Source organism: Ruegeria sp. CDSB113 (assembly GCF_059611045.1).
This window is the reverse complement of record NZ_JBXWOU010000006.1, coordinates 1-57,671: the sequence shown is the minus strand read 5'-3', so window position 1 is coordinate 57,671 and position 57,671 is coordinate 1. Positions and strand designations below refer to the sequence as shown.

Sequence of the window (57,671 nt, the reverse complement as noted above, 5' to 3'; positions counted from 1 at the left end):
CCACCCATAATAAGCTTCTTCCGCCCGGTTGCTTCCACGGCAGCAACAAACTCGGGCTCTTCCCAAGCGTTCACATTGGTCCGGTCAATGAATACAGCTTTTGGAGCCAGCTCCTTAAGTTCCTCGATCATCGGATCATAGCCATTCAAGCCGACGGCAACATGGCTGAAGATGACCGGGATGTCATAAATTACCGCAGTCTTGATCAGGCCAGTGGCGTTGTTGATCAGTTCTTCGTGGTCGATATTCTTTACCCCAGCCAAAATCGGCGGCTGGTAGTCGATAAGGATCAGCGCCGAGTTGGTTGGTGACAGAAAAGGGTCTTCGTCAGCGGCCCGCACCGGCGTGCCCTGATAGTCCTCAGGGTAGTTGGCGACATCATCCACTGTTTTGATCACTGGAGTTTCTGCCATTGCGGGCAGCGCCGTTGCAGCAATGGTCAGGCTTAGGGCCGTTGCAAGGGATTTGAGGTGGAGGGTCATGAGAGATGCTCTTTTGGATGTCTGGGGTTTAACCGTGCACGTGCTCGGCAATCAGCAGCGCAACCGATGGTCCGGGGCCGACAAGCTCCAGCACGTTGCGATCCGGATCGCGGATGAAGATGGTTTTGGTGCCGCGGAATTCACGACGACCGGTGATGGCAATGTCGTTTTCAATGACAAAGGTTTCGGTCGCCTGGGCATCTTTTACCTTGAGGGCCAAGTGGGTGATGCCGGGGTATTTCTCGGCTTCATCCATAAGAATGTTTTCACCGGCCTTCGCGGTAGCTGGCCCAAGCAAATTGATGTTGATCCCGGACGGGTGCATCATCACCAGCGGATGACCGTTGTCGTAACCGCCATCAGCGATCATTTCGAACCCCAGAAGTTCATAAAACGACACGGACGCGTTCCGATTGCTGATCCGGATTCCGATGTGATCGAAGTTTCTGATGTCCAACATGGCTGAGCCTTTAATTTGGTTGCGCCAAAGGTAACTCTGCCTGTAACAGACCTTAATAGCTTAGATGGAACAGGATATTTTCCAAATGGATCATAATAAAGATCTCTTTGACGGCATGGTTCTGTTCTGCGCAGTGGTGGCGCAAGAAAGCATGAGCGCGGCTGCCAAGAAGTTGGGACATACACCAAGCCATGTCAGCAAGGAAATCGCGCGGCTTGAAACGCGGCTTGGTACGCGGCTTTTAAATCGGACAACGCGGCGGCTCAGCTTGACGGAATCCGGGTGTATTTACTATGAAAACGCCCGCCGGATTGTGGAAGATGCTCATGCCATGCAAAACCGGCTAAATTCGATAAGCGACCGGCCCTTCGGTGAATTGCGGATGAGCGTGCCGGTGGTCTTTGCCCATGGTTGGCTGAATCACTGGCTGCCTGAGTTTCTTGAGCGCTATCCCGACGTCGATCTGCATCTGGACATATCTGAACGCCGCGCCGATATGATCGGTGAAGGGATCGATTTGCTGGTGCGGATCGGGACCCTGCCGTCGTCTGATCTGGTGGCCCGAGAGCTTTTGAGCACACGGGGTCTTACTGTGGCATCCCCAACCTACCTGAAACGCAATGGCACACCGCATCACCCCAATGACCTGAAAGACCACGACCTGATTGACTTCTCCTTTCACGGAATAACGCAAAGCTGGACATACGCAGGGCCGGACAGAAAGGTGATCACCGTGCCGATTTCACCCAGAGTACGATGCGACGACGCACACACTGAAAAAGTGCTTGCCCTTGCGGGCCGCGGGATTTCGCGTCTTCCAGAAATCTCATCTCAGGCCGAACTGGACGCGGGAACTCTGGTTCCCATCCTGACGGCATTTGAAAACCCGCCCCTGGGCGTGCATGTTATCTATGCAAGCCGTGACAACCTGCCGGCAAAAACGCGTGCCATGATCGATTTTCTGGTCGAAAAGATACGTTGAAATCGCGCCCCATGCTGACTTCCCGAAACGAATTGACGGTTTTGCATCTGACATCTTGAACCCAGTCCAAAATATTGGCGCGGCCGCCGCATTGTGGTGGGTTGCCAGATGTCTCCTTAGGGCCGCCCGCATCTCAGCGAGCATAGTTCTCCCGCCTGATGCCGCATCTGCGGTCAGCGCTTGGCTAAATGAACTGCTGACTGAGTTAAGAGCCGCCCTTGGGCACGGTTGCGTCTGGTGGGCGGGTAACCAGCAAGCAGCGAAGAATACCTGGAAAACAAGCATCTTCGCTGCATGCCAAGACCTCCCTAATTATGTGTGCGAGCTTTTTCGGGGTCGTAAACTGGGCTGGACACAATTGTTGCGTTTGTGGCGAAATCATTTCCTGAGACCTTTAAAGTGGTCCCGATCTCAAGCCCTGGCTGAACATGCGCAAGCGCAAGCGATTTGCTCAGGCGGCGAGAGTAACAGGGGCTGTTGATGACCCCAACATCTTCACCGTCCAGCGACAGCGTCTCCCCACCTTCGACCATGTCGGAGTGATCAATGTCCAGACAGACATTGTTGACTTTTTCGGCACCTTTTGAGGCCATGACCATCGATTTGCCTCGGAAGTCGCCCTTTGTCCTGCTGACGGTGAAGCTGAGGCCAACCTCCCACGGGGAGTTTTCATTGGTCATGTCGTAGCCATAAAACAACAGCCCGGCTTCGATGCGCACCTTGTCTAGAGCGGTGAAAGAACAGGGCATGACGCCTGCATCTGCCAGTTTGTCCCAGATGTCGGTGATCACCGAGCCACCCGCAAAAATCTCGTAGCCACGTTCGCCCGAATATCCGGTACGGGAAATACGGCAGGGATGACCAAAGAGCACACCAGGCGCATGTTCGAAGTAGCCCAGATTAGTCAAGTCAATGTCAACATGAGCGTTGAGGATATCCAGCGAGGCTGGCCCTTGCACGGACAGGTCATGCAAATCGTCGGTGAACTCGACCTGAACGTCACGCCCTGCCGCCGAAGCTTCCAAGAGCGCCATGGTGTCGCCCGAGCCGTGCACAATCATCCACTCGTTGTCTCCGTTGTTGGACACGATTGCATCGTCGGCGATCCCGCCGTTGTCAGTCAAAACGCAGAGATATGCTGCCTTCCCCGGTGCGAGTTTTGACAGATCCCGTGTGGTTAGGTGGTCAAGCACGGCAAGGGCGTCAGGACCACGCACGAACACTTTCTTTAAAGGTGACATATCAAACATGCCTGCGCGTTCACGGACTGCATCATGTTCATCATTGGGGTCAGTGTCATAGGTCCAGGCCGTGCCCATGCCATTCCAATCCTCCAGTCCCGAGCCAAGCGCAGTGTGGCGTGAGGCAAGGGCAGACGTGCGGCTGAGTTCCTTGGTCATGTTAATCCTTTCTAGTACCATTCGTCCGGCATTCGCGCTTTGCGATCTGACACGAAGTCTTCAAGCGCGGCTTGGATTTCGGGTTCCATTTCGGGGCATTGATAGTCGTTCAACATCTGACGCCACCGCCCGGTGGCGCGTTGATCTGCTGTAAGAGCACCATTTTCGGACCAGGTTTCGAAGGGTCCGGCGTCAGAAATCTGTGGCTCAAAATTCGCCGTCGCATAGTGCCGCAGCGTGTGACTGGTCGACAGGAAATTTTCGCCCGGGCCCGTTTCAAAATAGGCATCACGACCAAAGGCCTCGTCATCCGTTTCAAAGCCCTGCAACAGTTTCAGCATCGCGCCACAGTGATCGAGATCCATAATGAATTTCTCGTAGGACATCACAAGCCCACCTTCGAGCCAGCCCGCTGCATGCCAAACCTGATGAGCCCCGGACAAAAGTGTGGACCACATTGCACCGGTGCTGTCCTGCATCGCTTGCCCGTCGGGCGCATTTGAGGCGGTGATCTGTCCGCCACCGGACCGCACAGGCACGCCAAGCCTTCGTCCCAATTGTGTAAGTGCCATCGTGGTCATGTTCGCCTCGGGCGATCCAAAGGTCAGAGCGCCCGTGCGCAAGTTCATTGTGGAGTGGAACGAGCCGAAGACCACCGGACAACCGGGGCGTACCAGTTGCGCAAGCGCAATGCCAACCATCGCTTCTGCCAGAGTTTGCGCCGCTACCGCCGCTGGCGAAAGCGGCCCCATGGCACCCGCGAAAATCGCAGGGGAGACGCAGACACATTGGCCGGCCTCCGCATAGATACGCAGAGCCGACGACATGGTACCATCATAAACCAGCGGCGAATTGACGTTGATATTTGCCTGCATCACCGCGTGACACTTCATGAAGTCGCGCCCAAAAACCAAGCGTGCCATCTCGATACTATCCCGCGTACGCTCGGGTGCTGTGACAGATCCCATAAAGGGTTTGGTCGACAGCGTCAGATGCGCCAGCATCATGTCCAGATGTCGTTTGTTCACCGGTACATCTGTCGGCTCGACCACCGTGCCGCCGGAATGGTGCAAGGCAGGAGCAGTGTAGGCCAGTTTGACGAAGTTGCGGAAGTCCTCCAGCGTCGCATAGCGGCGGCCATTCGCCAGATCGCTGACAAAGGGAGAGCCGTATCCCGGCATCAGCACAACATTGTCGCCGCCAAGTGTCACTGTTTTGGCCGGGTCTCGGCCATGCAACTGAAATTCACTAGGGGCAGTAGTGCAAAGCGCGCGGACGTGGCCTGGTTCAAACCGCACACGTTCGCCATCGATGCGTGCACCGGTTTGGGCGAAGTGATCAAGCGCTGTACGATCTCCCCGAAACTCGACACCAATATTGTTCAATATCCAATCGGCTTGATCTTCGATCCGGGTCAGTGCCGTTTCGCTCAAAAGATTATATGCAGGTATCTTGCGCCCCGCGAACGGCGTGCTTTCAGAGGACTCATTGTCACGGGCCAAGCGGCGTCGGCGCACGCGTCTGCGACGCCCCGCCGGTGTTGATGTGTCTGCTACAGCGTTCAAAGGGTCCAACGTCATCTCTTCGTTTCACGCACCTGAATGCAAATCCTGGGCATAAAAAATTAGCTTGAAAATCGAAAATTTCTTTTCTTAGTGTTCAGAAATTTTATACGCTGTACTCATGACTACCCGCTTTCGTCACCACGACTTGCTCAGGCTATTTGCCGAGATCGCCCGCAATTCCAGCTTTTCGACGGCGGCGTCGGCGCTGAATATGACAAAGGGTGCAATCAGTTATCAGATCAAAACGCTTGAGGCCGATCTGGGGATGGTTTTGTTTCAGCGCACAACGCGGGGTGTCACACTCACCGGTGAAGGACTGAAACTGCTCACAATCTGCCAGACTCGATACGAAGAAATCGAAACCGAAATTCAGGCGTTGAAGGGGATCTCAACGCGCTCTTTGACTGTTGGGGTCTCGACCTATTTCGCTGCGCGCTGGCTGTCGCCACGCCTGATGTCATTCATGCAAAGCCACCCGGACGTGCAGCTTCGCATTCAACCGATGATCGAGTTTTCTCAAGCTGAGATGCAGGAAGTGGATCTGGCAATCAGGTGGGGCAACGGGAATTGGAGTGACGGCACTGTTACATCGTTCATGCACTTACCACCCTATCCTGTGGGCAATCGGGCGGCAGCCGATTTGGTGACTGAGTTTGGAATAGAAGAGGCAATATCACAGCTTACGCTGCTGAGAGATCGCGACGACAGCAGTGCCTGGTCTGATTGGCTGAATGTCGCAAAGCTTCCCCTACAAACAAGGAGAGATGTGCTGATCGTTCCTGACCCGAATGTCCGGGTGCAAGCGGTCATCGACGGACAAGGAATCGCTTTGATGGATGACTTGGTTGGGGACGATCTGCATAGGGAAAGGCTGTTTAGATTATCGGAAACCGTTCTGCCTGAATACGGGTATTTCCTAGTTCAACCGCACAGAACCGCACCAATTGGCGCAGTGCGGGCATTCTCGGATTGGGTTCAGAGCCAAGCCTGATGGTAATTCCCCTTGAGTGTCGTCAAGGATATTATTATACGGCATATAAAAAATGTGAAGGAGATCCAGGCGATGCCCACAGGACATATTATGATGGCAATGAGTCTAGACGGCTTTGTTGCAAGGCCGGATCACAGGCTGGATTGGCTGGATAAGCAACCCACCAAGGATGAAGATCACGGGTTCACAGCCTTTCAGGACAGTGTCGACGTGATCGTAATGGGGTCGGGATCATACCGGACGGTTAGGGGGTTTGGAGAGTGGCCATACACGAAACCGGTGGTGGTTCTCAGTCGTTCGATGTCAGCCGACGACATCCCTAATGACCTGCGCGAAAAGGTTGAGGTTTCAAACAAAACACCCACCGAATTGATGAAGAGCTTTGACGCGCGTGGTTTCAGTCGAGTTTATGTGGATGGCGGAGCAATCATTCGCTCTTTCCTCAAAGCCGGGCTAGTTGCGGACATGCGGATCACCTTGATTCCCATCCTAATCGGTGAAGGCATTCGGATTTTCGGCGAGACACAGGGTGACGTTGATCTGGAACTGGTTTCGGTTAGCAGCTTTCCCTCTGGTCTGGTGGATCTCGATTACAGATTGAAAATCGGATGACGAAAGCTTCTCTACCGGGGCGGCCGTCGAAGGCCGAGCAGCGCCTTTCGAAACAGTTGATCCTGAAGACCGCATTACCGATCGTCCAAAGCAAAGGCGTTGATGCGCTATCCTTTCGCATAGTTGCCGATCAGCTTGGCGTCACTCCGATGGCCGTGACTTATCACGCAGGTAGCAAGAAACAGCTTTTGTCTGATCTGGTAGAACTGGCATTTGCAGGCGTCTTGGATGGTGTGGGTGAAGATACTCCGGCCAAACGCGCCCGAGGAATTATGGTGACTTACTATGGTTACGCTTTGAAAAATGCCAATCTACTCCGTGCCATCCTGGACGATGTGACACTCATGAGCGCGGACCTCATAAACGTGGCCGTGGAATTAAAGGCCAACACGGACCAACTTGAAAACAGCGATGGCGGTGACGTTCTTGTTCATGTGCTGATCGACTATGCACATGGGTTTGTACTCTCTGCCTCGAGCGGTGAAAACAATCCACTGACAATGGATGACTTTCTGTGTGGGATTGACTGGATTCTTGGTCACGCTGCAGGTGATAGCGGGGCGATCTGAAGTGAAGAACATACCCGTCAGACGCGCCCGCCGGACAAACTTTTAAAGACGTGGATATCAACATGGGGCTGTGCCTTTGCGTCTGCAGCGAATGGCAGCTATGCGAGCTGTGATCGCAGCATGGCAAAACCCCAAGGAGTGACGGCTATGGGCCGGTTGAATTGGGCTTGGGAATGAATTCGGAGTCGGCAAAACGATCTAGGCTCAGGACCCATTGATTTCCGTTTGGCTGCGTGATTCATCGCGTTCAAAATGAGCGGCGCACATGTCCGATCTTTTCTGGTTAAGCGACGAGCAGATGACGCGTTTGGAGGCCTTCTTTCCAAAGTCCCCCGGCAAACCTGGTGTTGATGACAGGCGTGTCTTGAATGGGATTATCTTCACCAATCGCAACGGGTTACGGTGGCGCGATGCACCCAGGGAATATGGACCACACAGTTGAAGGGGGCCGTGGCCCCAGTGGGGCCGCGAAAGCCCCGGAAACGCTCTACAATCGTTGGAAGCGATGGGGTGACAAAGGCATCTTTACCCAGATATTGGTCGGGTTGGCCGCCAACCAGGGCGAAGAAAAGACGGTCATGATCCCCCCTCATTGATTGCTTTGCAATCAACTGCCGGGCAAGTCAGCAACTACATTGGCGCGAGGGCATTGGTCAGCAGTCTGCCAAATGTCGAATGGTTGCTGGGTGAGCGCGAATATGATGCCGATTGGTTCAGAGAAGCGTTGAAAGACAAAGGGATACGCGCATGCATTCCAGGCCGCAAACAGCGCACTACAACTGTCCGATACGACAAGCGCCGCAACCGGATTGAGATCATGTTTGGCAGATTGAAGGACTGGCGACGTGTGGCGTCGCGGTTCGACAGGTGTCCCAAAGTCTTCCTCTCAGCAATCGCTCTCGCCGCCTTGGTCATCTATTGGCTATGTGTCCTGAGCCCAGCATCCGCATTGCACACAGAACGCAGGGACCGAAATGCCGCACTGGGACCTTTCAAGCTAAAGAATCCTTAGCTAACGTCTTGATCAACCATTGACAGATTAACAGATGTATTGAGATTGGAACCGGCACTGAAGGACCACTCCGCCGATGCTGTGGTTGCCATTGCTATCTCTAGCGCGCCAATGAAAATCGGCTTGAAGCTCATTTTCACTCTCCACAGTTTTGTGGTTCGCACTTTCGCCCAACTGGATTTCCGCGCTGTCACACGCGCAATCAGGTCACGAAACAGGTGCGCCGTATTCGTTTGCGCCTTCTTCAGAAGGTCGCGTCAGCCACCAGATCATCAAGATGGACAGAACCAATTGAAGAATTGAGACAACAACGATGCCGGTTATACCCAAGACTGCTGCGGGTCCTCGCAACGCATCAGGTTTTTCCGTCCCTTGCTCCAATACCGAGAAAACGGCCACTCCGCCCATCAGAACAACCAGCGTAGCAACGCTGAGCGCCATTGGCAGCAGCAAATACCAGCCAGGTCGCCCTGTATCATGCAGTCTACGCCAACCGGCAGCTAGCATTGGTATAATAACGGCCAGTTGGAAAACTGCAGACAAGACTTGAGATCCGTGGCCCGTTTCGGGGTTGGTCCCGAATAGGATCGAATCCAACACAGCTAAAACGGCACTCAAGAGTACTACGAACAAGAAAAACCACCAGTATTCTGAACGTATAGCCCGCCCGGAAAACTGGAAATATTTCGAGAAACACGTTTTAACTGCTTCACTGAATCCCATCTTTCGTTCCTTTCTGATTTTCTTCGTGACCTTGAGGCGCTTAGCCACTCAGGAAAATACACCCGTCCACATTCGTATTCCCATCCGTCATTTTTGAATGCAATCGCCTTTCGCGCAGAGATAGTATAAAATTTTACGCGCGGAAAAAAATGTTGATTTTTGAGAAAATAGCTTCAAACATGCGAATTCGACGCAACTTTAGTTTTACCTCCGTTGTCGTCGCTGTGGCTCGACTTGCCGCACCCTTCCGGCTGCTGGAGTGAGTGCTGGCGGTCGGAAGGCATTTTATAATAATTGAGCGCTGGGAGACCGCGATGTTAGGAACTAACGTATTGGCCTTCTCAACAAAGTCCGCTCTAGCATTTGCTCGTGAAGTCACTCAGCAGGCGATAGGTGGCTGTGTTCACCAGCCGTGCGTTCTTTGCGGTCCCGCAGATCAACGCAATATCGTTTTGTCGGCCAAGCCCTATGCGGCAAGTTTTTATGCAAAGGCGATCAAGCTAACACGTTCGAGCTTTGTTGTAAGATGGGCGTCGAATTGCACCTTAACCTTAAGGTTTTCGAAAATGCGCATATTCAATTCACTTGTCTTTACGGTCTTTTGCTTTTTTTTGGCCACTATATCTATACCAAAAAACAGCATTGCCCAAACTTGGGACATCGCATCACAGCACTCAGTCAGCGGCGTTACGGTGTATGACACAGATGAGCTGTTAACCTTTGCCGGTCAATTGGCTTTTAACCGGTCAGGCCGCATCACAGCGTCGGAGATCGCATCAACGGTTACGCAGATCTATCGAGAAGACGGCTATTTCCTGGCTGAAGCCTGGTCTGGCCCTGACGGGCAAAGCATTATTGTTGATGAAGGACGCATTCAAACCATCGAAATTGAGGGCGTGGATACGCGTACGTTCCAAGCACTTGAGAAGATATTCAAACCCCTCACTACCGCATATCCCATAACGCTGAAACGATTTGAGCGGGCAGTGATGCTGGCCGAGGACATACCTGACTTGGAACTGTCAACCGAACTTGATTATCCGGATCAAGCTGGAGCTCGGCTCAGAGTGCTGGGAGAGCCTTTGCGCAAGCAAGCCGGGAGTGCGACGCTAGACAACCCTCCTCGGGAGCTTGGAGAAGCGCTGAGTTTTTACGTCGTGCAAGAGTTCTACTCGACTTTAGCCGTCGGCGATCTGCTTCGCATTGAGGGATCTGGCAATTACAATTGGGACAAAGACGATGAGCATGCATTGTGGGGCGCACTCACTTACCGTGTGCCACTTAACAGTGATGGTTTGTACGGTGAGATCTTCTACGGGAATGTAAACGCCAAGCGTGATATCTCTGGCGATTTCGCAAGAACTGATATCGACGGGGAAAACTTCACCGTCGCATTGGGTTACCCCGTTATCCGCGATGTGGCCCGATATGGATACCTGCTGCTGGACTACCGTCTTTCAGAAGCGGATTCAGTCAGCGGAGGCGTTCCACTATCGAGTGACGCCAGTGTCGTTGGCCTCACTTACCTTTACGGCCAAAATTACTCGAAAGGGCAAGCTCTCGAAGCCGGGTTAACTCTGTCCTTTGGTGACAATGACAACGACACGACGGACGCAAGCTTTGACGACGGGGACTCTTCGTTCTGGCATTTGAGGGGCGGCATCGGATATGAAAGCCCCCTACCGGGCTTATCGCCCAACACAGCTTGGCGGACAGAGATCTGGGGTCAGTACACGACAGACCGGCTACCCTCAGTCGAAGAGTACTTCCTTGGCGATCGTTATGCTTTGCGTGGATACCGCTTTGACGAAGTGGATGGTGATTCAGGGATCTCAGCAATCTTCGAAGTATCTCATTCCTATTTTCCAAGCTCGCAGAGCGTTCATCGTCTGACGCCCTTCGCTTTTTTCGACGTTGGTTACATCTCGAATAATGATCCCGCCAGTTTCGAAGTGGGAAGTGCTACACTGGCGTCAACCGGGTTGGGTCTGGACGTCGAGTTTAAGCGAAACTTATTCCTATCCGGATACGTTGGCGTCCCTTTGAGAGACGGCCCTTTGACCGACTCGGGTGACCCTGGCGCGTATCTTGCTCTGACAACAAGTTGGTGAGGACGCTATGAAACTGAACCGCATTATTTTACTTACCGCAACTTGTCTGATCGCAGAATTGGCCGCCACTCAGGTCGTTGCCCGCGGAAATCACTACGGGTGGTGCCGTGGCGTAGGGAATCCGCACCAGTCAAGCCAAGGATGCGGGCAGGCCGGTGGGCAAGGGGCAGGTAATCAAATTACCGGCCCAACGCAGCCTGTGGCAAATCAGTTACCGCCTAAGGGAACGCAGCAAACGCCCGCGTCCGTTACTGTTCCCGTCCTTGCGCCGGGCGCGGTCCCGAACGCAATTCCCGGTCAGGTTCCTATCGCGACGCCAATAGCGGTTCCCGGTCAGGTTCCCACACCTGTACTAGCGCCGACTCTTGCCCCGACTTTGACTCCAAATGCTACTCCAATCCAAGTTCCAACGGCTGTTCCTAATCAGGTTACGCCATTGGCCACAGGGCCTACAGCGGTGCCGCCGCAAGTTCCGATTGCAACCCCCAATCAAGTTCCGATAGCAATCCCTGGCCAGGTTCCGCCTCAACCTACCGGCCCAACAGCGGTGCCGCCACTTGTGCCCACCGCGACGCCAAATCAAATACCAGTCGCAGTTCCTGGCCAGGTCCCGCCTCAGCCCACCGGTCAAACTGCTGTGCCACCGCTCGTCCCGACTGCAACACCAAACCAGATTCCGGTCGCCGTGCCTGCCCGTGTTCCGCAACCCGGCGGCACAACAGCGACGCCACCGCTTATCCCGACCGCTACCCCCAATCAGGTTCCCGTCGCGGTTCCAGGCCAGGTTCCACAGTTGACACCAAAACCTACGGCAACTCATGTGGCCGTCCCAGGACATCCGAAGCCACACGGCGTCGTAACAATCATGCGCCCAAAGCCGAGGCCGCCAACCGGTACTGTCCAGCAACCTGGCACAACACACGTGACACACCATTCAACCCACCAAACCAATTCTAAGAAACACGATCACGTGGCGGTAACACCAGGACGGCATGACCCACATGACCTTCCGAGATTTCGTAATGCGGAGGCCAATGAAGAATGGGAGTGCGTTGCCAGCGGGTTTGGGCAACGTCGATATGATGCCGGGCGCGGCGTGTTGCTGAACAGCGGAGCACTACGACACCTTGGAAACGTGGATGCGATGGCTCGTGATGTACCAGCGCGGCACCCGAAGCATTCCGGATGCATAATTTCGATCAAACGAAAGCGGCAGTAACTCGCCAATCGTAAGATCACCGCTTGCCGCTTTTTTAGGCCTGAGCAAAAACGGATATCTAACTCTGCCACTGACAAAGCTAGCTTGGTCTGCTCCTTGCTTGTAGCCCCGCATGTAACGAAGGGTCGGTTCGGATATTGCCGCAATCTGAGTCACTGAATGACCGGAGACCAGAAATCCGTTGCGGCAGCGAGGATATGACTCTGCAACTGCGACGTATTTCTGTGTTAACAAACGCCGCAAGGGCAAAAGGCGGCTTTGTCTGAATTGCGGCTGCCGCAGAACCTGGTGGAAATTACGACTTTCAATGACTTTAAACGTTTGCAAACCAAGATTCGAGCGAGGAACCCGATTGCTCAACCGTTTGCGTCGAGGAGAACCTGTTTTGAACGAAACGCACGCTCGATCAACATTTGGGCCTTTTGATTTTGGGCAACCAAGATAGCTTGGTCAAAGGCGGCATTTGCTGAATCGATATCTCCTTGTGCTGCCCTGATTTTTCCTTTGATACGGAGCAACTCAGCCTCAGCCCAGTGTTCTCCTGTGATATCCTGTTCACGCAATGCGCGATCCACTGTACGTTGGGCAGCGCCGGGATCACCGGCCCTGAGTAGGGCTTTCGCGTGTTCAGCCAAATAGAGGGTTACCCAGAGCCAGCATCCTTTAGCGCGATACTCTTCTAAGGCCTTGTCCAGCTGATGGACAGCACCGGGCACATCGGTCATGCAGGCCAGGACAGCGTCATGAATGGCGACAAAATCCTTCCACAACGCCATGTCGTGTTCGTCCGAGACCCGGCGCATTTCTTCGTTGATCTCGGTTGCGCTTTCCACGTCGCCAATCCAGATCGTCAGGGTGACGGCGTGCAGACCTGCATAACAGATTGTATTGGCGTGTTTGAGTTCGCGGGCTCGGGCAAGAGCCTTGTCGCAGGTCTGCCGCGCCATGTCTTCGTCGCCGCACATCCATTGTGCAAGAAGCATGTAGCACCAGATCTGCACACCTGGATCCTGAGCGAATTTCGTAGAGAAATCTACGATCTCGGCCGAATGATAGAGTTCATAAGCGACTTCGAGATCTTGAAGTGCCTCAACAGACCGGCCCTTGGCGATCAGGGTTGCAGCCCGCATCCGGCGGGAGATTAGCTTCGGGATCGGATCAGGTTCGTTCGCCATGTCCTTTACCAGTCTCGAAACCAGATCGAACGCTTTGTGCAGATCGTTGCCGATATATGGCGCGATCCAGGTTCCATAGTAGATTGCGACCGTGAGTTCTGGGTCCGTGGTTGCCTCTATCCGTTCCAACGCTTTCGAGAATGCCTCGCTGGCTTCAGCTGATGCATAGCCATCCTTGGCGATATGTACCTGCGCGAGTTGCACCAGAAGCGACAGCTCCCGTTCGCGCCATTCCGGTTTGTCCAGTAAACTCGCGACCAGCGTCAGAGCATTTCGCAGGTGATTTCCCGCCTCAATATATGCCGGTCGGGCCTGAGCTTTTCTGGCAGCTTCGCCCCATAAAGTAATGGCCTTTTCCCTCAACCCAGCCTCAGTCGCATGATGTGCGATCAATTCCGGGGGTGCATTCGGATCCGCCTCGAACAGGTCCGTAAGTCGGTGATGGATTTCCAGACGTCGACGTTTCAGCAAGCTTTCATAGGCTACATCCCGAACCAGAGCGTGCTTGAAGACATATGTTGTATCTGGAGGTATCCCTCGACGAAACACAAGTTCGCTGCGTTTCAGCTGTTCCAGCGCATCTTCCAGCACCAGATCATCGACCCGGGCGATTTTTGCCAAGGACGCACGGTCGAAACTTCGGCCGATGCAGGCGGCCATTTGGGCGACTTCCTTCACGGGTTGAAGTCGGTCGATCCGGGCCATGAGGGAATCATGCAATGTCGCAGGTATGGTCACCCGGTCGATGGGACCGGTGAGTTGGAAGCTGTCCTCGGTCTCAAAAAGGTCGCCGGACTCCAATATGGTCTTTGTCAGCTCCTCGATAAACAGCGGCACACCGTCGGTTCGGTGGATGATTTCCTTGATCAGTTCGTCGGGAAGGGTTTTTCCACCGGATATCTTTGCGAGAACACCTTCGATCTGCTCCGACCCCAACCGGTTCAAAGTAAGCTTGGATACAATTGGATGTCCTCCAAAAGCGTGCTGGAAAGTCGGCCTTGCCGCAATCAAGATCATGACACGCTCGGTCGCAATCCGGTCCAGACACGCCTCGAGCATCGCAAGCGTCGAAGCATCGCACCAATGAGCGTCCTCCACCACCAGAAGGACCGGCTTTTCTCTTGAAAGCGCCTGCACTTCTGCCGAGGTTTCTTCCATGATCCGGACGCGAAATTGTTGTGGCGTCAGAGTGGGCTTTTCGGCAGATGGACCTGCCTCAATCTGAAGGAGTTCAGCAATGATCTTTGGGTCGGCGGTCCGGAGTTGCTGGCGAAGCTTTTCGATTTTTACGCTGGCCGAGTCGGTTTTCTGGTGGCCCATGGCATGTGTAAGCTGCTGGATAACAGGAAAGAAACTCGAGTCCGTGTGATAGGGAGAGCAGTGATAGTTCATCCGGAAATGATCCTGTGTCGAGACCGCGTCAATGACGGCACGTGTCAGCCTGGACTTGCCGATGCCTGCTTCACCGATCAAGACAGCAACTTGGCCTTCGCCGGAAGTTGCGCGCTGCCAGCGTTCCATGATCAGCCCCAGTTCATGGTTACGCCCGATCATGGGCAGAACGGGATTGAGATCTTCGACCTCAAACTGGCTTTCTAGGCTGCGTTCGGTTCCAACCCTCCAGGCCGGTACCTGCGAGTCCAATCCCTTAATGTCGAAATGACCTAACTCTTCTAACTCGAAGTTGTCTTGGATCAATTGCTTTGTCGATTCCGGAACCAGAACCTGTCCCGGCTCGGCCAATGTCTGAAGACGCGCTGCAAGATTTGGTGTGTCGCCAACAACGGTTTCTTCCCGCGATGCTCCTTCCCCGATGAGGTCACCTACGACAACCATGCCGGTCGCCACTCCGGCCCGAGCAGACAATTCCTGGCCGTCAGGCGCCCGCATTTCGGCGATCGATCCGACAATTTCCAGCGCAGAGCGCGCGGCGCGTTTGGCGTCGTCTTCATGCGCCACCGGCCAACCAAAATAGCACAGGACTCCGTCACCCATATATTTGGCTACATTCCCTTCATAGCGTGTGACGATACCGGCGACCGTGTTTTGATAGCGCTTGATCACCTCGCTCATGTCTTCGGGGTCCAACCGCGCCGACAGTGCCGTTGATCCAGCGAGATCCACGAACAGCGTCGTAAGGTGGCGACGTTCAGCATCACGCCTGACGTCTTTTGAACTTGAGGCGTCAGTTTGAGGTTGGTCGGGCGCACCGTCGTCGATGGCTGTCCGTAACCGCTTGCGTGCGCCCAGTGAAAGGCCGATCTCACGCATGTCCTCATCTGTTAGGTCGAACAAAACATCCAGGTCGATTTCGTTTTCGACCAGAGCCGCCTCCAGATTAAGAAGCTTCATTCGTGACAACCATTCAATGAGATCAGACATCAGCTTCGAGGTCCTTTACGACTGTCTTGCAATTGTAGTGTTCCCGATAAGGGAGGATTGGGCAACGAGTATTCCCCAGAGGTCGATGTGGCCCGCTTCATGGCGTTTTTCCCCGACCCAAAACTCACAAATGACTTTGCTCGTTGTGTCGGGGATCACACCGTCTTCGGCTGGACGTTTGAAGGGCATCATTTGGAACCGGGGAACCTCGTTAAGGCCAGTGGTTGGGTAGAATGGGAACTGGACGAGAACTGTCGCATCACCGGTTCACTTGGCTGGTTCGATGCCTTGGATTACGACCGACAAGTCGCAGAACAAGTGCCATGATACTTTTCGAAAAGTGACCTGTGTAGAAAACGCTGGGCCGTGCATCGTCGGACAGGGAACTAATTGAGAGCATATCGAAACTGCGAATTTGCTAAATAACCGCAGGGTGTGAGTAAAACAAACTCCTGGGTTTTGCGACTTTAGCGAACGGCAGGTCCGGCGAGCCGCTCTGCGGTATCCATGATCGCAGGTAAATGGCAGTTCCGGGCCGCTCTTGGCAAACGTAACCTTGTCAAGGTTAGGGAATACTGCTTTGCTTCTGTGGTCGGTAGAGAGCCCACAGTAGGCGATGCAACACCGCCAGCAAACGGTTGCATTGTTAAATCAATGCAACCGTTTTGAGGGAAGTGTATCCCAGATCAACTTCGAATTCGGGCCCGAACTTCTCATGGGACCAAAACAGGGGTCGATCTGGGATAGCTCGCCCAGATGGACGCGGAAGATTAGCCTCCGTTTGAATTGGCCAACGGAGGCTGGGCAAAATCATTTGTCTGGGGCGTAAGGTCCTTGGCCCCGGTGCCAGGCATCAGTTCAAAGCCTAGATCGAACTGGTCCAATGTGGATGCCAGTTGTGCCACAACATCCGTGTTGCCTTCGGACTGCGCCGTACCGTCCGCCAGAAATTCGGTGAGCTTGCTCTCACCCGTCATGACCTTTTCCAGATCGGCCCTGTTCAAACTGATTGACAGATTCGCATTCGGGGCTGTCTGGTCGATGATGTGGGTCAATGTGGCGTTGCTCATCTCGACCACGATGCTCTCATCCCGGTCGGGGATGGACAGGTTGATGACAAACTCCATATCCGCCGCTTTTGCGCTGTTGACGCGAATGGCGATGAAATCCAGCCACATCGACGTTTCCATTGCCCGAATGGTGTCGGGGCCCGTGGTTTCGATAGTGGCGCCTTGCGGGATGCCATTGCGCAGTTCATAGGCGGCACCCAGGAACGAGTTGCGTACAGAGGGGCTTTCTTTCTGGTATCCGATCTGTTCGAACGCATCGGCCAGCAAATCCTTGGCTTGCTGGTTGTCCGGTTCTGCATAGACCAGTTTGTTCAGAATTTCAGTGGCATGCAGGTATTGACCGGCATCAAACAATGCCTGCCCTTTGATCAGGATCGGTTCTGCACCACCCATCATCTCGACAAACAGCGGCGCACTGTCCTTTGGGGATAGGGGGGTCAAAGTGGTCGGGTTGGCATCCCAATACCCCAGATACCGGTTGATGACCGCACGGCTGTTATGCTCGACCGAGCCATGGTAGCTGCGCGCGGCCCATTGCTGCTGCAGGCTTTCCGGCACCTCATAGACATTGTGGACCTCGTTGATGGTCACACCCTTGTTGGCCAGGTTCAACACGCCGTTGTTGAGGTTGGCATAGGTGTCGCGTTGCGCGCGCATAACTTCTTGAATGCGGTCATTGCCAAAGCGGGGCCAGGAATGAGAGGCGAACATCAAATCGGCATCTTGCCCGAATTCATACAACGCGTCGTTGATATGCTTTGACCAGCTGAGCGCATCGCGCACCAGAGCACCACGCAGGGTATAGATGTTGTGAATCGTACCGGTGATGTTTTCCGCCGCCCAAAAAGCCTTGAGATCGGGGAAATAGGTGTTCATTTCTGCCGGGGCTTCAGTGCCGGGCGTGTTCTGGAAGATCATGCGCACCCCGTCGATGGTGATTTCTTCGTAGTCGTCCGAGACATAGCGGGTCGGCTCGATCAGGCCGGTGGTTCCGGCCGAGATATTCTTGCCGATAGACTGATCCACATGGCCATGCGGATCGCGCGGCAGCAGAACACCGTATTGGAAGAACAGGCGGCGATTCATCACGTTGCCGGCGTAGACGTTTTCTGAAACGGCATGTTCCATAAAGCCTTCGGGCGCGATCACCTCGACGCCATTGGCAACATCTTCATCGGAGATGACACCGCGGACACCGCCATAGTGATCGGCGTGGGAATGGGAATAAATGACCGCTTTGACCGGCAGTTCTCCGACCGTATCGTTCAGCAGCTTCAACGCGGCGGCTGCGGTTTCTTTTGAGGCCAGCGGGTCGAAGATGATCCAACCGGTGTCACCCCGGATGAACGAGATATTCGACAGATCAAAGCCACGTACCTGATAGATCTTGCCTTCCAGGATCTCGTAGAGGCCGTAGTTCATGTTCAGAATAGCCTGGCGTTGCAGCGATGGATGAATCGAGTCAAAGGTCTGACTTTCTTCGAGCAGGAAGTCATAGCTGCCGATATCCCACGCGACCGTTCCGTCTTCGGTTTTGATCTGACGGTAGTCTGGAACTGCAATCAGACCTTTGCGGCTTTCTTCAAAGTCACGCTGATCTTCGAACGGCAGAGAGTCACGCATCTGCTCCTGAAACTCGACAGTGAATTCCGATGGCATCTTGCCCTTGGGGTCAAAATGTTCCTGCGCGGCCCCAACACCCCCGGTCAGAATCAATAGTGTGGTGGTGAGAAGTAGTTTTTGTCGGCATGCCATGGTCAGACAGCTCCTGTCGAAGAGAATTCAATAATCGAAAGCGGCAAGGAAGCGGTTACAGAACCAACTCACGAGGGAAAGTCTAACCGTTCGCGAAGAACGGCATCTTTTCGAATACAAAGACCGTTTCCCCGTCGCTCCGGCGCTTGCCTGCATGGCAAAGTGCTCGCCCGTGTTAGCGAAAGAAATACAGCAGAGAAGTGCGAACATGTTGCTACCTGCCGTTGAACCCTTGTATGACACCCGGAGTTGCGTGTTGAATGATTGTTTTCTTTAGATTTTTACGGGATTGGGGCTCTTCGGATGGACATATCGGAAAATGACATTCGGGCGCAGTTGCATCGTATATTGACCCATCCTGATTTTGCGGCGACACCCCAACGCCGCGCCTTTTTGTCCTACATCGTCGAAGAGTATCTGTCCGGTCGCGCTGATCAGATCAAAGGTGTTTCCATCGCTATGTCCGTTTTTGACAGGGATGAAACATTTGATCAGCAAATCGACCCGATTGTCCGGCTTGAGGCACGACGCCTGAGACAGGATATAGATGGCTACTATGCCGGACCGGGTCGAGAAGATCCGCTTCGCCTGACCATTCCCAAGGGCGGGTACACCCCACGGTTCGAGCGCGTCGGGCTGTCTGAACCACCGATTACATCGCCCAAGATTTCTTCGCGGGAAAACCGCAGCTCCCGGCGTTTTTCCATTGTCGGACTGGGCGTTGTTGGGCTCGCGATACTATGCTCCTTAGTCTGGTTCCTTTTTGGTGGCTGGTGGACCGCAAGCAGATCAATCTCTGAGGAAACGTTACCGCAAGGCCCTGTTGTGGCTGTCCTTCCGTTTGACACACTAGGAGATGGGCCGGGTTATTTTGCAGATGGACTAACCCAGCAGTTAACCAGTGAGTTGGCGCGGTTTCGTGACATTTGGGTTCTTCCTTTGGGCAGTGGCCGGCGGTCGCCCCATGGGCGTACGAATCTGCAGGGTTTGAGAACAGAGTTCAATGCGGATTTCGCACTTGAAGGAAGTGTTCTCGACAAGGGTGATACCATAGTGCTGTCGGCCCGCCTCATCGACCTCAAAAGTCAGCGATACGTTTGGGTGAATGACTATTCCACGGGCCGCGCCCCTAGCGAAATCTACTCCGCTCAAGATAGTATAATCCGCGATGTAATCGGAAGGTTGGCAGGAAAATACGGTGTCCTGACTCAGGATGCGATGAAAACTGCGACCAGAACGCCACCAAGTAACCGCGATGCATATGATTGCGTGCTGAGCTATTACAGTTACCAGATCACAATCGACCATGGCCGTCATTCGGCAATCATGGACTGCATTCAACGAGCTCTGGAACAAAGCCCAGACTACGCCGAAGCATGGGCCGTGTTATCCAATCTTTATCTTCAACAAATCCGGTTTGGGCTTGGTGGCGACCGCCAAGAGGTGATCGCCGCCGCCTCCGATGCAGCGCGGCGTGCCGTTGAGATGGATCCGAACCTGGCGGCTGGACATTTGATGTTGGCCAATATGCGCTTTGTTCGCGGAGATTTTGATGGGTTTCGCAAGGCCGGTCAGATTGCTGTTGGCCTAAGCCCAAATGACAGTTCTGTTCTGGCACATTACGGTATGAGGCTCGCCTTCAGCGGTGATTGGGACGAAGGTCTGGCCATTGTGGATCGGGCCATCGCTTTGAACCCCGTGCATCCGCATTGGTACCATTTCCCGAAAATATTTTATGAATTCGATCAGGGAAATTACCAACGGGCACTCACGGTTTTGGACCAGATTGACATGCCAAACTTCCTATGGACACACCTTTGGAGCGCAGCTTTGAATGCGAGTTTGGAACGCCAGCAAGATGCCCAGTCCTCGCTGAATGAGTTATTGTTGCAACGACCCGCCTTTGCATCCGAGGCAGACAGCATTCTGTCAATCTGGCAATTGGGTGATCAGTTCGAACAGAAGCTGTTGGGTAGTCTTCACAAGGCCGGTCTTGAGATCAGCAAATGAATGCTTGCAGCCTGGGCTTTGAACGGTGCTGCACATGGTTGATCTAGCGTGAGTGATCTTTAGGTGGGCGTGCGACAAGTAAGCGGTCTTTGGAGGTTGACGCGGCGAACTTATACCTTGTGTCGCGAGCTGTGAGTGCGACCAGCACTGTATTTTGCATTTGCGGCGAATGGCGGCAATGCGGGTTTAGGCGCAGCATTCGAAGACTGTGGTCAAAGTCGGCAAGGGCAGTCTGTGAAGACGGTCCAGAACATCTAGATTTCAATGGTTTCTGCAATGGCCAGGGCGTCTTCAAGCTCAACACCAAGAGACCTGACTGCGCTGTCCATCTTCGTTTGACCTAACAGCAGTTGGACGGCGCGTAGGTCGCCGGTTTTCTTATAGATCTGAGTCACTGTTGTCCGCCGCATTGAATGCGTACCGTAAGCGCTCGCCTCAAGGCCAATCGAAGTTACCCAGTCGCGGACAATCCGCGCATACTGGCGAGTCGAGATGTGCAGGTGTTCGTGGAACCGACCTGGCAAGAGATACCCCGAGCCTGCCATAAGCTCGCCTTCCATCCACTTCTCGACAAACGCCCGCGTTCCTTCGGAGATCTCGAAGCGAACAGATATCTGAGTTTTGCTTTGCAGTACGGATGCGCGTTCCTTGATCTGTCCCGAAGCCATCACGTCGACGACTTTCATCTTCACGAGTTCGCAGCCACGGAGCTTGCTTTCGATCGCCATGTTGAACAGTGCGAGATCGCGATGGTTCTCAGCTAATTCGAGGCGGACGCGAATTGCCCCGACATGCTTTGACTTGAGTGGTTGCTTCTGACCAACGATCCGGCCTTTGTTTCATGCAGGTCGCAGCGCGTGAATGGCAGGCAGGTTTGGTGTTTCCATAGCTGATCCTCCGATCTGTCATACCCTCCCACAATGACAACCCGACATCGACTGAAACGCCATACCACAGGATGCCGGGCCGCATCCGACGTCGGCTACGCGCCCATTCTATCGGATGTTACGTCTCGAAGGAATGTCAGCTCAATGGCCATGAGCGATACTAAAGCTCATGGCCTAGTTTGTGTTTGTTAGGATAAGTACGACTAACCCGCAGATTTGACGAGCTCCGCCGCCGTGTCGGCAAAGACCCCAGAAAAGTCAATTGCTTCGCGTTCCGTCTGACCACCACTCTTAAGAAATGCCTTAATAACGGTTTGCGTTTTTTCTTCAGCCGCCCGCTCGATGAAGTAGCGCAATTCGATTGAAGCACCCGCGACTTCGTCACGGATCGACGCATTCACGATGTCCTTGTACATGGTCACATCGCGCAGGTCTCTGGCTCGAAGAGTATTCAGGATGCCTTCAAGATACTCATCGAGCTCGGCTTTGGGCACGTATTTCGTAATAATTTTCAGCGCTTCAGCTTCCGGCGCAGAAATGTCTTCACCAGTCAGCAGAACCTGCATCGCCTTCTTACGACCCAATCTACGGGCGAACTGAACACCGCCTTGCCCACCGGTTGGAATGTTGACGCCGATCTCGGGCTGGGCAAACGCCGCGTTTTCTGTGCCATAGGAGATATCGCAGGCCATGGTAAACTCGTTGCCGCCGCCCCGCGCAAAACCGTCCACGACGGCAATCGACAACTGTGGAAGTGCTTTGACGTTATTGATCATTTCGGCGAACGCGTGGATGCCTTCTTGCCCTTTTGGCGTGCCGTTAATCGTGTTCAGGTCCGGATGAGCCACAAAGCACTGTGTGTTCGGCGCTACGACGTCGCAACGACAAAGGCCGCAACACAAGAGGAGTTGCTTGATGGTTTCATCGAGCAGCCTTCCGAAACACTTTTGGCCGAAACTCACCTACATCGGATTTGGTATGATCTGCGCTCACAGGCGTTGTTTGAGTCTGCGCTGCTGGAAGATGTAAGAATAATTGACGGCGACCTGGAGCAAATGATTTGGCGCGTCGTCGCACGATATGCCGAATTGGGAGGCGGGACGCCAAAACTATCATCGAAAGCACTCTATGCCCTATTTGATGGCCTGTTCCAGGCCGCCTTGGCGCAGGTGATCGCTGGCGACGACACTGCCGTTTCGGAAATGGATAAGGAGTTAAACGCGCTGTTTCCAACTATCGCGTGAGCCGGTCCCTACTTTGTCTCGCGGCGCCAATGCAGATATTAATATTAACCGGCTTACTGGCAGCGTTGTCCCGCTGTCTTGACATTAAAACGGTGATAGAATTTGCGCCCACAGCAACGGACGACTAGGCCGAATGTCAACTTTGGGCCGGGGATGTCGATGGTGCGGGAGCGACAGGGTGGGGGAACCGAATTGCGGCGAATGGCTCATAAGAGCCCAAACTGCTGAATGCAGCATTGTTCACATGAGTCAGCATTCGGGTTTTGCCAGAACCGAGTTTACATATTTCTCAATGTCATCTGCGAGGTTGGCTTCCGAGAAACCTGCACGCGCCCTAAACACCATGCCTTGTCGTAGGTCGAACATCAGCTTGGCACGATCAGCGCTCGGGAAGTCTTGGGGTAGTGTTCTCAGTCCAACTTCCTTGTCGAAGCGCGCTTTTATGCGTTTGTCGGTTGACGTGATAGCATCACGCAGCATTTCGGCGGTGCCGTCCACGTGTCCGGCACTTGTCGCGACGCACGATACGAGGAAGCACCCTTTTGCCCCACTGGGATGATGTGTGGAATAGTCAATGACTGCCTCGAAAAATGCTCTGACGGCTTGGCGAATAGCGGGCGTGGTTTCCAGAGCAACCAAAGGTGTGCAGGCGTCGTTGGTCGCGTAACTGTTGATGGCTTCCAGGTAGAGGCCATGCTTGTCGCCGAACTCGGCATAAAGGCTGGGGCTGTTAATGCCCATCGAGTCCGTCAACAACTTCATGGACGCCCCTTCATAGCCCTGTTTCCAGAACACACCGATCGCCTTCATGAGAGCATCGTCGCGATCGAATTTTTTGGGTCGCCCAATTTTTTTTGTGACGGTCATTACAAAAGTCCTTGACGTTTCGCTTTTGATAATTTTATAACGATCATCACAAAACGCAAGGGCTAGCAAAATGTCGTCACAAAGAACATCTGCCGGATCACAGTTTCCAGAAGTCACCGTCCCCAAGCTAGGTGGGGGAGAGCTTTTGCTCGGCACTCCGCAAGAGGGCCATGATTGGAAAATTGCCGTCATTTATCGTGGCAAGCACTGCCCGATGTGCACCAGCTATCTGAAAGAGCTGGAAGCGCTGCTTCCCGAGTTTCATGCGCTTGGAGTGGATGTCGTTGCCGTTTCTGCTGATACAGAAGCCAAAGCAACAGACCAGATGGCGCTAGTGCAGCCGAGCTATCCGGTTGGCTATGATCTGAGCCTGAATCAGATGCACGAGCTTGGTCTTTACGTGTCCGATCCCCGTTCCGCAGAAGAAACGGATCGTCCCTTTGCGGAACCCGGTATTTTCGTCGTGAATGCCAAGGGACAAGTTCAGGTCACGGATATCTCAAATGCACCATTTGCACGGCCCGATCTGAAGACGCTGCTGGGAGGTCTTCGCTTCATCCGCAATCCTGAAAACAACTATCCCATTCGGGGGACACGCGCGGCCTAAGGCTCATTTTCCATCTAACACCTTAAAAATAATATACTAAATTGAAAGGACAAGCTCATGCGCTTGACTTCCGCACTCTCTGCTATTGCCGTCATTGCTTCTTTGACGCTGCCTGCTTTTGCCGAAACGACAGCCCAAGCCGAAGCGCGCGAAAGCCTTTTCGCCTTCAATGATCGTTTCAACAAACTTGCTGCCACATATGACGCAGCCGGTCTGATTTCTCTATATGACGAGGATGCGTTCTGGATCGCTCCAGCAACCCGCCCTGCGCAGGGTCGCGACGGTGTGCCCCGTCAGACGATCACCTTTATGAGCGAGAATAAAGGGGAGCTGTCGCACACAATTGAAGATCTTTTCATCTCTGATGATGGCACTCAAGCAGTCATGAAAGGCGTGACAAAAGCTTCCGTTGAAAGCCAGGAATTCGAGCTGGAAGGATCGTACATCTACGTTCTAGAGCGCGAGAACGACGACGCACCGTGGCTGATTGTTCTGGATATGTTCAGCAACTATGCAACCGAGTGATCCTAATAACCAACTCTCCCCGAAACACGAGACTCCAAGAAAAGATTTACAATGGCAATTTCTGAAAACCACCCGAACGCAATCGCCGTCAAAGAGACATTGGATAGTTTGATCCATGGCGTCTCAGGGCATTCCTTTGATGTTCTGGACAACCTCTATCACCGCGACATGCAGACCTATGTTCTGTTGAATGATGGCACCTTGATGCGCAACGACAAGAACGGGTTTGTGGCGTTTATCAAGGACAACATGGGCACGTTGAAGGACGATAATCCGTGGGTGAAGTATCACTTGGTCGAGGCTGATGACACGCATGGGCACATCTTGGTCAGCCGAAAGAACGACGCCACAGGACGCTATCAGCTCATCTCGCTCAGCATCGATTTCGTGCTTGAAGATGGACGTTGGCAGATCACCCGCGAGATCATCATGACACGTAGTGAGGCAACAGACGCCTGAGCAGAGCACCGTGGTGCGTCCTCACCTATGGCGGGTTGGCATTGCCACAAAAACTGCCCCCGATCGGAACGTTTAGGTGCTTACAGATGCAAGACACCAAAACCGGTGCACTGTCTAGCGAACAAATTGCGCGTTTGGCGATGCTGATACTACGGCTCAGAGGCCCGAATTTCTACGTGCTAGATAAGCCGACAACCCATCTGGACATCGACAGACAAGAAGCTCTTGAGGATGAGTTGATCACGCACAATGCATCGTGGCTGCTTGTCGGCTACGACCGCTGCTTTTTGCGTAAGGCAGGCCATCGGTTCTGGATGATCATTGGGAAACGACTGGAAGAGGTTGAGGGTCCTGAACCGTTACTGGCGGGAGAAATGGTGGAGTAGTAGGTCTTATTTTTCGACATACTCGAGATGGGGTTAACCGTCCTCGGAGAGTTCATTGCCCCAGGTCTCATGAAGGGCTGTTCCGAGCTCGTAATTGTGTTTGGTGTCGGAAACTCCCGCTTGCAGCATTTGATTGGGGTCGATCACCATTGCGATAACGGCAAACTCCAAAAATAGATTGCCATTCAATTTTTTGCGTCTGCCACGCAGACTACAGATTAGGTGGGGCGACGTTGCCCCACCTGCTAAGTTGTCAGCTTGTTTGGGCGTTATGCCCAAAATAGAGGAACTCGCGATCCATGCCGGCAACGTCATCAGCTTCCAGTGATAGGCTGGCGGTGTCTAACATCTTGTAGCTCTTTTGCGATTTTACCCATTCGTCTGCGTTTTGTAGGGTCGTCAACGTATAGCTGGTAGTCTCACTCAGGTAATGCGTTGGAATGATGATTTTTGGCTTGAGTTTGGTGACGATGTCATTGCCCTGCTGGTAATCCAGAATGTGCTGGGATCCGTCAACTGGCAGCGTCAACACATCGACCTGACCGATGGCGTCCCAGAATTCCTTTGGCGGATTATGGCGATTGTCGCCCCAAATCAAGGTGCGGATGCCGCCGGTTTCGACCAGATAGACCACCATATCCATGTGGCCGACATTGTCGGGCGGGCAAGCCTGTACACCGAACTCACCCAGCGCGTTTGTCCAGTCATACCAACCCGGTGCCCGACATACATGCTTGTCAGCAAAGCCCGTGATCTTCATGTCTGCAAATTCAAAATTGCCTACCATCCGATCCAGTACCATCGTCGAAACTGGTCGGTGAATGGCGTCATGATCGAAATGGGTGTGCGTTGACATGCAAATGTCCACCGGCGTTTCCGGGAATTCGTTTTTGAACCACAGCCCCCACGCGCCCGACGGATCGTCTCGCCAGGGATCGAAGAGAACTGTCGCTCCGCCCGGGGAAGTAATCTTGATTGCGCAATGACCGAAGTAGTCGATACCAACCGCGCCATCGACGGTATTGCCGGTTGTTTTCTGCAGCTCGATCACACCGTTGTTGTTGCCCGGCTGGGTCCAATCCGTGGATTGTGCTTCGGCCGGCGATGTACTCAGGGCAGTCGCCGCACCCCCGAACCCGGCGGCCCCCGCCGCCATGAAGAAGGATCGGCGCGACAGTCCCGGTGCCAAATGGTCCTTGTCACCGCGCAGCAGCGTCGGTCTCAGATTAAGTTCGTCTTTATCCATATCGCTTGTCCCTGTTGTCGAATGATCCGGGCTTGTCCTCGGATGACGCAAGGGTACCAATCAGGATTGCCTCAACAGGCATTGAATTTTCATGGGTAAAATATGGGGAAGACCCCCATAGTCTATTGCATTGAGAGCAGCAAACTCCTCAGGTTCTGCCCGCTGCGACGCAAGCCAAGCTTTGAGCGAATATTGTTCCGGTGAAACTCGATCGTACTGGGTTCGCGCGAAAGCGTATGGGCGATGTCCTTTGTTGTTTGACCGCGCATGATCATCTGCGCAATCTCCTGCTCGGTTGGTGTTAACATCTCGAATACCGTGGTGAGTTGTCCGCTCATTTCTGAGGTTATGGACTTCAGGCTTTCTTCGGCCAACTCCAGATAGGCGCGTCCGGCGGGATCTCCTTCCAGTCTGCTGCGCAATTTGACCAAATGCGGCACGACCAGTCCTTTAATCTGACGTAGTATTTTGGTGTCGTACTCTTCCCGTGATGTTTCGACGCTGCCGAGCAGAACACGAAGCGCGGTATTTGCTTCCTCAAGATCCGCTGTGCGGTTGGCAACTCGCTGTTCCAGCTGGTCCAGCGTCGCCTGCAATTCTGTTTCAAGGGTAATGCGCCGCTCAATCTCGACCAGCAACTCAAGATCGGCCTCAATAACCCTCGCAAACTCCCGCAAGCCTTCACGAAACAGCAAGGCGCGTCGGTTGCGGCGATGGTCGAGGACACAAATGGTGCCAAATATCGATCCGTCCGGCCATTTTAGGGGGTAACCAATGTAGAACCGCATTCCATGTTCCATATCGTCATTGTCAATCCATTCAGGATCACAGGTTGCATCCTCGACCGTCAGCTCGCCATCTCGCTGCAGAACACCGTAACAGTATAGTCTTTCGTTCAGTGTGAATCGGCGGTCAGCGGAATACGGATTTCCCTCGGAATTGCTGGTGACAAAAACAGAATGATACGGTTCATGTGTGCGCATGACCAAACTTGCAGGCACGTCGGCAACGCGCGCGATCAGATCAACAATCCGCTGCCATTTCTTGACTGTCTCTTGCGATATTGACGGTTTCAAGTGATTGGACCATCCCTTAAACACTCGATGTAGTTTATTGATCTGAATCGTGATCCGACAAGTATCTTGTCCGATCTACACCTGAGTGATCTTGAAATGCCTGAGCCGACTTAGCATGCAGAGTGCGCCAAGCCAGCCGTTCCAACGTCGAGCAACAAGCGTTCTCGTCTGGAATGAAGCAATCAAATTAAGTGAAGTGAGCTTGCTCTATCCGGAAGAGGTCGATGTCCGGAGCAAAATGGCTGCAGCGTGTGATTTAGTGCTTTTCGGCAATGATGGTTTTATGATGTTTGCGATGCTGTCCTGAAACGGCGAAAAGCCAATAATTATTGCCATTCATATTTGTGGCGTTTCGGCACCGTGCCCATGATTTGAGGAGATTAGCCGTGCAAGATGGTTTCAATAATCGGTGCGTCGCGAAAATTAAGAGAAGCCTGAAAAGTCCACCCGCTAGACACAGTTATTCCGCCACTTCAAAAATTTTGCAAAACCCAGAGCCCCAAGGCAAACCGAATTGCCGTTTTCGGATCATGTTCACGGCCTCGATGCCGTCCAGTATCGCCGATGCGAAAATGATTGATTTGGCTCGACACATGTGCTGGACACATCGTTTGATGAACCGGTGATCCTGCTCGATCTTGTTGTTCAAAAATCTGGATTTGATGGTTTGTAATTTGGTTGGATAAGCAAAGCTCTTTTAGGTTTCGTTACTTCTCGAATACCGGCTGCCTTTCCGCCACTCTTGTCGATTACGATCTTACTTGGAATCCCGTTTGACGAAAGTGCCTTTGCAATGAACCTTGTTTCTGCAGGACCGTTTCTTTACTCAGGCAACGTGAAATCAAGGGTGTTTCCCGCTTTGTTGACGGCTCGATAGAGATACATCCACCTACCGCCAACACGCAGGGGTTCTGCGGCCAATTATTAACCATTGGAGCTGGGCAGGTTAGGCGGTGGCTGGCCAGCCGTTTTCACCAGTTGAAAGCCAGTTCATGATCTACGTCAAAGGCGCGCAGTATCCGAAGGACGTGATCCTGTTCGTAGTTTTCTTTGATGCCCGTTACGGTATCTCCTGTCGAGACCTGGAAGAAACCATGGCCGAGAGCGGCGGATCGGTTGATCAAACAACGCTGAACCGCTGGGTGACACGATACTCTGGTACCATTGCCGAAGCCGCGCGATGACGGAAGGGATCGTGTGACCGAATTTGGCGAATGGTGGAATTTATATCAAGGTGAAGGGCTCGTGGGTTTATCTCTATCGAGCCGTCGACAAATACGGCAAAACGCGTGATTTCATGCTTCCTCGACGTTGCAATAAACCGGCCGCCACAAAGCTCTTTACCAAGATGCTGGAGGTCAACGGCATTCCGCGAAAGATCGTCATCGACAAAGGCGGCGCCAATACTGCCAGCATAAAGGTGATCGATACGATGCTCAAAGGCCTTGGTTGTCTGATCCCGATCGAGATGGTGAGGTGGAAATACCTCAATAACTTCGTCGAACAGGATCATCGTTTCATCAAGAGGCGTACTCGGCCCATGCTGGGATTCAAGCCCTTCGCCTCAGCATGGAAAACGCTAGCGGGCATCGAGGTTGCACACATGATCCGCAAGGGGAATTCAAACCCGGACTCTGTCCGTTTCGGCGGTTCGCCGAGCTCGTTGCTAACTCCCGAGCGATTGCTGAAACTGCTTGGCGGGCCCAAATCATTGCAACAGAACCCGACTGGACCTATTCGGCGCATTCGATCGGTGCCGCCGCAGGTATTGCCAATCTCAAGCTGATCGACGAGCTGAAATTGGCGCAGAACGCCTGTGAGACTGGGGCCTACTTGAACGGAGCCGTGGCGGCGATGCTTTCCTTAGGGCCGTCCTCGCCAAGTCAAGGGCGGCTGACCATCGTATTCTGAACTGCCTCCCACGTCTCCTTCGAACCCGGAGGGGTCATCGATGCCACCGCCTTGCCAAAGCACTCGGCGCCGGGGGCCAACGTTCGGTATCAGCCGATTTGAACGATCCACCACACCAAGTTAGCCGTAACATTGGCGCCTGCTGATAGACGAGGCAATCTCGATATTGGACTAACGAAAGCAGGGCCGTTCTAACCTTCAATCATTCACGTGTACGAATTCGGAATCGATAACACCGAAGTTTAGGACAGATGAAACGAACAGGGTCTCGTCAGTCGATCGGGCGCGATCAAGGTAAAGATAGTGGCAGAGTTCGCGACCCTGATGGACTGAAGGAAGTCTGCGACAAATCTGATCGCCAGCGATCCGCCATGTTCCGGTCAAAGGTATCCCATTCATCCAGGCGAAGTTCATTGAGATCGTCCCATCGGGCATCCGCACTTCGGAATAAGGAGCACCGAAGGGTCCAATCGTGTGCTTTTCCTCGAATTCGTCGGAATGCAGCTGAACGAGTTGTTCATGTTCGATACGATCGCCTTCCCGCCCTTTGGGAAAGTCGAACGGCCACTCCGGCAGGCCAGATCCAAGCATGGCCTCGGCATATGTCTGATAGACTGTCGGATCCTTGTAGATATCGAACCATGGCTTCATCCAATTCAGGTTCAGCCAGACATTGTTCACCAGAAACCGCTCGATGTTGTCCCGGGCGGCCTCGACGTTTCCTTGCTCATACTGTGCATCGGCCATAATCCTGAGATGCTGTTCTTTTATCTCGTCCTCCGGAATCCCCGATAGGAGCGTGAGTGCCCTGTCGCTGTCTCCGGCACGCAGATAGCTCCAAGAAAGATCACCTTTCTCGCCGGAATTCAGCCGGGGCGACAGCCGTTCAAACTCTTCGAATGCCTCGATCGCCTTGTCGTAATCACCTATCGCGGTCAAGCTCAGGCCGTGGACATATCGCAAGACTGGCTCGTTGGGATTGCTGAACACGGAGCTTCGCGCAATCGACAGGGCGCGGTCACGTTCGAGGTGTTGAATCAACATCTGGACCTGCAAGCCAATGGCCACCGGGTGCTTTGGATCGTTTTCCAAAACCTCGTCGATAGTGTCAGTTGCAATTTTGAGGGCGTCCAGTGTGAAGCAGATCGTATTGAAACTACCTTCCCAGACCTTGAAATTGGCTTCCGCATATCCGAGCTTTGCTTCGACAAAAGCCGGGTCCAGTTCGATCGCTCTTTCATATTGACTGAGCGCTTCGCCGATGTCCGTAAAATCCTTGCTATCGAGCAAACGTTCTGCCTTGGCAAATGCAAGAAAGGCCTCTGGACTGCCCGTTGGCGCCGCTTCAAAAATGGTCCGTTCAACGGGATTGAGTTTGAGTTTTGTTGCGCCGGCTGCGCCCAGTTTGAGCGTGACGACCATGTCGAGAAACTGATCCCGATCTCCGGTCAGGGACCGCTGCCAGATCGTGCCGTCACCCAGTTCCTCCGTATCACGCAGACGCGCCTGCACTCCGATCTGGCCCTTAGCCGTCTCTACTGACCCATCGAGGACATAACGCAGGCCCAGGTTTTGCGAGACCTCGTCCAGCGGCACATCAACGCCCTCGTAGGCCAGAGTTGTGCTGTAGGTGGAAATGGGCATATGGCGCTGCCGCTCGAAGGACAGAAACAGCAATTCGGTCGCCGCATCGGCAAGAACTTGATCGCCTCCATCTTCAGACTCAAAAGGTAGGATCAGCAGGCCCGCCGTGTCTGGTGCGGTGTCCAAGAAATGATCCTTGGCCGCAAATACCCCGATGACGGCCGCAAGGCAAAGAACTGCCGCGATCAACGACTTCTGGCGATCGACGCGCAGACGCTTTTTGCGTGCGACGATTTTGCCCGCATCTCCCGGATCGAGTAGTACACTGTAGGCATGCACGGGTTCAGAGATGTTTTTTACTGACAAGGTGCCCTGGTCCGCGAATCCGAGGTCGAGCTTGCCTTTGACATTCCGAAAAACCGCTTCGGACACGAGGATGCCTCCCGGCTCGGCCAACCCCTCGAGGCGCGCGGCGACGTTGACCCCTTCTCCGAAAATGTCATCGCCATCAACAAGAATGTCACCGACGTTGATGCCAACCCGATAGGTGATCCAGCGGTCATTGCTGGTCTCGCGTGCTCTTTTGGTGATCGCGCGTTGAAATTGGGCGGCCCATCGGACGGCGTTGACCGCGCTGCCGAACTCGATCAGGGCACCATCGCCAGTCGTCTTGACGACGCGCCCACCGCATTCTTCGACTGCGGGGCTAAACACTTCGTCCTGAATCGCCTTTTGCAGCGCGAGCGTACCAACTTCGTCGAGTTCCATGAGCCGGCTGTAACCAACCATGTCTACGGCCGCGATCGCCGCAAGTCTTCTCTTTCCGTTCAGCTCCGCTATTCTCATCCCGCAGCAGCCCCGCAGTTGCGTTCTCTTGCTCGGATCATTGAACCATAGTTTCAGGGATGCAGTAAGTTTGGATTAAGGGGATCAGTAATTCCGACATCTCCGACGACGCTATGTCCGCAGATCTGTCATCGGCACCCTCGGAATGCTGCGCTGACTATCAACGTCCACTTTGTAGAAGCCGCATCACAGACGTCTTTCGCTAAAGAGGGCAGCTTTGGACCGTGATACGACGTGTTGGGCTCAGCCGTTGAACCAATTCGGAGCGTCGTCTTCTGACCAAGTTGCGTACCTACTCATGACTAGCAAAAATACTTCACTGTCCAGGAATTGATCCAGCCACGCTGTTAAACTCTGCCACTCCTGCGCGTCAAACCAGGCCCGGTCTATATGCGCAAACTGGCGCACAAATGGTAGAAGCGCCAGATCGGCAAGGGTGGGGCGATCTCCGAAAAGCCAGGCCTGCCCGACTAACCGTTCGTCGAGGCTGAGCAAGTATCTTGCCGCTTTCCTGCGTTCCTCTTTGGGATCTAAATCCGGATACCGCGTGGTGTATTTTGTGTGATCTAAAGCCGCCTTGAATGGACCATCATTTACCGTAATCAGTTCCCAACCTTCTTGAGGCATGTCCAAAAGCCGCTGTGGATCATTTTGTTTGAGCGCCCAAACCATGATTTCCAGACTTTCATCTATAACTTTGTCGGGAAGTTGAAGCGTGGGAACTGTTCCGGATGGGGATGTTTGTAAGAAGGCCTCTGGTTTGTCCCGTAAGAGAATTTCGCGCAGCTCGACTGTAACTCTTGAACTCGCCAATGCGAGGCGGGCCCTTATCGCGTACGGGCAGCGACGGAACGTCCATAAGATAGGGTGGTGAGCCATATGAGGATCTATCTCCAATCTACCAGCTTGGTCAAACCTCCCCTCGTTTCCCAATGGGACTGTTGCATTAATCGTCGCCTTTAGGGATTTTTGTATTTTTGAGGTTTCTCATGCCGCGTAGATAGCATTCAAACACCACCGCTTCCCGCGCGACATCATTCTCTGCGCGGTTCGTTGGTACCTGCGGTATCCGCTTTCGTACCAAGATGTAATCGATTTGCCCTCCGAGCGCGGCGTCGAAGTTGATCGCTCGACCGTGTTCTGCTGGGTCCAGAAGTTTAGCCCGGAACTGACTAAACGTACCGAGAAGCACTTACGCCGCGCCAGTGTGGACTGGCATGTGGACGAGGCCTACGCTTATCGACGTGTCATCCGCAATATCAACCGCCGATACGATCCGCATTTCGACAGCATCAGGCATATTGATCGACAGTGGCGGAACAATTTGGTCGAAAGTGACCATGCAGCGATGAAGCGCCTACTTGGGTACCGTCAAAGATTTCGATCCTTGCAAACCGCGAAGGCAACACTGAGAGAGATAGAGACGATCCGGACCTTCAAACGCGGCCACATTTGTCACAAACAAACCGGTGTTCGAGGAGAGATCGACTTCATCTCAAACCTGTTTGAGCATGTATAATTCGGCCGCATCTGCCGCGCCTGACCCAGCTTCAGCCGATTAATGCAACGGTCTCGATCGGATGTAGCTTGGTCCGCCGCGCAGAATGAACAGGTCGCGTAAGGCATCAATGACCTAGCCAGAGTTCAGACCGGTGTTCGAACTGGTTGTCGAATTTGATCGAAAATCGCTCGTTAGCAGAGGGCGAAGCGGTGGCCAAGCAACGTTGAAACGCGGCTAATGGAGTGATGGCGGCCCGAGGCAAACCTGACCGCGCGTTGTGGGCATCGAGGCCGCCGACATGATCCGGAAGGGGCAGCCTGGGGCTTCTACAAGCGAACCCAGATAAATTGCAAAGCGTGCAGCTTAGCTTCGCTTAAGTTTGCGCAACATCCGGCCGCTTTCAGGACTCTTTCAGATGCTTGCGGACAGTCGGATCGATCCTTGTACTTTGAGCTGGATAGATGCCGCAGGCGGCAATTGCTTCGCGGGCACTCACACGCTCGTGCAAGCGTTTCCAGATTGTTTTGGCAGCATAGGGGTGCGGGTAGGGGCGCCAGGCGACGCCCATGGTCATGCCGCGCAGATATTTTAGTTGCTGGCGGTGTGCGGAATACAAGATAGTATTGGCGACGCTTCCTTCGCGTGCCAGCTCGTGTTCGGTCACGAATATCCTGTTACCGCGCATTGTTACCAGGCCAGAGTAACGCGAAATCTGGTGAGTGCTCTTGTCTGGCGAGGTGGCGATTTCCCGGGACCGGATCGTGAACAGCCCATCCCTTTCCTGAATGCGGATCAGGGAACAAAAGATCTTTCCTTCCCAGGACGGCGTGCAGAAATAGGAATGATAAAAGCCCACATATCGCCTTAGATTTTTCTGCTGCCCCCGAAACGGGCCCAGAAACGTGTCCGTTGGTGTATGCCCGGCTTGCGGTAAGGCACGCATGAGCATTCGTTCGAAGCTCGCTGTTTCCGCGAACAGGTCGGCTTCTGTCAGGTCGAAATGACGTGCAATGCGGCGCATGTTGTGGGCAGACGGCAGGCTGGCGCCATTCAGGTAGCGATTGAATTGCTGTCTGTTGACGCCGATATCACGGCAAATCTGTGAAATATTCCCATGCTCTGCGCATAATGACCGAAGGTTGGAAGAAAAATTTTCTGACACAGGCAAAACCTTTCGCGTTTTGACGCTATATCACGACAAGACGCGTCAGTTCGCGTAAGATCGCACAATTTGCATTAGCTGCAAATCGGTTTCTTCTTAGGCATCACTTTGCAACAGACAAGCGACCAGATGCCAATTGAACCCATCGAAAACACATGGATCACGCTCGCCGACGGGCGACGGTTGGCTGCGCGCATCTGGTTGCCCGAAACCGGTCCTGCCCCCGCAATTCTGGAATATTTGCCGTACCGCAAACGCGACGGCACTGCGCCAAGAGATGAAACGACACACACGGTTTTTGCCGAGGCAGGCTATGTCTGCATCCGCGTTGACATAGCTGGAACCGGGGACAGCGAAGGGCAATTCGACGACGAGTACTCTGAGCAGGAACTGCATGATGGTGAGGAAATCATAGCTTGGATCGCCGCGCAGGATTGGTGTGACGGCCATGTCGGGATGATCGGGATATCGTGGGGCGGATTTAATGGCTTGCAGCTAGCCTTTCGACAACCACCAGCATTAAAGGCCGTCGTCAGCGTCGCCTCGACCGTGGATCGCTATGCGGATGACATCCATTTTATGGGCGGGTGCCTGCTGAGTGACAACATGAATTGGGGCAGCCAAATGTTTGCCTACCTGACCCGACCCGCTGATCCGGACCTTCGTGCAGATTGGCGTGAGGATTGGCTAACCCGACTGCAAAGCGTCCCATTTTCTGCTGCGGATTGGCTGCGCCATCAGACACGTGACGCGTTTTGGAAACATGGCTCGGTTTGCGAGGATTGGTCCGCGATCCAAACCCCCGTTTTGGCCATCACCGGATGGGCAGATGCTTATGTCAATGCGCCCACGGCATTGGCAGCCAACCTAACCGTGCCAACCAAAGCCGTCATTGGGCCGTGGGAACACCGTTATCCTCATATCTCAAAACTTGATCCTGCAGACTTTCATTCCGAAGTTATTGGCTGGTTTGACCGCTGGCTCAAGGGGCAGGAAAATGGGGCCGAAGACCTGCCTGCGTACCGGACATACATGCAGGAGCATTTTAATCCGACGGCACAAAACTCTGCCCGGCAAGGTCGTTGGATTGCGGAAACCACGTGGCCGTCACCGCATATATCTGAACAGGTCTGGCATTTGACGCCGTGTGGGTTCTCTCAGCAACCGGCCACGGGCACGATCACTGTCATATCACCCAGTCATGTCGGTAGGGAAGGCGGGTATTTCTGTGCGGGCATGCGGATCGACAATGAACTTGCAGGGGATCAGGCAAGGGATGATGCCCTGTCGGTTTGTTTTGACAGCGCGCCGCTGCAGGCCCCGCTGGAGCTGCTGGGCCGAGCAAAGCTGAAGTTTCGGTTTTCGGTAGATCGACCTGTTGCCCAATTTGTCGCGCGGTTATGCGATGTCTCGCCCGAAGGTGTATCGCAGCGCATCAGCTATCGTCCACTGAACCTGTGCCACTACCGCAGCTATGAAACGCCCGAAAGTCTGCGGCCGGGTGAAATCTATGAAGCCGAAATTGTTCTGAACGAATGCGCGCATTATTTGCGCGAGGGTCACGTGTTGCGACTGGCGCTGTCGACGTCATACTGGCCGATCGTGTGGCCAGCACCGCACTCGGCCGAGGTGACAATGCACTTGCAGGATTGCACCCTGCATTTGCCGGTGCGGGAAGTCACGCATGAGGTTCAAGCTTCTGAACCTGGCCCGGCACAGAACTATCCAGTTCTTGCCGGTGAACAATTGCGTCCACCATCCGCGCAATCCGAACGCACCGTGACCAAAAATGGTCAGGTGGTTCTGGAGACATTTGATGACTACGGAAAATCGCGCGACCCGTATCATGATCTGATTGTCGGCAGTGACGTTCGCATGCGCTACTGCATTCACCCCGATGATCCGACAACCGCGCATTTCCAGACCGCTTGGAGTTTTTCGTTCGAGCGCGAAGATTGGCAAGTCGCCATCTCAACCGAATGCCGGATGACCTGCGACGCGCAAAATTTCTATCTCTACCGCAAACTACGCGCCACTGAAGGTGCAGATGAAATCGAAGTTTTGACGAAGGAATGGTCCGAAACCGTTCCGCGCGGACTTCTCTGACTTAATCCAAGGGAGGATACTATGAAGATCGAATGGACAAAGGCCAATGTAGGTCGGCGGAGGTTCCTGAAAGGTGCAACCGCGCTTGGGGCCGCCACGGCGCTTCCGATAGGATGGGCGAACCGTGCGTTTGCGGCAGATGACGGCGTGCTGCGGGTGCGGGCCTATGGAGATGCGCAGAACATGGATCCGGCCCATTCCGTTGGTGTCGTTGAAGAAGAGGTTCATGCCTCGATCTACAACAAGCTAATCCAGTACAAACCAGGCGAGGAATGGGGCTGGCAGATGGATGCCGCCACGATGATCGAGCAGGTTGATCCGACCCATATCAAGTTCGCATTGCGTGATGATATCGGGTTCACCAATGGATTTGGCGCGATGACCGCCGAGGACGTCAAGTTCAGCATGGAACGGATCGTGGACGACGCAACCGACAGTCCGAACAAACCCGACCTGGGGCCATTCAGCCATGTTGAGGTCACCGGAGAACGTGAAGGAACGATCGTTCTGAACAGCCCGTTTGCACCGATCTGGTCGATCGCCCTTCCGTACATTACCGGCAACATTGTCTCGAAAGCCGCTGTCGAAGCCGCGGGCGGCCGGATCGGCGCTGATCCGGTTGCGGAATCCGGTCCTTACCTGCGCGACAGCTGGTCGCCCAAGGAAAAGACCGTTCTTAAGCGTAACCCCGACTGGAAAGGGGACGCGCCCACCTGGGACACCGTCGAGATCTATCCGATTGACGATGAAAACACTGCCGAGATTGCGTTCGAAGCGGGTGAACTGGATGTAACCCGCGTGTCGCTGGGCTCAGTCGAGCGTTACCGCGCCGGGGTTCCCAATGGTGGATCGCTGGTCGAAAAACCCTCGCTTTATTATGTCTGGATGGGCATGAACGTCGAGCATCCGAAGCTGCAAAATCAAAAACTGCGGCAGGCGATTCAGCACGCGGTGGATGTCCCCAGCATTCTGGAGGCGGCGTATTTTGGTGCTGCTGAGCCATCAACCGGCATCATCGCACCGGGTCTTGCCGGGCATCGGTCCTCTTCGCTTGTGCCACCCGCGGCAGATTTTGAAAAAGCGGCGCAGTTGCTGGCGGAATCCGGTGAAACCAATGTCACGCTGACCCTAGACACGTTGAACAAAACGACCTTCACGACAACCGCTCAGATCATTCAGGCGACGCTGGCGCAGATCGGGATCACGGTTGAAGTCAACGTTCTGGAATCCGGAGCGTTCTGGGCATCTGGCGACAATGAAAACCTTCAGCTTGTTCTGAACCGCTTTTCGATGACCCCAGACCCGTATTATGCGACGTCGTGGTTCACGCCCGAACAGATCGGAAAATGGAACTGGGAACGTTTTAACAGCCCTGAATTTAACGAAATCCATGAATCCGCGGCTGCGGAAACGGATATCGCAAAACGGGCGGAAATGTATCAGCGCGCGCAGGATCTGATGGAAGAAAGCGGTGCCTATCGCTTCATCACTCATGAGGCAACGCCGGTCATTCACAGCGCTCGGGTCATTCCTGCACTGCGACCAGATGGCCTGTCGTTGCTTCGCTATTTCGGCAAGGCGACCTGACCTCCCCAGGTCGACCGGGTACGGCGGGCGCGTAACGCTCGCCGTGCCAAATTGAACGCCATCAAGCCACAAGGAGCCAGTTGGCCATGCTAAGTTTTGCAACCCGTCGCTTCGGGCTGTCGCTACTCATCCTGTTCGTGGCGGTCACCGTCATGTTCCTGATGATCCGCGCCGTGCCTGGCGATCCGGTCCAGATCATGCTGGGCCCGCGCGCCACGCCCGAACTTCAGGCCCAACTCACAGCGGCGCTGGGGCTTGATCAACCGATTTGGAAACAGCTTTTGATCTTCTATGGGAATCTTCTGCAAGGAGACCTGGGAACCGATGTATTTTCGGGTCGGTCCGTGACGGACATCGTGTTCCAGCAGTTGCCATTCACTCTGGAACTGATTTTTGCGTCAATCCTGTGGTCTGCAAGCCTGGGCATCGCACTTGGTGCCTATGCGGCGGCGCATCCCAATACGCTGATCGACCGGATCGCCGCAGCAATTTCCGTCAGCTTTGTGGCTGCTCCGGCCTTTGTTGTCGCACTTTTGGCACTGCTGGTATTCGCCGTGCATTTGCAGTGGTTTCCCGCCATCGGCGCCGGAGAGGGGTTCTGGGACCGCCTCGACCATCTGGTTCTGCCTGCGTTTGCCATCGGTCTCAGTTGGGTTGGCTACATTGCCCGGCTGGTTCGCGCTTCGATGCTCGAGGTTATGGGCGAAAGCCATGTGCGCACCGCGCGCGCCTTTGGGATCGCCGAGCGTCGCGTGGTCATGGTTTATGCACTGCGGATCGCCATTTTGCCGGTCGTTACCGTGATCGGCGTTGGCATGGGCTTTCTTCTCAGCTCCGCCGTTTTCGCTGAAATCGTCTTTGCTCGACCGGGTTTGGGTAAGTTGGTTATCGATAGCATTACCACCCGAAACTACCCGATTGTTATGGGCTCGGTCCTAATATCAACGGCGTTGTTCGTGGTGTCGACCGCATTGGCAGACCTGATCAATGCGTTGCTCGACCCACGCGCACGCACGGCTCATTGAGGAGGGAGCGTTATGGAAAAATCTCGTTCCGAACTTGGCCAGATCATCATCGGCGTCGCCCGCGACCCGCTTGGCCTAATGGGTTTGATCATCGTCGGAGTCATCGTATTCTGCGCCATCTTCGCTTATTGGATTGTACCCTATGATCCGATTGCGATGGATATCAAATCCCGCTTGCAAGGACCATCCGCCGCACACCTGCTAGGCACAGATCAGTTAGGGCGCGACACGTTCTCGCGGGTGATCGCCGGGGGGCAAGTTGCGCTCAAGGTGGCATTGCCTGCCGTGTTTGGCGCAATGGCGATTGGCCTGACGCTTGGCATGATTGCTGGCTATGGGCCGAAGTGGCTCGACAACCTTCTGATGCTGTTCTTCGATACCATCCGATCCTTTCCGACAGTGATGTTTGCGCTTGCCGTCGTGGCCCTGATCGGACCCAGCCTGCAGACTGTGGTCTTCGTGGTCATGGCGACCTCAATCCCAACCTACGGTCGCGTCGCGCGAACTCAGACGCTGACCCTGCGCAACTCTGAATTCATTCTGGCAGAGCGGTCGATGGGGGCCAGCATGGCGCGCATTCTGGGCGTGCATATGCTGCCCAACATCATTGGCGTTCTGGCTGTGCTGGCGGCTATGGATATTCCCACAGTCATCGCGCTGGAGGCTGGCCTGTCCTTTTTGGGGCTGGGTGTGAAACCTCCGACGCCCAGCTGGGGTGCTTTGCTAAAGGACGGGTACTCATTGATCCGCCAAACCCCCTGGCTGGTGGTCGGCGGGGGTCTCCCGATCATTCTGGCGACGCTTGGATTTACCTTCCTGGGTGAAAGCCTGCGCGATGTGGTTGACCCGAAACTGAGGAAACAGCGATGACCGACACACTTCTGGAAATCGACCACCTCAGCGTCGACTACGAAACAGGCCGGGGCGACCTCAAGGCTCTGAGAGACATCACATTCGACGTCAACAAAGGCGAAATAGTTGGCATTGTTGGGGAATCCGGTTGCGGTAAGTCCACTCTGATCTCGTCCATCCTGCGTTTGACAGCGCCTAATACGCGGTTCCGCGAAGGAGAGATCAGGTTCAAAGGGCAGGATTTGCTGCAATCATCGGAACGACATATGCGCGACTTGCGCGGGGCGGACATATCCATCGTCTTTCAGGACCCGATGCAAACGCATAATCCGGTTCTGACCATCGGGCAGCAAATGTTGGACATTCAGCACCGCTCCAAACAGTCAAAACCGGACAAGCTGGCCCACGCCGCCAAAATGCTGGGCGCGGTTGGCATCCCCGATCCCGAGGCGCGCCTAAAGCAATACCCGCATGAATTCTCGGGCGGGATGCGCCAACGGATCGCCATCGCAATGGCGTTGATGTCGGAGCCTGACCTTTTGATCGCGGATGAACCTACTACTGCATTGGACGCAACACTTGAGGTCCAGATTATCGAACGTCTGCAAGAGCTGCAGCGCGAGTTTCACTGTGCCATCCTGTTCATCTCGCACCATCTGGGCGTGATCGCGGAACTCTGTGATCGGGTGGTGGTGATGTATGCCGGCGCAGTTGTCGAAAGCGGCGAAGTGCGTGAGATTTTCCATAACCCAAAACACCCCTACACACGCCGCCTGATCGAATGTGACCCCGGTCATATCAAAGAACGCGCGCGCGTTTTGCCGACCATTCCCGGTGAAGTGCCTGATCTGGCCAATCTGCCGGGTGGCTGCATCTTCCGGGATCGTTGTGATCAAGCGATGGCACGGTGCGCCACCCAAGTGCCGCCGTTGGATCAATTGAAAGAAGGCCATCACGCCGCATGCTGGCTGAACCATGAGGAGGTCACAACATGAGCTTGCTGAACGTCGTGGACCTTAAAACTAGCTATGGCCCGGTCAATGTTTTGGCGGGTGTCAGCTTTACCGTGCAACCTGGCGAGACCTACGCGCTGGTTGGCGAAAGCGGTTCTGGTAAAACGACTGTTATTCGCGCCATTGCGGGTCTTGCGCCTGCGCAAGACGGCTCGGTCACTTTTGAGGGGCGGGAAATTCGCGGCGCGCCGGAACGCGTCATGCGTCCGCTGCGCAAAGACATGGCGATGATGTTTCAGGATCCGGTGGGAAGCCTGTCGCCGCGTCTGACAATCCGCAGCCTGATCACTGAGCCATACCGTATTCAGGGTATGAAAGACAAAGATCTGGATGCAGAAGCCAAGCGACTGCTGGAAATGGTCAATCTGCCCACGCATTTCGCAGACCGCTATCCATATCAGTTGTCGGGTGGGCAAGCGCGGCGAGTAGGCGTGGCCCGGGCGCTGGCGCTGGAGCCGAAATTGATCCTGGCGGATGAACCGACCGCAGGCCTCGATGTGTCTGTGCAGGGTGAGCTTTTGAACCTGCTCAACGATCTGCGCGAACGGCTGGGACTGGCGATGGTAATCATCACCCATAACCTAAGCGTTGTGCGCCACGTGGCCGACAGAATGGGCATCATGTATCTGGGCCGGTTGGTAGAAGAAGGCACAACCGAGACGATTTTCAAAGATCCGCGCCACCCCTACACCCGTTGCCTTTTAAGCGCCAACCCAGAGCCGGATCCGGATGCGCGGTTGGAACGGATCGCCCTAAAAGGTGAACCCCCCAGCCTGCTTAAACGCCCCTCTGGATGTGAATTCCGTGAACGCTGTCCTTTTGCCAAGGACATCTGCACCCAGACCCCACAATGGGAAGTGGACGGCGGCCACGGGCTGCGTTGTCTGGCGCCGTTGTCGTAGTAGGAAATCCAATGCCAAGTACACTTTTTTTCAACGGCACAATCCTGACAATGGATGCGCAGAATTCTTCGCCGGAGGCAGTTCTGACCGAAGGAGACAGGATCAAGGACGTTGGAACCGAGGCCGATCTGCGCGCTTGCATGCCTGCGGATACTCAGGAACGCAACCTGCAAGGGCGCACTCTGATGCCCGCGTTTATTGACCCTCACGGGCATTTTCCAGATCCGGGATTCATCCGGCTGTTCCGTGTTGATCTGTCGTCGCCTCCTTTAGGGGACTGCCGGACCATGGCGCAGGCGTTGGACAGGCTGCTGAAAAAGGCCAGCGCAACGCCCGAGGGTGAATGGATCATGGGGGTGTCGATTGACAATACCTCTATTCTCGAAAGTCGCATGCCGACGCGGGCCGAGTTGGACGACGTATCGCAACGTCATCCAATCTGGGTAATCCATGCCTCAGGCCACAATGGTGTGGCCAATTCTCTTGCGCTGGAAAGGCGCGGTGTAACCCGTCTCACACCTGACCCAGACGGCGGCCGCTTTGGCCGTGATCCCGAAACCGGAGCCCTAACGGGATTGATCGAAGGGTTATCGGCCATGGGAGAGATGGGCGATACCGATTTCCTGATCGACCGCGAAAGGTTCTGGCAGGGCTTTGACGCCTGCCGTGACGAATATCTGACCCATGGGGTGACCTATGCCCAAAATGCCTGGACGTCGCAAACTATGCTGGATCACTTCGCCAGCCTGCCCGCAGATCAGGATCCGGGAATTGATATCGAGCTGCTACCCGTCGGAAGTCTGGAGCCAGAGCTAAGCACCCAATGGATCGGCACGAACTGGCCCGGCAACCCGCATTTCACACTGGGTCCGCGCAAACTGTTCACGGATGGGGCCTTTCAGTTGCAGACCGCGTATCTGACTGTCCCGTATTTCAAGCCGACTGATCCAGATCATCCTCGTGGGATGACTTACACCTCGCAAGAGCAGCTGGATGCTGATGTCAGCAAACTCCATAGCAGGGGTTTACAGATTCATTGCCACTGTAACGGCGATGCCGGCGCCGAGATGTTCATTGATGCGGTTGAAAAAGTACTGCGAGCGTATCCCCGCGCAGATCATCGTCACACGATTATTCATGGCCAGGCCCTGCGGGATGATCAGTTAGAGCGTATGGCCCAACTTGGCCTAACCGTTAGCTTCTTTCCCGCTCATGTTTATTTTTGGGGGGATCGCCACTACGACACCTTCCTGGGTCCCGAGCGGTCCGAGAGGATATCCCCGGCAGCATCAGCCGAGCGGTTTGGCGTGCGTTATACGATCCACAACGACGCGTCGGTCACGCCAACACGTCCAATCCATCTGGCCCATTGTGCGGTAAATCGGAAAACCTCTTCAGGCCGTGTGCTTGGCGAGGATCAGAAGATCAGCGTTCTTTCAGCTTTGCGTGCCCAAACCATCGACGCCGCCTGGCAGGTGTTCAAGGAGGATCGGCGCGGATCTATCGAGACGGGTAAAGTTGCAGACTTCGTTGTCCTTTCGCGCAATCCCCTTCACGATCCGAACCGTCTGAATGATACACAGGTGATCGAAACGATCCGCGCCGGTCAAAGTGTTTTTGCTGCAACGCGTGCCAAAAAAGAAATCGAGCACACCTAATGACGACCAAGCGTATTGCGATCGCGGGGTTTCAGCATGAAACCAATTGCTTCGGTGTGTCAAAGGCCGGTCTGCACAAGTTCGAGATGGCAGATTCTTGGCCCGGCATGTTGCACGGCTCACAGGTTATCTTGGAAACTGATGGTATGAACCTACCTGTCGCCGGTTTTGCCGCGGCGGCTGCCGCCGGAGGGTTTGAAATCGAGCCGATACTGTGGTGCTCAGCCGAGCCGTCCGCTCATGTAACCGATCACGCATTCGAAACGATTTGCGGGAAGCTGTTAGACGGAATTAAAGAAGCGGGTCATATCGACGGCGTTTTTCTTGATCTCCACGGGGCAATGGTCACCGAAAGTTTTGCCGACGGCGAAGGAGAGATACTGCGTCGTGTGCGTGAAGCCGTGGGCCCCAAAATTCCAGTGGTTGCAAGTTTAGACCTGCATGCCAACATATCTGCTCAGATGGTGGAACACGCGGATTACCTGTCGATTTTTCGCACCTATCCCCATTTGGATATGGCAGAAACTGGTGCACGATGCGTTCCTGTCCTGCAGTGCCTTTTCGATGGCGAAACAATATTCAAAGCGTTCCGAGCGGTGCCTTATCTCATCCCCCTGCACGCGCAATATACTGGTGCTCCGCCCTTCGACGAAATCTATCAAGTTCCAGCAAGGTTGGAGCAGCAGGGAATCCTGGCAGAGATCGCTCTAGGTTTTACAGCGGCAGATTTCCCAGACACAGGCCCGTCTTGCGTTGTCTACGCCGCCACTGCCAACAAAGCTGCCGCTGCTGCAGACGAGATCGTCAATTTGTTTATGGCCCGTGAAGCGGATCTTGATTGCTCAATGCTGTCTTTGGAAGAAGCGGTTTTGACATGCCGTCAAAGTCGGGAAAAGCCGGTTCTTTTGGCAGATGTTCAGGACAACGCCGGTGCGGGCGGGACGTCTGATACCACTGGGTTGCTGGCAGCACTGATTGAAGGTGGCACAAAGAGTGTTTTGATGGGCCTGTTCCATGATCCGGAAAGTGCAGAACAAGCCCATGCGGCAGGTGAAGGTGCAATGGTCAAACTGGCGATCGGTGCAAAGTCCAACTTAGCTGGGCACGTTCCGATCAAAGCAGAGTTTGAAGTACTGGCCTTAGGGGATGGCACATGCCGCTATACTGGTGAAATGTATGGCGGTGGTGTAGCAACGCTTGGCAAGACAGCTGCACTACGGTTGGTTGGTTGCGAAGCCGAGATCGACCTCGTTGTCACAAGCCTACCTAATCAATGTCTGGATCGTGCACATTTTACTCATATTGGGCTTGATCCAACGCATTATTCCGTCGTCTGCGTAAAGAGCACGACGCATTTCAGGGCCGATTTTGAACCCATTGCAGCCGACGTTTTTGCCGTTTCCGCACCAGGTGCGTTTCTGTGCAATCTGGAGCAAGTCCCCTATTCCAATGTCTCAACCAGATTGCCCAACACCGCCAACAGATAATGGTGTCAAATGATCGACTTGGTGCCCAAGTTGGGCTTTGATCAAGTAACTCTTATGTTGTTTGAAGTAGGCGCTTGTGGGTCCAAGTAGGTCTTTTGCTAAGAAATGGTTTGTTACTCATCGCTGCCACCAAGAAGTGGACGATGAGAAAAACAACGACGTGTCCCGGCGAGGAAATCGTCAAAGAAATCAAGCGTGTTATGTGCAAGCAGAATTCCGGCGAAGAGGAGATTCGGATCGTACTTGATGGGTTTCGTGACGATGACAGCGTAGCTGAGCTTTGCCGTCGTAAGGGGCAATCGCAGAGCCTCTAATTCAAGTGGTGCAAAGATTTCAAGCGGCTCGGGTGGCGGCATGTGAACGTAGCTTGTCTATGATGTTTGTTTGGGAACGAAACCAAGACGCATTATCAGGCGATGTAACAGCCGTTTTAAAGCCCGTTTGTCCCGTTTCTGTTGGAGCATTTTGTCCAACACGATGCCATATTGATCGACCACACGCCAAAGCGGGTTTGTCGCAAACTTTGGCTTGGTTCAAATCCATCGCTCTGATTAGGCGAAGTTAGCCTGTGAGCTTTGCAAATTGACGGAAACCGTTTGTCGAAGGCCCAAGCTGTCCATTCCAGATCATGTTGGCGGTCTCAATCCCCGAGAGTGTTGCCGCAGGCGAGATGAAGCGTTTGAAGCCGACATCGGTCTCGTGATCCGTTTCGGAATACCATTGGTGCACAGAGCATTGACGAAGAATATCTTTGCGGACTTGGTGTCTCGTTTCTCGGATAGCATGAAATCAAGCGTTTGCCTGTCGCGATCTACGGCTCGATACAGATACGCCCATTCACCACGAACTTTGACATAAGTCTCATCCATACGCCAAGATTCAACGGTGTTGGTCTTCCGTTGCTGAGCCGCGTGAGCGGCCAAGGGTGAATACTTGATGACCCAGCGGTTAAGCGTTGCATGATCGACCATCACCTCACGTTCCGCCATGATCTCTTTCAGTTCACGGTAGGCGACGCCTTACGGGACATTCCCAAGTAGCATTGCAGACCAAGCCCCAGTTGGATCAAACCGCGCGAAGGTGCAACATGCCGGTCAAGAATTGCGAGAAAGCAGACAGCTTTTAAAGAAGGGGTTTTGTCTCTACCTCAAATCTGAGCGTCGCCAAGCCTCACAGCATGAATTTGCCTGGGAAAAGCCCACCTAAAAACCTTCGAATAAGTTCAGCAGAGCGTCGTCGCGAAAAAATCTGCATATCAGTCAGGTAATTTACCCACATACCTTCCAGTAGGGCCAGCGTTCCGCTGGTGGCATCATTCACCAAGTTCGGATCATGTCCGTTTTGTTGGGCTATCTCCGTGAACGCACGCCGCAAAGTCTCGACAAGTTTGGGATCCTGAGTGCTGCTGTATCGGGCAATACCTGGGTGTGAGCTCGCGATGCCGCGGAATGCATGCCAGATTTTCGTACTTCGTGGATTGAGCAAAGCTTCGGACAGATCCGCCTCGATCACAGCCATCACTCGGTCTTCGGGCGATGCATCCGAGCCCAGATCGGTCAATCTGTCCATCTCGGCATAATACTCAGTACTGAAATGCTGGGCCGCTGCGGTCAGCAAATTGTCCTTCCCCCCGAAATGCAAATGGATCATTCCGCGCGACAGACCTGAGCGCTCGCAAATGCGACTGACCGAGGTATCGGTAACTCCAATATCAGCAATAGTATCCAGTGTCGCCTTGATCAGAAGCTGCCTGTTGGCTTCTGGGTCGCGCTTCGAGCTACGCTTTCTTCCTTTAGGATCTGTCACTCTATTCAATGATTCCATTAGCTTAGGGTCTTCTCATATGGGCAGCTCACAGGGAGATTGACACGAAAGGCCTTTCTGGCGCAACATTAAATGGACGATCGTCCATTAGAGACTCGTAAGTACCGAGATGGGAGATAGGGTGATTTTTCGTAGCGAAGCGTCCCGGGGTTATACCCTCAGCGCACCAGCCACGGCATACGTGGGGTTTCTGGTGGCGGCGCCTTTGGTGATCCTGATCGCCTATTCGTTCTGGACCCAAACCTACGTAACGCTCGACAAGACACCGACGCTGAAAAACTATAGCGACGCGCTTGCTGATCCGCTGGTTCGACACTTAATGCTAAGGTCGATCTGGATTGCCGGAGCAGTTACGGTAGTCACTGTCGCATTGGCCTATCCCATCGCGTACTTCATCGCGATGAAAGCCCGGAAAAAGACCATCTGGCTTCTGCTCATCACCATTCCGTTCTGGTCCAGCTACCTCCTGCGCGTATTTGCCTGGAAACTCATCCTTGGGTTCAACGGGGTGATGAATTCTGCACTACTGATGCTTGGTCTAATCGACGAACCGCTCGACTTCTTGCTCTATAATGAATTCGCTGTCGTGCTGACGCTTGCTCATGCGTGGGCACCTTTTGCGATCCTGCCGATCTATGTCTCGTTGCAGAAGATCGATCCAAGTCTGTTGGAGGCCGCCACAGACCTCGGCAACAGTCCTTTGCAACGCTTCATGCGGGTGACGCTGCCGCTGACGATCCCTGGGATCATTGCGGCTTGCCTGATTATCTTTATCCCCACAGTCGGTGACTACGTGACCCCAGCACTGGTCGGCGGATCGGACGGGAAGATGATCGCCAATCTTATTCAGGTGCAGTTCGGGGCCGCCAACAATTGGCCTCTCGGCGCCACACTTTCGCTGATCGCGATGCTGTCGGTCGGCTTCGTCGCCATCGTGTTTGTCATTACCGCCACCCAGCTTGGGAGGAGGATCAGATGAAGCGCCCCTCGACCCTGACAGCCTATGCTTTTCTGTATTTGGTTTTTCTGTACCTGCCGGTTCTTTTCCTACCTTTGTTCTCGTTCAACAGCGGTACAATCGTTGCCTTTCCGATCAAGGGCTGGACGCTGGACTGGTATCGGAAGCTGGGCGAACAGGATACGTTGATCCAGGCTCTTTGGAATTCGCTTGGTGTTGGCACGGTCGTCGCAATTCTATCCACCGCCATGGGGCTGTTCGCTGCGCGCGCCTTTGTTCGATACCGTTTTCGGGGCCAGCGCGCCGCTGAAGGTCTGGTAATGCTGCCTTTGGTTATTCCTGGCATTATCGTGGCTTCGTCAATGCTGGTTCTGTTTCTGTTTCTCGGTCTCAAACCATCTCTGCTGACAGTTGTTCTGGGCCATACGTTCCTCGCCTTGCCATTTTCCGTTTCGATCTTGAAGTCCGCGTTCGATGACTTCGACGCGTCGCTGGAAGAGGCATCTTACGATCTGGGCGTCGGCGTGTTCGAAACCTTCCGCCGCGTGACGCTGCCGGTCGTTTCCCCCGGTATCGTAGCCAGCATGCTTGTCACTTTTACGGTCAGCTTCGATGAGTTCGTCCTGGCCTTTTTCCTGTCCGGAAACCAGCCAACCCTGCCGGTCTATATCTGGAGCCAGATCCGTTTCCCCGCCAAGCTTCCAAACGTTTTGGCCTTGGGCTCTATCCTGCTGCTCACCTCGGTTCTGCTTCTGGTACTGGCCGAGTATTTCCGGCGCCGCTCATCCGCATCAGAGGTCCAATGACAGTCAACAACATCATAGAACTCAGGGGCGTCGAAAAGCGCTATGGCACGTTCCTGGCGGCCAGCGGGATCGATCTCGATCTCAAAGAGGGCGAGTTTTTCTCACTCCTCGGCCCCTCGGGATGCGGCAAGACCACGGTGTTGCGGATGATCGCGGGCTTCCAGGAACCGACCGCGGGTACCGTGCTGATCGACGGTCAGGATATGGAAGGTGTGCCTGCCAACAACCGTCCAACGAACATGGTCTTTCAGAGCTACGCCATCTTCCCGCACCTGAACGTCGGGAACAACGTGGCCTATGGCTTGCGGGGCAAGGCGCCCAAGGGTGAGATCGACCAGCGTGTGGCCGAGGCCCTGGAAATGGTCGAGCTGGGCGGTCTTCAGGATCGCGGCGCAAGTGAATTGTCGGGTGGGCAGCGGCAAAGGGTGGCGCTTGCCCGCGCGCTGATCATGCGACCCAAAGTATTGTTGCTGGACGAGCCCTTGTCAGCACTCGACAAGAAGCTGCGCGAACAGATGCAGTTTGAAATGCGCAACCTGCAGCAATCGCTTGGCATCACCTTTGTGATGGTCACCCATGACCAATATGAGGCGATGACCATGTCCGATCGTATTGGCGTGATGTTCAATGGACGGCTCAAGCAGGTGGACACACCAACCACGCTTTACGCCCGTCCTTGTGATCAGCAAGTGGCCAGTTTCATCGGTGAGATGAACATTCTGCCTGCCCAGATGTTGGGCGAAACCGGCAATATGTTGTCGATCGATGCAGCCGCCTTCGGGCGGATTGAGATTGAGAGAAACCCCAACGTTGCGACCAGCTCTAAAGACATGAACATCGGTATTCGCCCGGAACAATTGGAAATCGCTGCTGAAAAGCCCGAAGACTATCCATCAACGGTTCAAGGCACTGTCAGCAACGTCGCATTCTATGGCGAGAACATTCACTACCACATTCAGGTGGCGGGAGCTGGGAAACCAATCTCGGTCTCAGTTCCAAACTATTTTCACACGGTCGATTTCAAACGCGGCGACGCAGTTTGGCTGGGGCTTCAGGGGGCAAGCGTGATCGATCTAGGTACAGACACAAAGTAAAATAGTGGGAGGATAAAATGAGACTTCAGGGAATTGCGGCCTTCGCATGTGCGACGGCGATAAGTACGGGAACTGCCATAGCAGGTGGCGCTGATCTGACGGTTTTTGACTGGTCGGGATATGAAGATCCCGGGTTCTTTGCCAGCTACATGGAAAAATACGGGAACGAGGCACCAAGCTATTCCTATTTCGGAAGTCAGGAAGAAGCCTTTACGAAACTAAGTTCGGGTTTCACGGCTGATCTGGCGCATCCTTGTTCTGACGCGGTCCGGAAATGGGTCGCAGCCGACCTGATCCAGCCGCTGGATGAAAGCAAACTGACCAACTGGGCCGATGTTCTGCCCGAGATCAAGGAAGTCGACGCCATCGTCCTAGACGGCAAGCTTTACATGTTGCCGTTCGAGTGGGGGAACACGGGCCTTATCTACCGCACCGACAAAATCTCAGGCGATGATATCTCGCTGCAAATGCTGGCGGACCCGGCCTATACAGGCAAGATCGCCGTCCCGGATGCCGCGTCATCTGCGTACGCCCTGGCTGCGCTGGCCACTGGAAACGCCGACGATTACACCAATCTGAGCGACGAGCAGTTCAAGGAAGCATCTGATTTCCTGCGCTCGATCCACCCGAACATGCGCTTTTACTGGTCCGATGCGGGTCAATTTGATCAGGCCATGACCAGCGGTGAGATCGAATTGGGTTGGGCCTGGAACCAGTCAGAACTGAACCTGATCTGGAACGAAGTGCCTGCCGCGATGATGCGTGATGTCGATAAGGGCATCGCGACTTGGGCGTGCGGTTACGTGCATCTGAAGTCTTCCACGACTCCGGTCGATCAGGTCTATGATCTGTTGAACGCGCTCACTGACCCTGCCAGCGGTCAGTACATCATCGACAACTGGGGCTACCCACATTCCAACGCAAAAGCGTTCGAAGTTGCCGATCAGGCCAACATCGAAGCCTATGGTTTTGCTGACCCTAAAAGCTTCTTCGAAGGCAGTTTGTTCTTTGATGCGGTGAATCCCGAGCTTGAGGCGAAAATGCTGGCAGAATTTGAACGGATCAAAGCCGGCTTCTAACACAACCACTTTTCCGGGGCCTTACGGCTCCGGATCCCAGATACAGGAAAACGCGTGAACATGTCGAACGCGAACCCATATGCTCTGCTTTTTGAACCGGTTCAGATTGGACCAGTCACAGCCAGAAATCGCTTTTATCAGGTGCCACATTGCACCGGGCTGGGGCATGTCCGACCGCGGGCGGATGCCGCCGTTCGTGGGATGAAAGCCGAAGGTGGGTGGGCGGTGGTTTCCAATCAGGAGACCGAGATTCACCCAACCTCAGACCTGTCTCCTTACGCCGAGGGGCGGCTATGGGACGGGCGCGATGTTCCCGCATTGCGGCTGATGACGGATGCGGTACATGCGCATGGTGCGCTGGCCGCTATCCAGCTGGTGCACAATGGCAACCATGCGCAGAACCTGCTGACCCGGGCTCCGGTTCTTGCACCTTCCGAGATGTCTGTCGATACGACGCATCCCAAGCAGGCGCAGGCCATGGATAAAGCTGATATTCGCGAGTTCCGCCGCTGGCACCGCGAGGCCGCCCTGCGCGCGAAAGATGCCGGATTTGACATCATTTACGTCTATGCCGGACACAACATGACGTTGGCGCAACATTTCATGCTGCCGCATATGAACCAGCGTAGTGATGAATATGGCGGGTCGCTTGAAAATCGCGTGCGCCTGACACGCGAACTGCTGGAAGATACCCACGAAGCTGTAGGTGACAGCTGCGCTGTGGCGCTCCGTTTTGCCATTGATGAGATGGTGGGCGCTGACGGCATGCAGGCTTCAGAAGAAGGCCGTGCCGTGGTCGAGCTTTTGGCCGATCTTCCTGACCTATGGGATGTGAATGTAGCCGACTGGTCCAATGACAGTGCCACAACCCGCTTTCAACCGGAGGATGGCTATCAGAACGCATTTCTGTCGCACGTCAAACAGATCACACGGAAACCTGTGGTTGGTGTCGGTCGCCTGACGTCCCCCGATATGATGCTGTCGATGGTCAAGAAGGGAATTGTCGACCTTATCGGGGCCGCGCGACCTTCCATCGCGGACCCATTCATTCCCAAAAAGATTGAAGACGGCCGCATTGACGAAATCCGCGAATGCATCGGCTGTAATATCTGCGTCTCATCTGACAATCTGGGCATCCCGATCCGCTGCACCCAAAACCCGACCATGGGCGAGGAATGGCGCCGCGGTTGGCACCCCGAGATCATTGCGCCGAAAAAGAGCAACGCGGATACTTTGGTTATTGGCGGTGGCCCCGCCGGTCTTGAATGCGCCACGCAATTGGCAAGGCGAGGATATCAGGTGACCCTGGCCGAAGCTTCAGCTGAATTTGGTGGACGTGTTGCAATGGAAAGCAAACTTCCCGGCCTCGCGGCTTGGTCCCGCGTCGTCGATTATCGCCTGAATGACCTAAAGCAGCGCGGCAACGTTCAGTTGTTCACTGACAGCAGACTTGATGGCGATCAGGTGGCAGAGCTTGGCATCGAACACGTCTTTGTGGCCACCGGTAGCCATTGGCGCACTGATGGCATGGGGCGCAACACCCAGCGCCACCAACCCACGATTAAACCCGATGCCATAGTGCTGACGCCCGATGACATCATGAACGGCATTCTGCCTCCGGATGGACCGGTGATGATCTATGATGATGACCATATCTATCTGGCAGGTGTGATCGCTGAAAAACTGGCGACCGCCGGATACCAGGTGGTCTTCGTCACGCCGGAGAGTTTGGTCTCAGCTTACGCCGTCAATACTTTGGAGCAGCCTCGTATTCAGGCCCGCCTGATCGAACTTGGTATCGACATTCGCTGCAATCAGGTGCTGACGGCGGTTGAAGGTGACGTGGCACGCATCGGGTGTGCCTTTACTGGTCGCGAAACAGATATTCCTTGTGCCTCGACAATTCTGGTGACCGAACGCCATCGAGAGACAGCGCTTTATGACAGCTTGTGCGGGCTCGGGTTGAAGACCCTCGAACTTATTGGCGATGCCGCGTCGCCGGGATTGATCGTGGACGCAGTCTTCGCAGGCCATCGCGCCGCCCGCGATTTTGAACGCCCTAAGGCAGAATCAGACAAGGACTGGTTTCGCCGCGAGATAATCGATTTGGAGGACACGTGATGAACAGCCGACCGTTTGAATTAGATGCTTTGATGGCCTCGCACCAGCACGGCCACGCGCTGCCGCGTGAATTCTATACCTCGCAAGACATCTATACCTATGACATTGCCCAGGTCTGGAACCGTAACTGGCTTTGGGCAGGGCATGTCAGCCAAATCCCAAACCCCGGTGACTATTTTCTGTTCGACTATGGCCCGGAGAGCATCATTATTGTTCGCGACCGCGAAGGAGAAGTTCGCGCTCATTTGAACGTCTGTCGCCATCGTGGATCTCGCGTCTGCACTGAACAATCCGGCAACTCCCGTGTTCTAGTTTGCCCGTATCACGCCTGGACGTATGAGCTATCGGGGAAACTTCGTGCAGGTCACAACATGGGGGAACACTTTGACCCCTCCAAATTCGGGCTCTTTCCCGTTCAGGTGAGTGTCTTCAAAGGCTTGATTTTTGTCTGTGCCGATGCAAACACGCCATCGCTTGATCCTGTCCTCAGCCAGCTTTCGCCACTCGTCGAACCCTATGGCTTTGACGATCTGAAAGTGGCGCATACGGCGTCATTTCCCGTTCCCGCAAATTGGAAACTGGCGGTTGAGAACTATCTTGAATGCTACCACTGCGGACCTGCGCACAAAGAATATTCTCGCTCTCATAGCTTGAAATCGCCACAAGACATGGCTGGCTTGGTCGAACCGCTAAATGCAAGGGCTGTAGAAGTCGGGCTGACACCTGATGAATTGGCGCTTGTTGGCGAGGCTGCGCCCACCCCATTCACCAGCGGGTACTATCGGCGCTACCCACTTTACCAAGGTTACAAAACCGGCAGCAAATCGGGCGAGGCGCTTGCGCCATTGCTTGGAACGCTGAAAGGCTTCGACGGTGGCGCAACTGACTTTGATATTGGTCCATTGAATTGGTTCCTGATTTATTCGGATCACATGGTGGGTTACCGCTTTGTTCCACGTGGTCTGCAGGAAACCGACATTCAGGTGGTCTGGCTGGTTCGCGCTGATGCCGAAGAAGGCCAAGATTTCAACAAAGAAGACCTGACCTGGCTTTGGCATGTCACATCTTTGGATGACGAACGTATCATTCGCCACAACCAGTCCGGTGTGAATTCTCAATACTTCCAACCGGGGCCCTTGGGCGAAATGGAAACCTCGATCCAGGATTTTTACGATTTCTATTTCGCCATGATCAGTCAGGAACCAGAACAAAGGATGGCCGGTAATGGTTGAGGTAAAATCACGCCGTCGCGGTGGTGGTGGGCGCGCCGCGCGCATAAAGGTGCAACAGGCGACCACGGGCAATGAGGCCGTGCGTGGAGGTTTAAGCGGCGGGCGCTATAAGCCGTTGACCCAATCAGATATGGAGAACATCCACCAAGCGGCCCTGACTGTTCTGGAAAACACCGGCGTCACCGACCATTTCCCAGAGCTGCTTGATCTGGTGCTGCCCAAGGGCGCGGTGATGAATGACCTCAATCGGCTGTGCTTCCCACGCGCCCTGATGGACGACATCCTGGCTGGTGCTGCCAAGGAGTTTTATGTCTATGCCCGCGGTGAGCGTGAAGGCGAAGACGACATGCATTGCAAGGCAGAGAGTGTCTATTTCGCCAACTCTGGCACCGCCGTCACAACCTTCGATTCCGAGACCAAAACTTATCGCCCTTCGGTCCTGCGCGATGTTTATGATTTCACCCGTTTGGTGGACTGTTTGGATAACATTCATATGCTGGGCGACACGGTTTTGGCCACCGACGTGACCGATGATTTCGCTCACGACATGAACACCATATACGCCATGCTCGCAGGTAGCCAAAAACCTGCCTGTCTGACCTTTCGCGACCGCAGCCATATCCCACATGCCATTCGCATGTTTGATATGGCGCAAGGTGGTGAAGGCGCTTTCATGAAAAAGCCAAGCGTCATTTTTGGCGGCTGCCCTATGGTTTCCCCTTTGCGGATCGGCAAGGAGAACATGGAAATCCTGATTGATACTGCCAAGTTGGGCCTGACGGTCGATCTGGCTGTGCCTCCTCAGGCCGGGGCCACAGCCCCCGCGACGCTTGCGGGAACGCTGGTACAAACCGTGGCCGAAACGCTGGCCTGCGTTGCCATTGTAAACCTCATCAACCCGGGCTGTCCGGTCTGCTTTGCCGCCTGGCCCTTCATCACTGACCTGCGCAGCGGGTCGTTCACCGGCGGCAGTGGAGAGCAGGCCCTGATCGGTGCGGCAGCCATTCAGATGGGCAATTTCTACGGCCTTCCTACATCCGTTGGTGCAGGCATGACCGATGCCAAAATACCTGACGCGCAATACGGGTTGGAAAAGGCGCTAACCTTCACGCTTGCCGCTCATGCTGGTGCCAATCGTCTGTGCGAGTTCGGCGGTATGATTGGCAGCCTGATGGGATGCAGCTTTGAAAGCATGGTCATCGATGACGAAGCGGGTGGTATGATCCTGCGATCGTTGCGCGGGATAGAGGTCACAGATGAAACCATGGCGGTGGATGTGATCCACCAGTGTGCCATCGACCCAGGTCATTTCCTCGGCAACCCACACACGCTGAACTATATGAACAGCGAATTTGTCTACCCGCGGCTCATGGATCGTGAGCGTACAGATACATGGGAAAACGAAGGTAAAACTGATCTGCTGGACCGCGCCCGTGACAAGGCCAATTCCATTCTCGACAGCCATTTCCCCAACTACTTCGGCGCTTCAGACGCTCAGGTGCGCGAAGAGTTCCCAATTGTGATGAGCGCAGAAAGCATGGCCCGCCGTGGATAACTCTAACGCCAAGCACTGGGACAACGACCACTTCCTGCACCCGTGGGAAGGAATGGCAACTTTGGGCGAAAACGACCGGACATTTATTGAAGGTGCCAGCGGCATCCATGTCATGAACGAAAAAGGCGAACGCTTGATCGACGGACCGGGCGGCATGTGGTGCACCCAGATCGGTTATGGGCGAGTGGAGATGGCCGAGGCCATGGCTGAGCAGGCTCGAAACCTTGCCTATTTCTCGCCCTTTAACAACTCCAACTCGACTGCCGCGCGGTTCGCACGCGAAATCGCCAAACGTGCGCCGGGCGACTTGAACAATGTCTTTTTTACCACCGGCGGTTCCACTGCGGTTGATACGGCCATCCGGTTTGTTCATTTCCGCAACAACCTCTTGGGACGCCCCAAGAAAAAGAAAATCATTTCAAGGCAAAAAGCTTATCACGGAAGCACATATCTGGCGGCCAGCATCAGTGGAAAAGAGCGTGACAGGCTTTGGCTCGACAAGGCGGATGACCTCGCACATTTCCTGCCAGACGTGAACCCGCTCTATCGTGCACCTGGTCAAAGCGAAGAAAGCTTTTTGAAAGAGAAAGTTTCGGATCTGGAAAACGCCATTGTGACGCTGGGCCCAGAAAATGTTGCCGCGTTTATCGCCGAACCGGTTCTTGCCTCTGGTGGCGTGATCGTGCCGCCAAAAGGATATCACCAAAGCTGCCTAAACATCTGCAGGAAGTATGATGTTCTATATATCTCCGACGAAGTGGTGACTGCTTTCGGGCGATTGGGCCGTTGGTTTGCGTCTGAGGCAGTTTTCGGCATTCAGCCAGACATAATCACCTGTGCCAAAGGAATGACATCTGGGTACGCGCCGATGGGCGCCGCGATTATCTCGGACAGATTGATCGCCGATGTTGCGGGAAAAGATGCAACCTTTTCTAATGGCTATACCTATTCAGGTCACCCGGTCAGCGCGGCCGCTGGTCTGAAAAGTATGGAAATTATTGAAAGGGAAAGGCTTCTCGAACACGTTCGCAGGGTCGCTCTGATTTTTCAGGATCAACTACAGCAGCTTCGTCAGATTGACATCGTTGCCGATGTGCGCGGCATGGGGTTGATGGGATGCGTTCAATGCTCAGTCGATGGTGATCCCCAGAGCGATCTGGGGTGCGACTACGAAATTGGCGGCCAGATCGATATCGAATGCCAGAAACGTGGGCTATTGGTTCGACCTGTGATCAACATGTGTGTTCTTTCACCGCCCCTTATTATTAGCGAAAGTGAAATTGAGCAGATGTTTTCAGTCTTGCGCAAAGGGCTTGAAGCGACAAGTGCGTGGCTCGGCGGGATCAGAGGCCAATGAATTGCCTGCGCTCTTGTTGTGAATGTCCGGCGATCAGGGGACCACTGCAGCATTTGAGTTCAGTGCTCAATGTCATGTGTGGATGGCTCCTGCATTGCAAGCGCAATTTTGTGATTGCAATATTCTGTCAGTACAGTCGTGTGTCCGGCCTGTTTGCGTGGCAGTTGCCACTGGCCCTGATGAGTTCCGCAAGTAA

At 54.3% G+C, this 57,671-nt stretch carries 49 protein-coding genes and 5 pseudogenes (1 of these 54 running past the window's edge); 33 read left to right on the top strand and 21 right to left on the bottom strand.

Going from position 1 to position 57,671, the window contains the following annotated elements:
- Together AC2FIS_RS12490 and AC2FIS_RS12485 are read right to left on the bottom strand one after the other, a co-directional pair.
- On the bottom strand, positions 1-482 hold the 5' portion of the coding sequence (locus AC2FIS_RS12490) for a hydrolase (protein WP_496773651.1). It extends 274 nt beyond the left edge of the window; the window shows 482 of its 756 coding nt (coding positions 1-482); its start codon is at positions 480-482; its stop codon lies beyond the left edge, outside the window.
- Positions 483-510: 28 nt separating this feature from the next.
- A complete protein-coding gene (locus AC2FIS_RS12485) occupies positions 511-942 on the bottom strand; it encodes a VOC family protein (protein WP_496773650.1) in 432 nt (143 codons plus the stop codon).
- A gap of 85 nt (positions 943-1,027) precedes the next feature.
- On the opposite strand from AC2FIS_RS12485, the gene AC2FIS_RS12480 reads away from it, so the two are divergent.
- A complete protein-coding gene (locus AC2FIS_RS12480; protein ID WP_496773649.1) occupies positions 1,028-1,924 on the top strand; it encodes a LysR family transcriptional regulator in 897 nt (298 codons plus the stop codon).
- Positions 1,925-2,232: 308 nt separating this feature from the next.
- On the opposite strand, the gene AC2FIS_RS12475 is transcribed toward AC2FIS_RS12480, so the two are convergent.
- Both AC2FIS_RS12475 and AC2FIS_RS12470 read right to left on the bottom strand, forming a co-directional pair.
- Positions 2,233-3,324 carry an aminomethyl transferase family protein gene (locus tag AC2FIS_RS12475; RefSeq protein ID WP_496773648.1) on the bottom strand — a complete coding sequence of 364 codons (1,092 nt, stop codon included), beginning with the start codon at positions 3,322-3,324 and terminating at the stop codon, positions 2,233-2,235.
- A gap of 11 nt (positions 3,325-3,335) precedes the next feature.
- Positions 3,336-4,904 (bottom strand): trimethylamine methyltransferase family protein, encoded by a 1,569-nt coding sequence (locus AC2FIS_RS12470; RefSeq protein WP_496773647.1) that lies wholly within the window; start codon positions 4,902-4,904, stop codon positions 3,336-3,338.
- A 103-nt stretch (positions 4,905-5,007) separates the two neighbouring features.
- Between AC2FIS_RS12470 and AC2FIS_RS12465 the strand changes: the two genes are divergently transcribed.
- The 4 genes and pseudogenes from AC2FIS_RS12465 (at position 5,008) to AC2FIS_RS12450 (ending at position 8,073) form a co-directional block, all read left to right on the top strand.
- A complete protein-coding gene (locus AC2FIS_RS12465) occupies positions 5,008-5,880 on the top strand; it encodes a LysR substrate-binding domain-containing protein (RefSeq protein WP_496773646.1) in 873 nt (290 codons plus the stop codon).
- A gap of 93 nt (positions 5,881-5,973) precedes the next feature.
- Complete coding sequence (locus AC2FIS_RS12460; RefSeq protein ID WP_496773644.1) at positions 5,974-6,492, top strand: dihydrofolate reductase family protein; 519 nt, start codon at positions 5,974-5,976, stop codon at positions 6,490-6,492.
- Positions 6,489-7,061, top strand: coding sequence for a TetR/AcrR family transcriptional regulator (locus AC2FIS_RS12455; protein WP_496773643.1), 573 nt, complete (start codon positions 6,489-6,491; stop codon positions 7,059-7,061). Before AC2FIS_RS12460 ends, AC2FIS_RS12455 begins: the two co-directional genes overlap by 4 nt.
- A 265-nt stretch (positions 7,062-7,326) precedes the next feature.
- Positions 7,327-8,073 (top strand): annotated as a pseudogene (locus AC2FIS_RS12450) (transposase).
- Between the two features lie 207 nt (positions 8,074-8,280).
- Here AC2FIS_RS12450 and AC2FIS_RS12445 read toward each other — a convergent pair.
- Positions 8,281-8,844, bottom strand: a complete 564-nt coding sequence (locus AC2FIS_RS12445; RefSeq protein ID WP_496773641.1) for a DUF805 domain-containing protein — start codon at positions 8,842-8,844, stop codon at positions 8,281-8,283.
- 266 nt (positions 8,845-9,110) lie between these two features.
- On the opposite strand from AC2FIS_RS12445, the gene AC2FIS_RS12440 reads away from it, so the two are divergent.
- Positions 9,111-10,907 (top strand): ShlB/FhaC/HecB family hemolysin secretion/activation protein, encoded by a 1,797-nt coding sequence (locus AC2FIS_RS12440; protein WP_496773640.1) that lies wholly within the window; start codon positions 9,111-9,113, stop codon positions 10,905-10,907.
- A gap of 1,575 nt (positions 10,908-12,482) precedes the next feature.
- Here AC2FIS_RS12440 and AC2FIS_RS12435 read toward each other — a convergent pair.
- On the bottom strand, positions 12,483-15,683 hold the full coding sequence (locus AC2FIS_RS12435) for an ATP-binding protein (RefSeq protein ID WP_496773638.1): 3,201 nt from the start codon (positions 15,681-15,683) through the stop codon (positions 12,483-12,485).
- A 57-nt stretch (positions 15,684-15,740) separates the two neighbouring features.
- On the opposite strand from AC2FIS_RS12435, the gene AC2FIS_RS12430 reads away from it, so the two are divergent.
- A complete protein-coding gene (locus tag AC2FIS_RS12430; RefSeq protein WP_496773637.1) occupies positions 15,741-16,010 on the top strand; it encodes a hypothetical protein in 270 nt (89 codons plus the stop codon).
- A gap of 443 nt (positions 16,011-16,453) precedes the next feature.
- On the opposite strand, the gene AC2FIS_RS12425 is transcribed toward AC2FIS_RS12430, so the two are convergent.
- Positions 16,454-18,508, bottom strand: a complete 2,055-nt coding sequence (locus tag AC2FIS_RS12425; protein ID WP_496773636.1) for an alkyl/aryl-sulfatase — start codon at positions 18,506-18,508, stop codon at positions 16,454-16,456.
- Positions 18,509-18,811: 303 nt separating this feature from the next.
- Between AC2FIS_RS12425 and AC2FIS_RS12420 the strand changes: the two genes are divergently transcribed.
- Complete coding sequence (locus AC2FIS_RS12420; protein ID WP_496773634.1) at positions 18,812-20,518, top strand: tetratricopeptide repeat protein; 1,707 nt, start codon at positions 18,812-18,814, stop codon at positions 20,516-20,518.
- 254 nt (positions 20,519-20,772) lie between these two features.
- Here AC2FIS_RS12420 and AC2FIS_RS12415 read toward each other — a convergent pair whose 3' ends face one another.
- Together AC2FIS_RS12415 and AC2FIS_RS12410 are read right to left on the bottom strand one after the other, a co-directional pair.
- Positions 20,773-21,345 (bottom strand): tyrosine-type recombinase/integrase, encoded by a 573-nt coding sequence (locus AC2FIS_RS12415; protein ID WP_496773813.1) that lies wholly within the window; start codon positions 21,343-21,345, stop codon positions 20,773-20,775.
- 263 nt (positions 21,346-21,608) lie between these two features.
- Complete coding sequence (locus AC2FIS_RS12410; RefSeq protein ID WP_496773633.1) at positions 21,609-22,253, bottom strand: enoyl-CoA hydratase/isomerase family protein; 645 nt, start codon at positions 22,251-22,253, stop codon at positions 21,609-21,611.
- Between AC2FIS_RS12410 and AC2FIS_RS12405 the strand changes: the two genes are divergently transcribed.
- Complete coding sequence (locus AC2FIS_RS12405; protein ID WP_496773820.1) at positions 22,194-22,649, top strand: hypothetical protein; 456 nt, start codon at positions 22,194-22,196, stop codon at positions 22,647-22,649. The genes AC2FIS_RS12410 and AC2FIS_RS12405 overlap by 60 nt on opposite strands.
- Before the next feature lie 249 nt (positions 22,650-22,898).
- On the opposite strand, the gene AC2FIS_RS12400 is transcribed toward AC2FIS_RS12405, so the two are convergent.
- Positions 22,899-23,516, bottom strand: coding sequence for a TetR/AcrR family transcriptional regulator (locus AC2FIS_RS12400; protein WP_496773632.1), 618 nt, complete (start codon positions 23,514-23,516; stop codon positions 22,899-22,901).
- Positions 23,517-23,586: 70 nt separating this feature from the next.
- On the opposite strand from AC2FIS_RS12400, the gene AC2FIS_RS12395 reads away from it, so the two are divergent.
- The 4 genes from AC2FIS_RS12395 to AC2FIS_RS12380 all read left to right on the top strand — a co-directional run bounded on the left by AC2FIS_RS12395 (position 23,587) and on the right by AC2FIS_RS12380 (position 25,493).
- A complete protein-coding gene (locus AC2FIS_RS12395) occupies positions 23,587-24,123 on the top strand; it encodes a redoxin domain-containing protein (protein WP_496773630.1) in 537 nt (178 codons plus the stop codon).
- A gap of 57 nt (positions 24,124-24,180) precedes the next feature.
- On the top strand, positions 24,181-24,648 hold the full coding sequence (locus AC2FIS_RS12390; RefSeq protein WP_496773629.1) for a YybH family protein: 468 nt from the start codon (positions 24,181-24,183) through the stop codon (positions 24,646-24,648).
- A gap of 51 nt (positions 24,649-24,699) precedes the next feature.
- Complete coding sequence (locus AC2FIS_RS12385) at positions 24,700-25,107, top strand: hypothetical protein (RefSeq protein WP_496773628.1); 408 nt, start codon at positions 24,700-24,702, stop codon at positions 25,105-25,107.
- Positions 25,108-25,193: 86 nt separating this feature from the next.
- Positions 25,194-25,493 (top strand): P-loop NTPase family protein, encoded by a 300-nt coding sequence (locus AC2FIS_RS12380; RefSeq protein ID WP_496773627.1) that lies wholly within the window; start codon positions 25,194-25,196, stop codon positions 25,491-25,493.
- Positions 25,494-25,746: 253 nt separating this feature from the next.
- On the opposite strand, the gene AC2FIS_RS12375 is transcribed toward AC2FIS_RS12380, so the two are convergent.
- Entirely contained in the window at positions 25,747-26,739 is a 993-nt protein-coding gene (locus tag AC2FIS_RS12375; protein ID WP_496773626.1) for an MBL fold metallo-hydrolase, read from the bottom strand.
- A gap of 122 nt (positions 26,740-26,861) precedes the next feature.
- Complete coding sequence (locus tag AC2FIS_RS12370) at positions 26,862-27,722, bottom strand: helix-turn-helix transcriptional regulator (protein ID WP_496773625.1); 861 nt, start codon at positions 27,720-27,722, stop codon at positions 26,862-26,864.
- Between the two features lie 208 nt (positions 27,723-27,930).
- Between AC2FIS_RS12370 and AC2FIS_RS12365 the strand changes: the two genes are divergently transcribed.
- A complete protein-coding gene (locus AC2FIS_RS12365) occupies positions 27,931-28,122 on the top strand; it encodes a hypothetical protein (RefSeq protein WP_496773624.1) in 192 nt (63 codons plus the stop codon).
- A 153-nt stretch (positions 28,123-28,275) separates the two neighbouring features.
- Here AC2FIS_RS12365 and AC2FIS_RS12360 read toward each other — a convergent pair whose 3' ends face one another.
- Together AC2FIS_RS12360 and AC2FIS_RS12355 are read right to left on the bottom strand one after the other, a co-directional pair.
- On the bottom strand, positions 28,276-28,479 hold the full coding sequence (locus tag AC2FIS_RS12360; protein WP_496773812.1) for a DDE-type integrase/transposase/recombinase: 204 nt from the start codon (positions 28,477-28,479) through the stop codon (positions 28,276-28,278).
- A 158-nt stretch (positions 28,480-28,637) separates the two neighbouring features.
- Positions 28,638-28,736 carry a DDE-type integrase/transposase/recombinase gene (locus AC2FIS_RS12355; protein WP_496773623.1) on the bottom strand — a complete coding sequence of 33 codons (99 nt, stop codon included), beginning with the start codon at positions 28,734-28,736 and terminating at the stop codon, positions 28,638-28,640.
- A 71-nt stretch (positions 28,737-28,807) separates the two neighbouring features.
- Between AC2FIS_RS12355 and AC2FIS_RS12350 the strand changes: the two are divergent.
- Together AC2FIS_RS12350 and AC2FIS_RS12345 are read left to right on the top strand one after the other, a co-directional pair.
- Positions 28,808-29,477: pseudogene (locus AC2FIS_RS12350) on the top strand (IS6 family transposase); the annotation flags it as partial.
- Between the two features lie 66 nt (positions 29,478-29,543).
- Positions 29,544-29,681 (top strand): annotated as a pseudogene (locus AC2FIS_RS12345) (aspartate aminotransferase family protein); the annotation flags it as partial.
- 243 nt (positions 29,682-29,924) lie between these two features.
- Here the strand turns inward: AC2FIS_RS12345 and AC2FIS_RS12340 are convergent.
- Positions 29,925-32,099 (bottom strand): adenylate/guanylate cyclase domain-containing protein, encoded by a 2,175-nt coding sequence (locus tag AC2FIS_RS12340; RefSeq protein ID WP_496773622.1) that lies wholly within the window; start codon positions 32,097-32,099, stop codon positions 29,925-29,927.
- Positions 32,100-32,399: 300 nt separating this feature from the next.
- Positions 32,400-33,035, bottom strand: coding sequence for a glutathione S-transferase (locus AC2FIS_RS12335; protein ID WP_496773621.1), 636 nt, complete (start codon positions 33,033-33,035; stop codon positions 32,400-32,402).
- Positions 33,036-33,156: 121 nt separating this feature from the next.
- On the opposite strand from AC2FIS_RS12335, the gene AC2FIS_RS12330 reads away from it, so the two are divergent.
- A complete protein-coding gene (locus AC2FIS_RS12330) occupies positions 33,157-33,675 on the top strand; it encodes a DDE-type integrase/transposase/recombinase (protein ID WP_496773811.1) in 519 nt (172 codons plus the stop codon).
- 382 nt (positions 33,676-34,057) lie between these two features.
- On the opposite strand, the gene AC2FIS_RS12325 is transcribed toward AC2FIS_RS12330, so the two are convergent.
- Positions 34,058-34,819, bottom strand: a complete 762-nt coding sequence (locus tag AC2FIS_RS12325) for a helix-turn-helix transcriptional regulator (RefSeq protein WP_496773620.1) — start codon at positions 34,817-34,819, stop codon at positions 34,058-34,060.
- 129 nt (positions 34,820-34,948) lie between these two features.
- On the opposite strand from AC2FIS_RS12325, the gene AC2FIS_RS12320 reads away from it, so the two are divergent.
- The 8 genes from AC2FIS_RS12320 (at position 34,949) to AC2FIS_RS12285 (ending at position 45,449) form a co-directional block, all read left to right on the top strand.
- A complete protein-coding gene (locus tag AC2FIS_RS12320) occupies positions 34,949-36,925 on the top strand; it encodes a CocE/NonD family hydrolase (protein ID WP_496773619.1) in 1,977 nt (658 codons plus the stop codon).
- A gap of 21 nt (positions 36,926-36,946) precedes the next feature.
- Positions 36,947-38,512: an ABC transporter substrate-binding protein gene (locus AC2FIS_RS12315; RefSeq protein ID WP_496773617.1), complete on the top strand. Its 1,566-nt coding sequence runs from the start codon at positions 36,947-36,949 to the stop codon at positions 38,510-38,512.
- Positions 38,513-38,598: 86 nt separating this feature from the next.
- A complete protein-coding gene (locus AC2FIS_RS12310) occupies positions 38,599-39,537 on the top strand; it encodes an ABC transporter permease (RefSeq protein WP_108859860.1) in 939 nt (312 codons plus the stop codon).
- A 12-nt stretch (positions 39,538-39,549) separates the two neighbouring features.
- Complete coding sequence (locus AC2FIS_RS12305) at positions 39,550-40,407, top strand: ABC transporter permease (protein ID WP_113791915.1); 858 nt, start codon at positions 39,550-39,552, stop codon at positions 40,405-40,407.
- A complete protein-coding gene (locus tag AC2FIS_RS12300; protein WP_496773616.1) occupies positions 40,404-41,384 on the top strand; it encodes an ABC transporter ATP-binding protein in 981 nt (326 codons plus the stop codon). Before AC2FIS_RS12305 ends, AC2FIS_RS12300 begins: the two co-directional genes overlap by 4 nt.
- Entirely contained in the window at positions 41,381-42,304 is a 924-nt protein-coding gene (locus AC2FIS_RS12295; RefSeq protein ID WP_496773615.1) for an oligopeptide/dipeptide ABC transporter ATP-binding protein, read from the top strand. Before AC2FIS_RS12300 ends, AC2FIS_RS12295 begins: the two co-directional genes overlap by 4 nt.
- An 11-nt stretch (positions 42,305-42,315) precedes the next feature.
- Positions 42,316-43,962 carry an amidohydrolase gene (locus AC2FIS_RS12290; protein ID WP_496773613.1) on the top strand — a complete coding sequence of 549 codons (1,647 nt, stop codon included), beginning with the start codon at positions 42,316-42,318 and terminating at the stop codon, positions 43,960-43,962.
- Complete coding sequence (locus AC2FIS_RS12285; RefSeq protein WP_496773612.1) at positions 43,962-45,449, top strand: M81 family metallopeptidase; 1,488 nt, start codon at positions 43,962-43,964, stop codon at positions 45,447-45,449. The genes AC2FIS_RS12290 and AC2FIS_RS12285 overlap by 1 nt, the downstream gene beginning before the upstream one ends.
- 113 nt (positions 45,450-45,562) lie before the next feature.
- Here AC2FIS_RS12285 and AC2FIS_RS12280 read toward each other — a convergent pair whose 3' ends face one another.
- From AC2FIS_RS12280 to AC2FIS_RS12265, 4 genes and pseudogenes are all read right to left on the bottom strand, one after another.
- Positions 45,563-45,805 (bottom strand): hypothetical protein, encoded by a 243-nt coding sequence (locus AC2FIS_RS12280; protein WP_496773611.1) that lies wholly within the window; start codon positions 45,803-45,805, stop codon positions 45,563-45,565.
- Positions 45,792-45,955, bottom strand: a pseudogene (locus tag AC2FIS_RS12275) (DDE-type integrase/transposase/recombinase); the annotation flags it as partial. The gene AC2FIS_RS12280 and the pseudogene AC2FIS_RS12275, both read right to left, overlap by 14 nt.
- 55 nt (positions 45,956-46,010) lie before the next feature.
- A pseudogene (locus AC2FIS_RS12270) lies at positions 46,011-46,465 on the bottom strand (IS6 family transposase); the annotation flags it as partial.
- A 154-nt stretch (positions 46,466-46,619) separates the two neighbouring features.
- Positions 46,620-47,255 (bottom strand): TetR/AcrR family transcriptional regulator, encoded by a 636-nt coding sequence (locus AC2FIS_RS12265; protein WP_496773610.1) that lies wholly within the window; start codon positions 47,253-47,255, stop codon positions 46,620-46,622.
- 127 nt (positions 47,256-47,382) lie between these two features.
- Between AC2FIS_RS12265 and AC2FIS_RS12260 the strand changes: the two genes are divergently transcribed.
- Genes AC2FIS_RS12260 through AC2FIS_RS12225 form a run of 8 tightly spaced genes read left to right on the top strand, consistent with a single transcriptional unit; the run spans position 47,383 to position 57,475 of the window.
- The gene (locus AC2FIS_RS12260; RefSeq protein WP_109310913.1) at positions 47,383-48,252 is read left to right on the top strand and encodes an ABC transporter permease; all 870 of its coding nucleotides are present in this window, start codon (positions 47,383-47,385) and stop codon (positions 48,250-48,252) included.
- The gene (locus tag AC2FIS_RS12255) at positions 48,249-49,037 is read left to right on the top strand and encodes an ABC transporter permease (protein WP_496773607.1); all 789 of its coding nucleotides are present in this window, start codon (positions 48,249-48,251) and stop codon (positions 49,035-49,037) included. The genes AC2FIS_RS12260 and AC2FIS_RS12255 overlap by 4 nt, the downstream gene beginning before the upstream one ends.
- Positions 49,034-50,131, top strand: coding sequence for an ABC transporter ATP-binding protein (locus AC2FIS_RS12250; protein WP_496773605.1), 1,098 nt, complete (start codon positions 49,034-49,036; stop codon positions 50,129-50,131). Before AC2FIS_RS12255 ends, AC2FIS_RS12250 begins: the two co-directional genes overlap by 4 nt.
- 17 nt (positions 50,132-50,148) lie before the next feature.
- A complete protein-coding gene (locus AC2FIS_RS12245) occupies positions 50,149-51,210 on the top strand; it encodes an extracellular solute-binding protein (RefSeq protein ID WP_496773603.1) in 1,062 nt (353 codons plus the stop codon).
- Between the two features lie 60 nt (positions 51,211-51,270).
- Positions 51,271-53,331: an oxidoreductase gene (locus AC2FIS_RS12240; protein ID WP_496773601.1), complete on the top strand. Its 2,061-nt coding sequence runs from the start codon at positions 51,271-51,273 to the stop codon at positions 53,329-53,331.
- Positions 53,331-54,563, top strand: a complete 1,233-nt coding sequence (locus tag AC2FIS_RS12235; protein ID WP_496773599.1) for an aromatic ring-hydroxylating oxygenase subunit alpha — start codon at positions 53,331-53,333, stop codon at positions 54,561-54,563. Before AC2FIS_RS12240 ends, AC2FIS_RS12235 begins: the two co-directional genes overlap by 1 nt.
- Positions 54,556-56,118 carry a trimethylamine methyltransferase family protein gene (locus AC2FIS_RS12230; protein ID WP_496773597.1) on the top strand — a complete coding sequence of 521 codons (1,563 nt, stop codon included), beginning with the start codon at positions 54,556-54,558 and terminating at the stop codon, positions 56,116-56,118. Before AC2FIS_RS12235 ends, AC2FIS_RS12230 begins: the two co-directional genes overlap by 8 nt.
- Positions 56,111-57,475 (top strand): aminotransferase, encoded by a 1,365-nt coding sequence (locus AC2FIS_RS12225; protein ID WP_496773595.1) that lies wholly within the window; start codon positions 56,111-56,113, stop codon positions 57,473-57,475. The genes AC2FIS_RS12230 and AC2FIS_RS12225 overlap by 8 nt, the downstream gene beginning before the upstream one ends.
- The last annotated feature ends 196 nt before the right edge of the window (positions 57,476-57,671 follow it).

Bases quoted from the DNA above. Each gene is read 5' to 3' on its own strand.
- AC2FIS_RS12480 (WP_496773649.1), top strand. From the start codon at position 1,028: ATGGATCATAATAAAGATCTCTTTGACGGCATGGTTCTGTTCTGCGCA.
- AC2FIS_RS12455 (WP_496773643.1), top strand. From the start codon at position 6,489: ATGACGAAAGCTTCTCTACCGGGGCGGCCGTCGAAGGCCGAGCAGCGC.
- AC2FIS_RS12400 (WP_496773632.1), bottom strand. From the start codon at position 23,516: ATGACCGTCACAAAAAAAATTGGGCGACCCAAAAAATTCGATCGCGAC.
- AC2FIS_RS12420 (WP_496773634.1), top strand. From the start codon at position 18,812: ATGGACATATCGGAAAATGACATTCGGGCGCAGTTGCATCGTATATTG.
- AC2FIS_RS12260 (WP_109310913.1), top strand. From the start codon at position 47,383: ATGGGAGATAGGGTGATTTTTCGTAGCGAAGCGTCCCGGGGTTATACC.
- AC2FIS_RS12485 (WP_496773650.1), bottom strand. From the start codon at position 942: ATGTTGGACATCAGAAACTTCGATCACATCGGAATCCGGATCAGCAAT.
- AC2FIS_RS12395 (WP_496773630.1), top strand. From the start codon at position 23,587: ATGTCGTCACAAAGAACATCTGCCGGATCACAGTTTCCAGAAGTCACC.
- AC2FIS_RS12435 (WP_496773638.1), bottom strand. From the start codon at position 15,683: ATGTCTGATCTCATTGAATGGTTGTCACGAATGAAGCTTCTTAATCTG.
- AC2FIS_RS12460 (WP_496773644.1), top strand. From the start codon at position 5,974: ATGGCAATGAGTCTAGACGGCTTTGTTGCAAGGCCGGATCACAGGCTG.
- AC2FIS_RS12475 (WP_496773648.1), bottom strand. From the start codon at position 3,324: ATGACCAAGGAACTCAGCCGCACGTCTGCCCTTGCCTCACGCCACACT.
- AC2FIS_RS12465 (WP_496773646.1), top strand. From the start codon at position 5,008: ATGACTACCCGCTTTCGTCACCACGACTTGCTCAGGCTATTTGCCGAG.
- AC2FIS_RS12245 (WP_496773603.1), top strand. From the start codon at position 50,149: ATGAGACTTCAGGGAATTGCGGCCTTCGCATGTGCGACGGCGATAAGT.
- AC2FIS_RS12470 (WP_496773647.1), bottom strand. From the start codon at position 4,904: ATGACGTTGGACCCTTTGAACGCTGTAGCAGACACATCAACACCGGCG.
- AC2FIS_RS12340 (WP_496773622.1), bottom strand. From the start codon at position 32,099: ATGGTTGGTTACAGCCGGCTCATGGAACTCGACGAAGTTGGTACGCTC.
- AC2FIS_RS12300 (WP_496773616.1), top strand. From the start codon at position 40,404: ATGACCGACACACTTCTGGAAATCGACCACCTCAGCGTCGACTACGAA.
- AC2FIS_RS12375 (WP_496773626.1), bottom strand. From the start codon at position 26,739: ATGGATAAAGACGAACTTAATCTGAGACCGACGCTGCTGCGCGGTGAC.
- AC2FIS_RS12385 (WP_496773628.1), top strand. From the start codon at position 24,700: ATGGCAATTTCTGAAAACCACCCGAACGCAATCGCCGTCAAAGAGACA.
- AC2FIS_RS12280 (WP_496773611.1), bottom strand. From the start codon at position 45,805: ATGCCGCCACCCGAGCCGCTTGAAATCTTTGCACCACTTGAATTAGAG.
- AC2FIS_RS12290 (WP_496773613.1), top strand. From the start codon at position 42,316: ATGCCAAGTACACTTTTTTTCAACGGCACAATCCTGACAATGGATGCG.
- AC2FIS_RS12335 (WP_496773621.1), bottom strand. From the start codon at position 33,035: ATGGCTCACCACCCTATCTTATGGACGTTCCGTCGCTGCCCGTACGCG.
- AC2FIS_RS12365 (WP_496773624.1), top strand. From the start codon at position 27,931: ATGCAGAGTGCGCCAAGCCAGCCGTTCCAACGTCGAGCAACAAGCGTT.
- AC2FIS_RS12320 (WP_496773619.1), top strand. From the start codon at position 34,949: ATGCCAATTGAACCCATCGAAAACACATGGATCACGCTCGCCGACGGG.
- AC2FIS_RS12380 (WP_496773627.1), top strand. From the start codon at position 25,194: ATGCAAGACACCAAAACCGGTGCACTGTCTAGCGAACAAATTGCGCGT.
- AC2FIS_RS12285 (WP_496773612.1), top strand. From the start codon at position 43,962: ATGACGACCAAGCGTATTGCGATCGCGGGGTTTCAGCATGAAACCAAT.
- AC2FIS_RS12370 (WP_496773625.1), bottom strand. From the start codon at position 27,722: ATGCGCACACATGAACCGTATCATTCTGTTTTTGTCACCAGCAATTCC.
- AC2FIS_RS12310 (WP_108859860.1), top strand. From the start codon at position 38,599: ATGCTAAGTTTTGCAACCCGTCGCTTCGGGCTGTCGCTACTCATCCTG.
- AC2FIS_RS12250 (WP_496773605.1), top strand. From the start codon at position 49,034: ATGACAGTCAACAACATCATAGAACTCAGGGGCGTCGAAAAGCGCTAT.
- AC2FIS_RS12255 (WP_496773607.1), top strand. From the start codon at position 48,249: ATGAAGCGCCCCTCGACCCTGACAGCCTATGCTTTTCTGTATTTGGTT.
- AC2FIS_RS12240 (WP_496773601.1), top strand. From the start codon at position 51,271: ATGTCGAACGCGAACCCATATGCTCTGCTTTTTGAACCGGTTCAGATT.
- AC2FIS_RS12315 (WP_496773617.1), top strand. From the start codon at position 36,947: ATGAAGATCGAATGGACAAAGGCCAATGTAGGTCGGCGGAGGTTCCTG.
- AC2FIS_RS12295 (WP_496773615.1), top strand. From the start codon at position 41,381: ATGAGCTTGCTGAACGTCGTGGACCTTAAAACTAGCTATGGCCCGGTC.
- AC2FIS_RS12425 (WP_496773636.1), bottom strand. From the start codon at position 18,508: ATGGCATGCCGACAAAAACTACTTCTCACCACCACACTATTGATTCTG.
- AC2FIS_RS12305 (WP_113791915.1), top strand. From the start codon at position 39,550: ATGGAAAAATCTCGTTCCGAACTTGGCCAGATCATCATCGGCGTCGCC.
- AC2FIS_RS12230 (WP_496773597.1), top strand. From the start codon at position 54,556: ATGGTTGAGGTAAAATCACGCCGTCGCGGTGGTGGTGGGCGCGCCGCG.
- AC2FIS_RS12390 (WP_496773629.1), top strand. From the start codon at position 24,181: ATGCGCTTGACTTCCGCACTCTCTGCTATTGCCGTCATTGCTTCTTTG.
- AC2FIS_RS12440 (WP_496773640.1), top strand. From the start codon at position 9,111: ATGTTAGGAACTAACGTATTGGCCTTCTCAACAAAGTCCGCTCTAGCA.
- AC2FIS_RS12235 (WP_496773599.1), top strand. From the start codon at position 53,331: ATGAACAGCCGACCGTTTGAATTAGATGCTTTGATGGCCTCGCACCAG.